The sequence below is a fragment of the Chitinophaga sp. 30R24 genome (assembly GCF_049056765.1).
Classification (GTDB): domain Bacteria; phylum Bacteroidota; class Bacteroidia; order Chitinophagales; family Chitinophagaceae; genus Chitinophaga.
The window spans coordinates 1-57,671 of record NZ_JBJGXX010000011.1 but is presented as its reverse complement, the minus strand read 5'-3'; the positions used below and the strand labels follow the sequence as shown (position 1 = coordinate 57,671).

At 45.4% G+C, this 57,671-nt stretch carries 45 protein-coding genes (1 of these 45 running past the window's edge); 9 read left to right on the top strand and 36 right to left on the bottom strand.

Features of this window, described 5'->3' with window-relative positions; genetic code table 11:
* Nucleotides 1-1,430: the 3' end of an FAD-binding and (Fe-S)-binding domain-containing protein gene (locus ACDQ55_RS18185; protein WP_420982899.1), read on the top strand. It extends 1,498 nt beyond the left edge of the window; 1,430 of the gene's 2,928 nt are visible here — the last part of the coding sequence; its start codon lies off the left edge, out of view; the stop codon is at nt 1,428-1,430.
* Between the two features lie 81 nt (nt 1,431-1,511).
* On the opposite strand, the gene ACDQ55_RS18180 is transcribed toward ACDQ55_RS18185, so the two are convergent.
* From ACDQ55_RS18180 to ACDQ55_RS18165, 4 genes are all read right to left on the bottom strand, one after another.
* Nucleotides 1,512-2,267, bottom strand: a complete 756-nt coding sequence (locus ACDQ55_RS18180; protein WP_420982898.1) for a class I SAM-dependent methyltransferase — start codon at nt 2,265-2,267, stop codon at nt 1,512-1,514.
* 17 nt (nt 2,268-2,284) lie between these two features.
* Complete coding sequence (locus tag ACDQ55_RS18175) at nt 2,285-5,461, bottom strand: efflux RND transporter permease subunit (RefSeq protein WP_420982897.1); 3,177 nt, start codon at nt 5,459-5,461, stop codon at nt 2,285-2,287.
* Between the two features lie 21 nt (nt 5,462-5,482).
* Nucleotides 5,483-6,571, bottom strand: coding sequence for an efflux RND transporter periplasmic adaptor subunit (locus ACDQ55_RS18170; protein ID WP_420982896.1), 1,089 nt, complete (start codon nt 6,569-6,571; stop codon nt 5,483-5,485).
* Between the two features lie 77 nt (nt 6,572-6,648).
* The gene (locus ACDQ55_RS18165; protein WP_420982895.1) at nt 6,649-7,995 is read right to left on the bottom strand and encodes a TolC family protein; all 1,347 of its coding nucleotides are present in this window, start codon (nt 7,993-7,995) and stop codon (nt 6,649-6,651) included.
* Between the two features lie 177 nt (nt 7,996-8,172).
* On the opposite strand from ACDQ55_RS18165, the gene ACDQ55_RS18160 reads away from it, so the two are divergent.
* Together ACDQ55_RS18160 and ACDQ55_RS18155 are read left to right on the top strand one after the other, a co-directional pair.
* On the top strand, nt 8,173-8,877 hold the full coding sequence (locus ACDQ55_RS18160) for a TMEM175 family protein (protein WP_420982893.1): 705 nt from the start codon (nt 8,173-8,175) through the stop codon (nt 8,875-8,877).
* Between the two features lie 9 nt (nt 8,878-8,886).
* Nucleotides 8,887-9,918 (top strand): hypothetical protein, encoded by a 1,032-nt coding sequence (locus ACDQ55_RS18155; protein ID WP_420982892.1) that lies wholly within the window; start codon nt 8,887-8,889, stop codon nt 9,916-9,918.
* A gap of 14 nt (nt 9,919-9,932) precedes the next feature.
* Here ACDQ55_RS18155 and ACDQ55_RS18150 read toward each other — a convergent pair whose 3' ends face one another.
* Complete coding sequence (locus ACDQ55_RS18150) at nt 9,933-10,910, bottom strand: terpene synthase family protein (protein WP_420982890.1); 978 nt, start codon at nt 10,908-10,910, stop codon at nt 9,933-9,935.
* Nucleotides 10,911-11,131: 221 nt separating this feature from the next.
* The gene (idi, locus tag ACDQ55_RS18145; RefSeq protein ID WP_420982889.1) at nt 11,132-11,671 is read right to left on the bottom strand and encodes an isopentenyl-diphosphate Delta-isomerase; all 540 of its coding nucleotides are present in this window, start codon (nt 11,669-11,671) and stop codon (nt 11,132-11,134) included.
* A gap of 178 nt (nt 11,672-11,849) precedes the next feature.
* Here idi and ACDQ55_RS18140 point away from each other — a divergent pair, with 178 nt between their 5' ends.
* On the top strand, nt 11,850-12,323 hold the full coding sequence (locus tag ACDQ55_RS18140) for a GAF domain-containing protein (RefSeq protein ID WP_420982888.1): 474 nt from the start codon (nt 11,850-11,852) through the stop codon (nt 12,321-12,323).
* A 39-nt stretch (nt 12,324-12,362) separates the two neighbouring features.
* Nucleotides 12,363-13,115 (top strand): tyrosine-protein phosphatase, encoded by a 753-nt coding sequence (locus ACDQ55_RS18135; RefSeq protein ID WP_420982887.1) that lies wholly within the window; start codon nt 12,363-12,365, stop codon nt 13,113-13,115.
* A 6-nt stretch (nt 13,116-13,121) separates the two neighbouring features.
* Here the strand turns inward: ACDQ55_RS18135 and ACDQ55_RS18130 are convergent, their stop codons facing one another.
* The 23 genes from ACDQ55_RS18130 to ACDQ55_RS18020 form a co-directional block, all read right to left on the bottom strand.
* Entirely contained in the window at nt 13,122-14,696 is a 1,575-nt protein-coding gene (locus ACDQ55_RS18130) for a gliding motility-associated C-terminal domain-containing protein (protein ID WP_420982885.1), read from the bottom strand.
* 72 nt (nt 14,697-14,768) lie between these two features.
* The gene (locus ACDQ55_RS18125) at nt 14,769-15,902 is read right to left on the bottom strand and encodes an aminotransferase class I/II-fold pyridoxal phosphate-dependent enzyme (RefSeq protein ID WP_420982884.1); all 1,134 of its coding nucleotides are present in this window, start codon (nt 15,900-15,902) and stop codon (nt 14,769-14,771) included.
* Nucleotides 15,903-15,928: 26 nt separating this feature from the next.
* Complete coding sequence (locus tag ACDQ55_RS18120; protein WP_420982883.1) at nt 15,929-16,507, bottom strand: acetyltransferase; 579 nt, start codon at nt 16,505-16,507, stop codon at nt 15,929-15,931.
* Between the two features lie 19 nt (nt 16,508-16,526).
* The gene (locus tag ACDQ55_RS18115) at nt 16,527-17,138 is read right to left on the bottom strand and encodes a sugar transferase (RefSeq protein WP_420982882.1); all 612 of its coding nucleotides are present in this window, start codon (nt 17,136-17,138) and stop codon (nt 16,527-16,529) included.
* Nucleotides 17,113-18,390 (bottom strand): glycosyltransferase family 4 protein, encoded by a 1,278-nt coding sequence (locus ACDQ55_RS18110; protein WP_420982881.1) that lies wholly within the window; start codon nt 18,388-18,390, stop codon nt 17,113-17,115. Before ACDQ55_RS18110 ends, ACDQ55_RS18115 begins: the two co-directional genes overlap by 26 nt.
* Nucleotides 18,391-18,396: 6 nt before the next feature.
* Nucleotides 18,397-20,289: a heparinase II/III domain-containing protein gene (locus ACDQ55_RS18105; protein ID WP_420982880.1), complete on the bottom strand. Its 1,893-nt coding sequence runs from the start codon at nt 20,287-20,289 to the stop codon at nt 18,397-18,399.
* The gene (gene wecB, locus ACDQ55_RS18100) at nt 20,282-21,403 is read right to left on the bottom strand and encodes a non-hydrolyzing UDP-N-acetylglucosamine 2-epimerase (protein ID WP_420982879.1); all 1,122 of its coding nucleotides are present in this window, start codon (nt 21,401-21,403) and stop codon (nt 20,282-20,284) included. Before wecB ends, ACDQ55_RS18105 begins: the two co-directional genes overlap by 8 nt.
* Nucleotides 21,404-21,494: 91 nt before the next feature.
* A complete protein-coding gene (locus tag ACDQ55_RS18095; RefSeq protein WP_420982878.1) occupies nt 21,495-22,466 on the bottom strand; it encodes a glycosyltransferase in 972 nt (323 codons plus the stop codon).
* Between the two features lie 5 nt (nt 22,467-22,471).
* Nucleotides 22,472-24,523 (bottom strand): hypothetical protein, encoded by a 2,052-nt coding sequence (locus ACDQ55_RS18090; protein WP_420982877.1) that lies wholly within the window; start codon nt 24,521-24,523, stop codon nt 22,472-22,474.
* Nucleotides 24,524-24,538: 15 nt separating this feature from the next.
* Nucleotides 24,539-25,909, bottom strand: coding sequence for a hypothetical protein (locus tag ACDQ55_RS18085; protein WP_420982876.1), 1,371 nt, complete (start codon nt 25,907-25,909; stop codon nt 24,539-24,541).
* Complete coding sequence (locus tag ACDQ55_RS18080) at nt 25,899-27,062, bottom strand: glycosyltransferase family 4 protein (protein ID WP_420982875.1); 1,164 nt, start codon at nt 27,060-27,062, stop codon at nt 25,899-25,901. The genes ACDQ55_RS18085 and ACDQ55_RS18080 overlap by 11 nt, the downstream gene beginning before the upstream one ends.
* The gene (locus tag ACDQ55_RS18075) at nt 27,059-27,610 is read right to left on the bottom strand and encodes a serine O-acetyltransferase (RefSeq protein WP_420982873.1); all 552 of its coding nucleotides are present in this window, start codon (nt 27,608-27,610) and stop codon (nt 27,059-27,061) included. The genes ACDQ55_RS18080 and ACDQ55_RS18075 overlap by 4 nt, the downstream gene beginning before the upstream one ends.
* A gap of 5 nt (nt 27,611-27,615) precedes the next feature.
* Nucleotides 27,616-28,707: a polysaccharide pyruvyl transferase family protein gene (locus ACDQ55_RS18070; protein ID WP_420982872.1), complete on the bottom strand. Its 1,092-nt coding sequence runs from the start codon at nt 28,705-28,707 to the stop codon at nt 27,616-27,618.
* A complete protein-coding gene (locus ACDQ55_RS18065; RefSeq protein ID WP_420982871.1) occupies nt 28,704-30,224 on the bottom strand; it encodes an oligosaccharide flippase family protein in 1,521 nt (506 codons plus the stop codon). Before ACDQ55_RS18065 ends, ACDQ55_RS18070 begins: the two co-directional genes overlap by 4 nt.
* A 47-nt stretch (nt 30,225-30,271) precedes the next feature.
* Nucleotides 30,272-31,585: a nucleotide sugar dehydrogenase gene (locus tag ACDQ55_RS18060; protein ID WP_420982870.1), complete on the bottom strand. Its 1,314-nt coding sequence runs from the start codon at nt 31,583-31,585 to the stop codon at nt 30,272-30,274.
* A gap of 117 nt (nt 31,586-31,702) precedes the next feature.
* Complete coding sequence (locus ACDQ55_RS18055) at nt 31,703-34,102, bottom strand: GumC family protein (RefSeq protein WP_420982869.1); 2,400 nt, start codon at nt 34,100-34,102, stop codon at nt 31,703-31,705.
* Between the two features lie 17 nt (nt 34,103-34,119).
* Entirely contained in the window at nt 34,120-34,977 is an 858-nt protein-coding gene (locus ACDQ55_RS18050; RefSeq protein WP_420982868.1) for a polysaccharide biosynthesis/export family protein, read from the bottom strand.
* Between the two features lie 4 nt (nt 34,978-34,981).
* Nucleotides 34,982-36,919, bottom strand: coding sequence for a polysaccharide biosynthesis protein (locus ACDQ55_RS18045; protein WP_420982867.1), 1,938 nt, complete (start codon nt 36,917-36,919; stop codon nt 34,982-34,984).
* Between the two features lie 970 nt (nt 36,920-37,889).
* Entirely contained in the window at nt 37,890-38,459 is a 570-nt protein-coding gene (locus ACDQ55_RS18040) for a LutC/YkgG family protein (protein WP_420982866.1), read from the bottom strand.
* Nucleotides 38,452-39,834 (bottom strand): lactate utilization protein B, encoded by a 1,383-nt coding sequence (locus ACDQ55_RS18035; protein WP_420982865.1) that lies wholly within the window; start codon nt 39,832-39,834, stop codon nt 38,452-38,454. Before ACDQ55_RS18035 ends, ACDQ55_RS18040 begins: the two co-directional genes overlap by 8 nt.
* The gene (locus tag ACDQ55_RS18030) at nt 39,815-40,570 is read right to left on the bottom strand and encodes a (Fe-S)-binding protein (protein WP_420982864.1); all 756 of its coding nucleotides are present in this window, start codon (nt 40,568-40,570) and stop codon (nt 39,815-39,817) included. Before ACDQ55_RS18030 ends, ACDQ55_RS18035 begins: the two co-directional genes overlap by 20 nt.
* 221 nt (nt 40,571-40,791) lie before the next feature.
* Nucleotides 40,792-43,023: a helix-turn-helix domain-containing protein gene (locus ACDQ55_RS18025; RefSeq protein WP_420982863.1), complete on the bottom strand. Its 2,232-nt coding sequence runs from the start codon at nt 43,021-43,023 to the stop codon at nt 40,792-40,794.
* 349 nt (nt 43,024-43,372) lie between these two features.
* Nucleotides 43,373-43,564 carry a cold-shock protein gene (locus ACDQ55_RS18020; RefSeq protein WP_079472790.1) on the bottom strand — a complete coding sequence of 64 codons (192 nt, stop codon included), beginning with the start codon at nt 43,562-43,564 and terminating at the stop codon, nt 43,373-43,375.
* 255 nt (nt 43,565-43,819) lie between these two features.
* Between ACDQ55_RS18020 and ACDQ55_RS18015 the strand changes: the two genes are divergently transcribed.
* Nucleotides 43,820-45,103, top strand: coding sequence for an MFS transporter (locus ACDQ55_RS18015; protein WP_420982862.1), 1,284 nt, complete (start codon nt 43,820-43,822; stop codon nt 45,101-45,103).
* Here ACDQ55_RS18015 and rpiA read toward each other — a convergent pair.
* Entirely contained in the window at nt 45,069-45,770 is a 702-nt protein-coding gene (gene rpiA / locus ACDQ55_RS18010) for a ribose-5-phosphate isomerase RpiA (RefSeq protein WP_420982861.1), read from the bottom strand. The two genes, ACDQ55_RS18015 and rpiA, sit on opposite strands and share 35 nt — an antisense overlap.
* Before the next feature lie 118 nt (nt 45,771-45,888).
* On the opposite strand from rpiA, the gene ACDQ55_RS18005 reads away from it, so the two are divergent.
* From ACDQ55_RS18005 to ACDQ55_RS17995, 3 genes are read left to right on the top strand one after another with little or no spacing between them, the layout of a single operon-like run.
* On the top strand, nt 45,889-48,258 hold the full coding sequence (locus ACDQ55_RS18005) for a gliding motility-associated C-terminal domain-containing protein (RefSeq protein ID WP_420982860.1): 2,370 nt from the start codon (nt 45,889-45,891) through the stop codon (nt 48,256-48,258).
* Between the two features lie 60 nt (nt 48,259-48,318).
* Entirely contained in the window at nt 48,319-49,938 is a 1,620-nt protein-coding gene (locus ACDQ55_RS18000) for a M28 family metallopeptidase (protein ID WP_420982859.1), read from the top strand.
* Nucleotides 49,939-49,946: 8 nt separating this feature from the next.
* Nucleotides 49,947-50,732 carry a zinc-dependent peptidase gene (locus tag ACDQ55_RS17995; protein ID WP_420982858.1) on the top strand — a complete coding sequence of 262 codons (786 nt, stop codon included), beginning with the start codon at nt 49,947-49,949 and terminating at the stop codon, nt 50,730-50,732.
* A 401-nt stretch (nt 50,733-51,133) separates the two neighbouring features.
* On the opposite strand, the gene ACDQ55_RS17990 is transcribed toward ACDQ55_RS17995, so the two are convergent.
* The 6 genes from ACDQ55_RS17990 to ACDQ55_RS17965 all read right to left on the bottom strand — a co-directional run.
* Nucleotides 51,134-51,403 (bottom strand): transposase, encoded by a 270-nt coding sequence (locus ACDQ55_RS17990; RefSeq protein ID WP_420982968.1) that lies wholly within the window; start codon nt 51,401-51,403, stop codon nt 51,134-51,136.
* Between the two features lie 403 nt (nt 51,404-51,806).
* Complete coding sequence (locus ACDQ55_RS17985) at nt 51,807-52,190, bottom strand: IS110 family transposase (protein ID WP_420982857.1); 384 nt, start codon at nt 52,188-52,190, stop codon at nt 51,807-51,809.
* 625 nt (nt 52,191-52,815) lie between these two features.
* Nucleotides 52,816-53,169, bottom strand: coding sequence for a hypothetical protein (locus tag ACDQ55_RS17980; protein WP_420982856.1), 354 nt, complete (start codon nt 53,167-53,169; stop codon nt 52,816-52,818).
* Nucleotides 53,170-53,376: 207 nt separating this feature from the next.
* The gene (locus ACDQ55_RS17975; protein WP_420982967.1) at nt 53,377-54,102 is read right to left on the bottom strand and encodes an RHS repeat-associated core domain-containing protein; all 726 of its coding nucleotides are present in this window, start codon (nt 54,100-54,102) and stop codon (nt 53,377-53,379) included.
* A gap of 9 nt (nt 54,103-54,111) precedes the next feature.
* A complete protein-coding gene (locus tag ACDQ55_RS17970; RefSeq protein ID WP_420982855.1) occupies nt 54,112-54,684 on the bottom strand; it encodes a hypothetical protein in 573 nt (190 codons plus the stop codon).
* 2 nt (nt 54,685-54,686) lie between these two features.
* The coding region (locus tag ACDQ55_RS17965; RefSeq protein WP_420982854.1) for an RHS repeat-associated core domain-containing protein at nt 54,687-57,671 on the bottom strand (2,985 nt) is incomplete at its 5' end.

Sequence of the window (57,671 nt, the reverse complement as noted above, 5' to 3'; positions counted from 1 at the left end):
CAAAAAACTATGAACTGCTACGCCAGATCAAATATACCTGGGACCCGGAAAATATATTTAATCCTAACAAAATCGTAGACACACCGTCTATGAACAGCATGTTGCGCTACGAACCAGGGCAGCAGGTGCCACCCATCCAAACCATTTTCCATTTCCCACATCAAACCATCCTCCAACACGCCGAACAATGCAACGGTTCCGGCGATTGCCGTAAAACACAACTAAGCGGCGGCACCATGTGCCCCAGCTACATGGCTACCCGCAACGAAAAAGATACTACCCGCGCCAGGGCCAATATCCTACGCGAATTCCTGACCCATAGTCCAAAGGAAAACCGCTTCAACCACAAAGAGATTTACGAAGTACTAGACCTTTGCCTTGCTTGCAAGGGCTGCAAATCCGAATGCCCTTCCAATGTAGACATGGCTAAGCTGAAAATGGAATTCCTGCAACATTATTATGATGCCAATGGCGTTCCCCTCCGGGCCAATATGATCGGAAACTACACCAAACTCTCTGCCCTGGCAGCCATAGCACCTGGCGTTTACAATGCCATGATCAACAGCTCCATTGCAGGCGGCGTAATCCGCAAGCTCTCCGGCTTTGCAACCAAACGTTCCCTGCCCGGCCTGTATCATATTACCTTACGTAAATGGTTCAACGAAAAATGGCCTAAAGAAAAGCAAGGGCCAACCGGCAATAAAAAAGTATACCTCTTCTGCGACGAATTCACCAATTATAACGATACCGCTATTGGTATCAAAGCCGTAAAACTGTTGCACCGCTTAGGATATGATGTGCACATGGCCGAGCACCCGGAAAGCGCCCGCGCGTATATGTCGAAGGGCTTGTTGCGCAAAGCGCGCGAATACGCAGAAAAAAATGTACGTATATTCAGTGGCGTTATCAATGAAAATGCGCCACTGCTCGGCATAGAACCTTCTGCCATACTCAGCTTCCGGGATGAATACCCAGACCTGGTAGGGGATCAATTACGCAGCAAAGCAAAAACGCTGGCCAGCCATGTATTTCTTATAGACGAGTTCCTCGCTGCAGAAACAGACAAAGGCCATATTACGGCGGTACAGTTTTCTGCTAGGCAACAACATATTAAACTGCACGGACACTGCCAGCAAAAAGCCTTGTCTTCTGTGCTCCACAGCAAAAAGATACTGTCTCTCCCCAACGGCTATACGGTAGAGGTGATCCCTTCCGGATGCTGCGGCATGGCCGGTTCTTTCGGATATGAAAAAGAACATTACGATCTGAGTATGCAAATCGGTGAAATGGTGCTTTTCCCGGCTATACGCAAGGCTGCTGAAGGTACTATCATAGCGGCACCTGGCACCAGTTGCCGCCATCAGGTAAAAGATGGTACCGGGGTAAAGGCATTACACCCCATAGAAATACTGTATAACAGTCTGGTATAAACGATTTTTCCGGGACTTACCCAATAGGGCTCGCCTCTATTGGGTAGTGACAACCCTGCTTTTACGCGATGCTCAATATCTTCATTTAATTTTGCCTATATACAATTTGGTTTCATAATGAAACCTTACCATACCCTGTTCCTGGTATTGTTCGAACAGTTTTTGCAACGCCTGTATCATCGGTTCATAATTAGGCGCTCCCATTTCCGGCACATAAGAAGAAGACAACAAGCGGCCTTTGAAGGCCTGGAAGTCGAATATCTGGGCATTCTGGAAAGATTTTTCCTGGAAAGTACCGGGCAGGAACAAAGCAGATAAGCGATCGGTGCCTACATTCCGGTGTTGCATATCTTTATAATCATTGCCATACTGCAGTAGCAGGGCTTCGTATTCTTTTTCGAATGGCAGTTCCGACCGGCGTATATTCCACATCAATACCATATAAGTATTTTCCCTGGCAATGCGCCGGAATTCTTTGAGCGCTGCTTCATGGCTAAACCAATGGAACGCAGTGGCCGCCACAATCAAGTTCACAGCAGCATCGGGCAAAGTGGTAGCTTCCGCAGTACCGGGTATCGGAATAAATCCAGGACGGCCATGCAGCCATGCTTCGGCCATAGCCATCATTTCCGGGTTGGGTTCTACGGCGTACACTTTATTACCATTGTCCAGGAAAGGCTGTGCGGAAATGCCTGTTCCGGCGCCAATGTCTGCTACCACGGTATCCCGGGAAAGACCAATGGCACTCACCAGAAAAGGAATAACGGCCGCAGGGTACTGTGGCCGGTATTTGACGTAATTTTCTGCTTTGGTGCTGAAACGTTCTGTATTTTTCATAACTCTTGAAGATAGCATTATTCTCCCAGTCCCTTAGGCTTCTTCTCTTCATTACCATACGCTTCGAGTTCGGCGAGCTTCTTTTTACCATAGGCATATTTGGTAATCAGCACATACAAAACGGGTACGGTAAAAATACCCAATATAGTAGCTGCCAGCATACCACCTACTACGGTGAAGCCTATATTTATACGGGAAGCTGCGCCGGCGCCTTTGGCAACGCACAAAGGCATTACGCCCAATATGAAAGCAAAAGAGGTCATCAGGATAGGACGCAAACGTAACTTTACCGCTTCCAGGGTAGCATCCAGCAAAGGCATCCCCCTGTCTACACGTTCTTTACAGAATTCCACAATCAGGATAGCATTTTTTGCCGCCAGCCCGATGAGGGTGATCAACCCGATCTGTGAGTATACGCTGTTTGCTTGTTTGCTCAGCGTGAGTGCGAGGATGGAGCCAAATAAGGCAATAGGCACCGCCAACAATACGGAGAATGGCACCGACCAACTCTCGTACAAGGCAGTAAGCAGCAGGAATACAAAGAGGATAGACAAAACAAAGATCATCACGCTTTTATTACCTGCTTCAATTTCCTGCAGGGATACGTTGGCCCATTCATAGCTAAAATTTTCCGGCAACACCTTGGCAGCCACTTCTTGCAGCGCATTGATGGCATCACCACTACTATAGCCCTTTTTACTATCGCCATCTATTTCCACGGAACGATACAGGTTAAAGTGGTTAATTACCGGTGCACCAACGCCAGGCTTGGTGGTGATTAATGCGCTGAGCGGCACCATGCCGCCTGCACTATTCCGTACATAATAAGTGTTCAGGCTGTTGATGCTGGTACGGTAAAGGGAGTCTGCCTGCAATACCACACGAAAGCTGCGGCTAAACCGGGTGAAGTCATTCACATAATAACCACCCAGAAAAGTTTGTAACGCACTAAACACATCACCCACGGCTACCCCTAATTGTTTACATTTATCACGGTCTACATCCAGGTTAAATTGCGGAGTATTGGCGCTGAAAAAGGCGTAAGCCCTGGCAATTTCCGGGCGCTGGTTGGCTGCTGCGAGAAATGCCCCCATTACCTGCAAAAACTGGTTGATGTCCGGGTTGCTGCGTTGTTCAAGCATAAAAGAGAAACCGCCGGTATTACCTAACCCACGGAGTGTAGGAGAAGGGATCACAACAATATTGGCGCCTACAATTTTGCTGGTAGCCTGGGTTATACGGGCTGCCACCGTGTTCATGTCGTCGCCATGGGCATATCGTTCATCCCAGGGTTTGAGCCCTACGAAAAAGGTTCCTGAGTTAGGTTTGGTAGCGTTGGCTACGAAGTTAAAACCGCTGACACCAAAGAAATGCAGTACTGCAGGGTCTTTCAGTAAGATCTGGTTAACTTCCCCCAGCACCTCCTTCGTTCGCTCTGTAGAAGCCGCTTCAGGCAACTCCAGGGCCAGGAACATAGAGCCCATGTCTTCCTGTGGTACAAAAGTAGTTGGCGTTTTTTTAAATAAGTAAAACGCCAATGCAAAAATAATCAACATCACCACCAGGATCAACGGGGTTAAGCGGATAGAATGCCGTACCAGATTGCCATAGCCATTGGTAAACCGGGAGAAGTATTCGTTAAACTTATTAAAGGCCCTATCCAACAGGCCCCTTCTACGCTCCTGATGCAAGGCGGGTTTTAGCAATACGGAAGTTAGTGCAGGCGTAAACGTGAGGGCCAGGAAGGCAGATAATAATACAGAAAAGGCAATCGTTAACGCGAACTGTTGGTACAGGCGTCCGCTTACACCGGGAATAAAGGCTACCGGCACAAATACTGCTGCCAGAATAAGCGCAATAGCAATTACCGGTCCCTGTACCTCCGACATGGCCTTGTAAGTGGCCTCCCGTGGCGACATCAGATCCGCGTCGATATGGTGCTGCACTGCCTCTACCACCACAATAGCATCATCCACCACAATACCAATTGCCAATACAAACCCAAACAGGGTAAGGGTGTTAATTGAAAAACCCAGCAACTGGAAGAAAATAAAGGTTCCAATGAGGGATATAGGAATAACCAGGATAGGAATAATAGTAGCACGCCAGTTCTGCAGGAACACAAACACCACAATAATTACCAGCACCATGGCTTCCAGAAAAGTTTCTATTACTTCTTCGATAGAGATCCTCACAAAAGAGGTAGACTCAAAGGGCACCAGCCAGTTCACATCATCGGGGAAGGTTTTGGCCATTTCCTTCATTTTTGCCATTACGGCGTCGTTTACGTTCAGCGCATTGGCACCCGGCGACAGGTAGATACCCATACCCGTACCGGTTTTGGCATCTGCATTTACTTCAACAGAATAAGCAAAAGAGCCGAGGTTCACGCGGGCCACATCCTTTAACCGGATCAAGCTTCCGTTACTGCTTTTGGCCACCACAATATTTCCGAACTCTTCGGAAGTGGCTAAACGTCCTTTTACGCTAACAGTATATTCAAACGCCTGCATATTGCCCATAGGAGGAGCGCCAATACTACCTGCAGGCACTTGCTGGTTCTGTTCGAGGACAGCATTGGCCACATCCCCTGCCGTAAGCCCCAGCGCGGCCATTTTATCGGGGTTCAACCAGATGCGCATACTATAGTCCTGGGAAAAGGGGGTTACGTCTCCCACCCCAAAGATACGCGACAGCTCAGGTTTAAGATAAATATTGAGGTAGTTATCCAGAAACTCACGGGAGTGGGTGCCTCTGGGAGAATTCAGGGCCACTAACATCAAAAGGTCGTTAGAGCGTTTCTTAACGGTTACCCCTACCCTCCGCACTTCATCTGGGGTGCTGGGTAAAGCCAGGCTTACGCGGTTTTGTACATCAAGTGTAGAGATATCAGGATCGGTGCCTAATTTAAAGGTTACGGTAATATCCATAGAACCATCATTGGCGCTTACCGACTGTATGTACATGGCGCCTGGCGTACCATTTACCTGGTTTTCTATGGGAGTGGTTACCGTTTCTTCTACCGTTGTGGAGTTAGCACCCACATAATTGGCTTTTACGTCTGTTACCGGCGGCACAATATCCGGCAACTGCGCAATAGGCAGATTAAACATACAGATGAGCCCTACAATCACAATAATAATAGCCACTACGATCGTGGTATTCTTACGCTCTATAAATGTTTTTGAGATCATACGGTGCTTGTAATTTTAGATTTAATGTTTAGCTGCTCCCGCTCCTGCAACATTCACAGTATCACCGGGTTTCACACGCTGTGTACCTTCTACCACGATCCTGTCGCCCGCTTTCAGACCACTGGCTACCAGCTGCATGGTGTCTGTAATGGGGCCAGGTACAATAGTCGCTGCACCTATTACATTATCTTTAGAGAGCGTAAATACACTACTTTCGGATAAGTTCTGGATAATTGCCTTTGCGGGGATCGCTATCTGGGAAGCTGGTGTAGCATATTGCATCACTACTACGATGCTCATACCGGATTTCAGCATGCCGTCTTTATTCTGGAACGCCAGGCGTATCCTTACAGTGCCCGCCTGGGGGTCTACAATATTATTAATAGTAAAGATTTTGCCTTCTTCCCCATAGCGGGAGCCATCACCAAACTGGATATAAAATTTATTGCCGGTTTGCCCTTTGCGGATACGTATAAATTCCGGCAAGCGGTTCTGCGGAATATCGATGTCGGCAAACATAGGATGTTCATTAACGAGGGTATTAATAAGGGTTTGCCCGGCGTTAACGATATCTCCTACCTTAATTTCCACGATGCCTATTTTACCGGAAACGGGGGCACGCACTACCGCGTGGCTTACATCAGTACCAGCCCTGGCTACAGAGGCTTTGGCGGCGGCCACATTAGCCTGGGCGGTAAGTAAGGCGGTATGGGCCTGGTCTACCGTTTGTTTGGAGATCGCGTCATGATCCAGCAGGGATTTATAGCGGTCGTAATCACGTTGTTTAAACGCCAGGTCGGCTTCCGCCTGTTGCTGGGAAGCAGCTACCTGACCATAGGCGGCAACATACCGGCTTCTATCTATATCATATAAAGGCTGTCCTTTGGTTACGTTACTTCCGTCTGGCACCCGGATAGCCTCTAGATAGCCGGTCACATCCGGCCGTAATTCTACTACATCATGTGCCACGAGCGTGCCCGGAAACTTTTCTGCCACAGTGTAGGAGCCGGCTACTACTTCTCCGGCTACCACGGTAGGTTTCATGTGCGCCATCATAGCGGCCTGTTCCTTTTGTTTCTTGCTGTTGCCACAGGCTATACAGAGTATCATTCCTGTCACATATAAGGTCCGCTTGAAATTGATTGGATACATATGAGAAATTGATTGCGAATTACAAATGCTGATACTTATTTAATCTTGCCCATGGCTTTATCCAGATCTGTTTTACTGGTCAAGGTATTTAACAAAGCCTGCACGTAGTTTACCTGTGCCGTTTTCAGATCGCTTTCTGCGGAGGTAACATCCAGGCTGGTAGCCACACCCTGTTCAAATTTGAGCACAATCCGGTCATATATTCCCTGGGTAAGCCCCATATTTATTTTCTGTGTAACAAAATTTGCCTTATAATTCAGATAAGACGTATTTGCATTGACCACTTCCAGTTTGATCTGTTGGGAGAGATAATCCAGGTTATTTTTCGATTTTTGTACGGTAATCTGATCTTCCCGGATCTGATGCAACCTTTCTGTACCTGTAAAAAGAGGCCATGAAAGGGTGAGCCCAAAGGTAGAGGCATCGTAGCCCACTTTATACAAATCTGCCAGGCCTCCGGAGTACCAATTCCAGCCATAGTTGATATAAGCACTTAAAGATGGCAGGTACTCCATCTTTTTACTTTTCAGGGCGAGCTTGTCCAATATGATCTGGTTAGTTTGTATACCGTATTCTACGCGGTCTTCCACGCGGTAATCTACCGTATCGGCAATAAAGGAGGCTGCATCAAGGTCTTGTACCTTCTGTGTTAACTCCAGCTTACTTTCCTGAGGCATCCCCATCTGGAACTTTAACAACTGCATAGCATATACGAGCAACCTGATCTGGTTTTCAAGATCTGTGATCACATTATTATAGGAAACCTGTATCCGGTCTACGTCTACCCGCTCTGCCACGCCTACCTCATAACGGGCTTTGGTATCTTCCAATGTCTTTTTTAACTGCTCCATGTTGGCTGTTGAGAGGCGGATATTTTCTTCACTGGCCAGTACCGAATAATAGGCTTTGATAATGGCTACACGGGTATCTATTTCCGTACGTTTGTACGTTTTCTGGACCAAGCCTTTGTATACCCGGGAAGCCTGGAGCCCTACAAAGTAATCGCTGTTAAAAATAGTCTGGTTCACCTGGCCGCTAAGGGCGGAGGCAAACGTAGTACCAAATTGCACAGGAATTTTTTCGTTATAGTTCCCATTGGCAATATCCGGGATCACCGTAACAGGTATTTTGAGGTTATCTGCAAAACTACCGTCAATTTCTGCGTGCGGAAACAATTTAGCCGTAGCCTCTTTCACCTGCTCCACGGAAAACCTGATGTCCAAACGGGCATTTACTACATCGTTCTGATGATCCAATCCGTATTGTATGCAATTGTTCAGATTAAAAGCATAGGTACCCGGTTGCGTTGTATCCACTTGCCCGTACACTGTTGCTATACCTGAAAATAATAGGATGGTGAATAATAAATAACGACAATGCATACTTATTACTTTGAAAGTATATGATGATTGATAAATACTTAACAATGAACTGGTAAAAAAGTTGCGGTAACAATCGGCGTTCCGCCTCCCTGTAAGGCCAATAAGGTTGAAAAGGCAACCATTAAGTCTAATAGCTATTTTCGTATCTTTCGGAAAAAGCTATTGTTAACTATGTCTATGTCTGTTATCAAAGAGCCCAAACCGTTTCATCGTGAATTTGAGCTAGCGCGATTGGTACTTTTCAGTGATACGGTATTTGCTATTGCCATTACTTTACTGATCATTGAAATCAAGTTGCCGGCCATCCCGGAAAAAATGCCTGCCGGCGCCTATTGGGAATTACTGCAACCAGTGGCGATGGAATGGACAGCTTTTACGGCCAGTTTTATATTTATTGGGATTTTTTGGGTACGGCACTTGCATTTATGCCGTTTCCTGCAAAATTATAGCGATGGCTTGATACGCCGTAACCTCTTCTTTCTTTTTTTCATTGTATCATTTCCCTTTTCCACATCGGCGGTGCTGCATACCAATGCGCATTTCATGCTGCCCTTTTTTATTTACCTGTGTAACCTGGCGGGGGGCCTGGCTGCATTATTTTGGATCAGTTATTATGTTTTCCAGAAAAATCCTGGCCTGTCCATTGCAGGACATCATACAGAAAAAGAATTATTGTATCAGCAATTCAAGTATGGTTTCCTTACTATGGCCACAGGTTTCACCTGCATTGTAATGACCTACTTTCTATTCCCGGAAAATGCGGCGTATCAACGTATCAGCTACGGTGTTATTCCGGCCTTGGCCGTTTTTAACTACTTCCGTTTAAAGATAAAAAAACGTAATACGCTTCGCCTGGTACACAAAGTGGAGCATCATCATTAAAAACAGCCTATGTTAGAACTCGACAACAGGGAAGCCGCCCTACTGCGCCGGGCCATAGATAGCTGGCAGCAGGAAAAGCTGATTACCACAGAACAAGCCGGCGCATTGGAAAAAACTTACAAAGTGGTGAATTCCGACTGGCAAACCCTCACTTTGTATATTTTCATCGCCGCTGTTTCCTGTGCGTTGATGGCTTTTGGGTCGTTGGTACTGGATGAAAAGTGGATAGAAATTATCCGGAAGAAATTTTCGCTGACAGATGGCGTAATCGCCCTTTTGTTTGCCTTGCTCACCATTTTTCTTTGTTATGAGGGTTGGCGGAGGAATAAACGCCAGCCAATATTTTCATTTAACCGGGAGATTTTTTGGTTGCTACCGGTGCTCAGTATAGGCGTGAGCGTGGTATATCTGGGAAAAAGCGTACGTTACCTAGACGGCAACTACGGCATTTTCTGGCTGCTGGCCACTGCTTGCTACGGTGTATTGGGCATTACGTTGCGTTCCCGCCTCCTATGGATAGCCATGTTACTTAGTTTAATACCGGCTTACGTAAAACTGACCTATTATTTCACCGGAGACGTTCCCTACTTTCTGGGCATGAACCTACCTTGCCGCATGGCCCTGCTCGGAACCGTGCTGGTATTACTGGGGTGGCTACTGCGCCAATGTAGGGTATATGCGCCCGTGCAGGACATTACCTGGAGTGGCGGATGGTTGTTATTTATTATTTCCGGCTGGATGATCTCCATTTTTGGCAACTGCGGCACCTGGGACGAGTGGCAACAGTTACGGCAGATACACCTGTTGCAATGGGTGGTGATTTATACCCTATTATGCATAGGTATACTACTGCTGGGCATCCGGATAAAAGACGACCTGCTCCGCGACCTGGGAGTAATGTTCCTGTTACTGGACCTGTATACACGCTATTTTGAGTACCTGTGGGACCACACCAACAAAGGGCTTTTCTTTGGCGTACTGGCATTGTCTTTCTGGTGGACAGGCCGGCTCATAGAGAAGCGCATGCGGCGGAGTAGTTAAGCGCAGAAAAGCGCTCAACTACAAATGGCCACGTCTTTTACCTCCATACCGTATCTACCCGTGTCTTTTACGCTCCAATCGTAATTACCGGTGATCCAGGAACGCAATACAGCCACATAACGTAACAACTCAGCGTCTGTTTCATCTCCCCTGAATGGGAGTAATTTTTCCAGGGTGGCGAAAATAGTCACTTCTTCGTTGTGCATACGGGCCGCCTCATTCACCGCCTCCTGCAAAGTGTATTGATGAGCATGCTGCAGTACCAGCACGAGATTATGCACATCACCTTGCCGGGACTCCTTGTTACAGGAAAACAGGTCGTTAGACCAGCATACAATGTTGTTACAGGCTTGTATTAAGCGTTGCACCAGAGCGTGCGCTACAATTTCCTCCGGGAGGTATACCTTTTCAATAATCTCGATGGCTTCAATATCAGCCAGGAGAGCGCCGGTATAGGGGCGCATACGTACATAATCTTCTATGGTGGGCACTATGCCCTTTTCCCTGTTTTCCGCTTCCCATATGCAGGAAGTAAAATAATCGTCCATGCTGCGGATAAACCGTAAACGCCAGGCGGGTGTACTGATGGCGCGCATACGGTCCCAGATGCTGCACAGCGCAGCAGGCAGGGGGCCTCCATTGGCCATGGTCACCTGCCGGTTATTGTGCAGGATATCCATCAGGCCGGCCATCATACTGCGCAGGTAATCCGATTGTCTGCCTACAACAGCTTCATCACATTGATCATCGAGGATAAATAACCAGGTGTTGAAGTCGGCAATGATGCAAAGTTCATGCAAAGCGGCATTAGGGAATGCTCTTGCAGCCAGCCAGGCAAAACGCGCTTTTTCGAAGCGCAGCCAGGCTTTTTCGGTGGTCAACAGTCCATAAGTTCTCACCCAGTCGGCAATGTGTTGTTGGGCTTCATTTACGTGTTGGTTAATCCCGGAAGGGAAAGGGTACCTGATAGCAGGGTACTGAATAGTAGTCATGTGTCTCTGGGTTTAATGGTTTTCTAATTTGGGTAATAAAAGGCATAGGTGTTGCCGGGGATCTCCCGGCAGAAAACAGCAGGCTAGGGCACACAGCACTACTTACCACGCAAGCGCAGCAAAGCAGGCAGGGTATTTATTTATGTCATTTATTTGTGTAAACCGGTTAACAGCAAAATTGGCATAGAAAAACTCAATACTATCTCTTCATAAAAATAAAATTACATGTTATTAGCACCCACTCCTACTCCTATATGCTGCAATACTAAAGGTAATGCAAGATGAAACCAGGAAGTGAATGCGGCAGGATCTGAGATCATCAATTCCTGCACGCGTGCGGAAGATAAATAGCGGTAATCACTTACTTCCGACAAGTCGGGATGTATATTACCATTATAGGTACCCAGCAATACATGGTCAAACTCATGCTCGGTTAAGCCATTATCAAATTCCGTTCTATAAGTAAAAGAAAAAATTTCGTGTAATTCACAATCGAAGCCCAACTCCTCCTGTAAACGCCTGTGGGCAGCAGCAATAACAGTTTCACCAGGAAACGGATGGCTACAACAAGCGTTGGTCCATAATCCGGGAGAATGATATTTTTCCAACGCCCTGCGTTGTAATAATATTTCACCTGCATCATTAACAATGAATATGGAAAAAGCCCGATGGAGCATTCCTTTCAGGTGCGCTTCCATTTTTTCCATAGTGCCGATCGCCTCATCTTGTTCGTTTACTAAAATTACATCTGGTGATTTCATAGTATAACAAAGATATTTTAATTCAACCTTTGGCAGAGGGGAAAATGGATAAAACTCCAAAAAACCACACTGATACAGGATAAATATTGGTTGAGCGGTTAACAATAACGACTTTAACGGTTACATGGTAAATATAAAATAAAAATTCCGGAATTTTGTAGGATTAAAGAGAATTAATATGGCAGAAGACTTACATATCATCCAGGGCGATAAGGCAGCACAATATGCCTCCCTGGTACCGCAAATAAAAGGACTATTAGATGGAGAACCAGACCTGGTGGCTAATCTAGCCAATGTAGCCGGCGCTCTCAAAGAACAATTCGGATGGCTATGGGTAGGATTTTACATTGTAAAAGGAGAAGAATTAGTGCTGGGACCTTTCCAGGGTCCGGTAGCGTGTACACGTATCCGTAAGGGTAAGGGAGTATGTGGTACCAGTTGGGCTCAGTCCGCTACATTGATTGTACCGGACGTAGACGCTTTTCCCGGCCATATTGCCTGTAGCAGCCTTTCCAGATCGGAAATAGTAGTACCATTGATCCGCGAAGGAGAAGTAAAAGCGATCCTGGATGTAGACAGTGAACAACTTTCCCATTTCGATGAAACTGATCAACGTTTCCTGGAAGAAATTGTGGCACTGATTATGATATAGCACCACAAATTTTCATCATCGCTTTCTTGAAAAATCTATATGCTCTTTTTCCGCAAACGACACGAAACACCTACATTACCAGCAGCCCTGCTGGCATTTATGGAAACAGATATTCACTCCCATCTTATACCCGGTGTAGATGACGGCGTGCCGGATGCGGAAACGGCGGTTCATTTCATAGCGCAACTACAACATATGGGCATCAAAAACATTATTACTACGCCTCATATCATGATGGACCGCTATCCCAATACCGCCGCGATAATCCAGTCCTCCCACGAAACAGTGTTGCCTCTGCTGGTTGCCCAAGCGCTTACCCTCCCCTTCCGCTTTGCAGCAGAATATTACCTGGATGAGCAGTTTGTACCGCTATTGCAGCAACCCCTGCTCACCATTGCCGGTAATATGGTATTGGTGGAAATCTCCTTCATGTCTGCTCCTCCCCAATTACACCAATGGCTGTTCGAGCTCCAGGCGGCGGGGTACCAGCCGGTGCTGGCACACCCGGAACGCTATGCTTATTATCATACAGACATACAACAATACCGGCAGCTACAGCAACTGGGATGCATATTACAGGTAAACCTGCTGTCGTTTACCGGTTATTATGGCAAGCAGGTACAGCAAGTGGCAGAAAAATTATTGGCAGCAGGTCTTGTTACACTGATAGGTACAGATCTTCATCACGAAAGGCATCTGAAAGCCATTGCCGGCATCGCCGCCAATACGAAGCTCCGGTGCCGGTTGGAAGCGGCAAAGCTGCTGAACAGGCAGCTAATGGCTGGCAGCTGATCACTATCACCTTACCAATATCACTGTACCCGTTTGTTTCCTCGCCTGTTGCTTACTATCCGTATAGGTGAGCACCCATATATATGCGCCGGCCGGTAATAATTGCCCCCGCTGTTCTCCGTTCCACATGCCAGCGGGATCAGTAGTGCTGAACACCAATTTTCCCCAGCGGTTGTATACCTGCATCTGGAAATGATGCACATCATCATATACAATAGCATGGAAAAAATCATTTTTCCCATCATTGTTGGGCGTAAAAGCAGTGGGCACAAATACGGCACATTCCCGCATATTCCGGATAATTTCCTGGCTGCCGCCAGTACTGCAATGATGCGCGTCTTGCACCTGAAAATAAAAAACGCCCTGATTCAGTCCGCTCCAAACGCTATCTGTTTGCCAGCCAGCATTATCCAGGCTATAGGCATACGGACGGGTACCACCACTCACTTCCAACTGGATCTTTCCATCCATGGTAGTATTGCAGCTCACATCTTTTGTACGTACATCTGTAATTACCACCGGACCCGGCTCTACTACGGGTATGCGTGCCAGTTGTTCCTGGCACCCTTCTTCATCTTTTACCAACATACTATAATTGCCCGGCTTCAGCGCTTTAAATACCGGCGTATAGGTTCCTCCGTGAGTACCACTCAAATAATAACGGTAAGGAGGCGTTCCACCACTGGTTGATAACGTAATCGTATTATCATCATCACCATAACAGGGGGATGGCGTTACCACCACATTGCTTTTCACCTCCCAGCCAATAATGGTTACGCTGGCGGTAACGCTGGTACCGTTAGGATGGGTAACTGTTACCGTATAGTCGCCGGCAGGCAGTTTGGTAAGATGATTGGTAGTATCACCTCCAGGGCTCCATCGGATAGAACAACGCTGGGTAACGCCTTCCACTTTCACCAACGCGTCCCCGGTACTATCACCTTTACAGGTATGCTTCAACGTTAGTTTCAGCTGCGGTGTTTCACGCAAACTTTCCGATAAATGATCAACAAGCAACGCGGCGCCATAAATGCTTTTATCACAAGGAACTGTTGCATCGGCCATCAGGGTAAGATATTTCCAGGAATGCGAAGGCTGGAACACAAAGGTGTAGCGTTTCCAATTCGTATGATAAAATAATCCCGACGACCATAATCTTTCAGTGGTATCGCTGGGCGTATTACCGCCATAAATAGTAAGGTTCGCATAACAGGCCTGGAAAGCATAGGTAGGTGCATAAGCAAGGTCTAGCGACATCGTATAACTGCGTCCTTCCAACAAAGGCAACTCCTGGCTAATCGACTCCGGCCAGGAAGGACCGCTATGCAAACCGATATAGGTGGCGCCATCTGAAGGCGGCTGTATAATATTCAACACCCCTGGTTGTATGTCTGGCGTATTCCTCCCCCGCCAGGAAGAAGGCACATTCCCTTGTCCGGGTATGCCTTCCAGGGAAGGATTCTTCAACATAATATCCTGTGCGGTAAGGGAATAACAGGAGCTAATAATACAGAACAGGACTGCTGCAAGATGACACACACCCGATACTAACCGTATATATTTGTACAGCAGTGGTTTCATGGATAGTAAATTTTCGAGACCTACTCACGGGCAAAGAAAGCGGTGTGCCTTGCCTCTTTACCCGCCGCAGGATTATTTTTCAAATAATTGTTTAATCATGTTTACCGTTCGTTCTAACGCTGTGATAGCAAGATTGGAGCCACTGGGCAGACACAGGCCATTTTTGAATAAAGTTGCTGATACGCCATTGAGATAAGCGGGCGCCCCTTCAAATACCGGCTGCAAATGCATTGGCTTCCACAGTGGCCTAGACTCAATATTCTCTTTTTCCAGGGCCAAGCGGATCATTTCCCGGCTAACACCTTTGCTAAGCACCGGATCTATCAATACAGTAGATAACCAACGGTTACTAAAAAAGCCTCTGGGCTCTTGCAAAAAGCTTACACCGGGCAGGGCAGACAATTGGGTCTGATAATAATGGAAATTATCCCGCCTTTTAGCTATGCGGTCTTTCAATACCAACATCTGGCCACGGCCAATGCCTGCACATACATTGCTCATCCTGTAGTTATAACCAATATGGCTATGCTGATAATGAGGTGCCGCATCCCGGGCCTGGGTAGCCAGGAATCTCGCCTGCTGTATATCCGCAGTATTATCGCCAATTAAAGCGCCACCACCACTGGTGGTAATAATTTTATTACCATTGAAACTAAGGATACCCATTTTACCAATGCTACCACAAGCCTGTTGTTTATAAAAGGAACCGAGCGCTTCGGCTGCATCTTCAATAACAGGGATATCATAATAGTTAGCTACTGCCATGATCTCTTCCATGTGGGCGGGCATGCCGTACAAATGTACCGGGATAATAGCCTTGGGCTTTTTACCTTTGGCCAGCCGGTCTTTCACCGCATGTTCCAACAATAGGGGGTCCATGTTCCAGGTTTCTGGCTCACTATCCACAAACACAGGAGTAGCGCCTAAATAAGTAATTGGGTTGGCAGAAGCGGAGAAAGTCATGCTCTGGCAGATCACTTCATCGCCCCGGCCTACGCCGGCCAGCACCAGGGCCAGGTGCAAAGCAGCCGTACCAGATGACAAAGCAGCTACCTGAGCCACTCCGGTAAAAGCCGCCAGGTCTTCCTCAAAGCCATCTACATGCGGGCCTAATGGAGCAATCCAGTTAGTATCAAAAGCTTCTTTTACAAACTCAAATTCTGCGGTTCCCATATGAGGAGAGGATAACCATATTTTAGTGTTCATTGTTGTATTATTTTGCTAAATGATAATTATCTTTTACGTGCGGGATTGCCTACGGCTGTGCTATAGGTAGGAATATCCCTAGTAACCACTGCGCCGGCGCCGATTACTGCCCATCTGCCAATGGTAACGCCGGGAATCACCACGGCGCCGGCGCCGATGTGTGCACCTTCCCCTATAGTTACATTGCCACAAAGGGCTGCATTAGGGGAGATATGCACATAGTCTTCCAACACACAGTCGTGGTCTACTGACGCATTGGTATTAATGATACAATGCCGGCCAACGTTAACATCGGCGTTCAGGGTGGCGCCAGCCATCACTACCGTACCGGCGCCAATAGTAGCCGTAGGCGAAATATTAGCGCGTTGGTGCAGGGCGCGGCCAAAAAGAACAGGCAGCGATGCTGCTACTTTTTTTCTGATGGCATTATTACCGATAGAAACAATCATCTCCTGTATGCCTACATCGGCAAAAGCAGTAACGGCATACTCCCATAACTGCCTGATATCCGGATTGTCGTCGAACAAGCCCTCCACAAGTATTCCCTGCGACTGCAAGATTTCTATGATCACTTTGGCATGTCCACTGGCGCCATATAAATACATAACTGATTAATTTAACTGTTTACCCATTACCCATAAAACGCTCCATGGTAGCAACATTAGCAGCACTGATCCCTTCCGACTTCAAGACCTTTTGCACGGTCATCCCTAAGATTTTCCAATCTAACGCCGGGCTAAGATGATTTACATACCATACATCATATTCGAACTTCTGTTGCCAGCTAATTGCATTACGCCCGTTCACCTGCGCCCAACCTGTAATACCCGGCCTCACTTCATGACGCCGCAATTGCGTTTCATTATACAATGGAAGATAATCTACCAATAATGGCCGGGGTCCTACAAGGCTCATATCTCCTTTTAATACGTTGATGAGCTGCGGTATTTCGTCAAGCGAAGTTTTCCGGACAAACCTGCCGATGGGCGTGAGCCGGATCTCATCCGGCAATAATTGCCCACCGGCATCCTTACGGTCGTTCATGGTTTTGAACTTAATCACGCGGAAAATACGCCTATTTCTGCCAGGCCGGGGCTGCAGAAAAAAGGGCTTGCCATTGTTAGCTACTGCCAACAGCAAGGTTAGCAACAACAACACGGGTGCTAACAACAGCAATGCGATCAAGGCGATCAGGCCGTCTTGCAGGGGCTTACCTATGTTCTTGTACCAATGCATCTTTAATAGTGATTTCTTTAGTTACTTTTTTTCTGATATAGTTCAGGTAACGGAGGGCCAACACCTGACGGTCGAAATGCTGCCGTGCATAGCGGAAGCCATTCTCCCCTTCTCCCTGCACACGCTTTGGATCATTCAGATATTGGCGGATAACAGTATTATAAGCAGCTATATTCTCCGGTTCCACATAGCAGCCCGCTTCCGCAACTTCCACCAATTCTCTTGATACGCCATCGATGGCCATAAGTACCGGCTTTTTGCAAGCCATGTAGTCGAAGGTTTTATTGGAATACACTGTTTTGAAAGTATCTACCTTCTTCAATACAGAAGCGCCCATATCGGAGGCCAGGATATATTTGAATACTTCCTGTTTAGGCACCGCATCCAGGAAACGCACATTCTTTACTTGTTTCTCAACCGCCAGTTGCTGCAGCCGTTTTTTTTCCATCCCCTGCCCTATCAACAAGAACAATACCGGCGTGTCTTCCAACACTTTGCCTGCATCCAGTAACTGTTCCAGGTGATTGGCGACTCCATGCGCCCCCACATAGGTGATCACAAACTTCCCTTCTAACTGATGCTCCCGGCGAAATGCAGCAGCATCGAAGGTTTGTAGTAAATGATCAGACAAAGAAAAATCTGCTGCATTGGGGATAAAAATCAATTGTTGCTCCGGCACTTGCTTTTTATCACGTAGTGTATTGTAGAAAGCAGGCGTTAATACATTGATGAGGGCTGCTTTGCGGTAAATAAAATTTTCTACCCAATAGGCCAGCCGGATCACCATTTTATTTTTCAGCACACCGGTATCAATTGCGGATTCCGGCCACAGGTCGCGCACTTCAAACACAAGGGGCATCCGTTTCAGCCTCGATAACAGATAGCCCGTAAAACCTACGAATAAAGGAGGCGAAGTAACGATCACCACATCAAAAGTGCCTTTTACTTTAAAAAGCCCTGCCCACAAGGAAGAGAACATAAAAGAGAAATAGCCCCACAGCCTTCCCAGGAAGTGCTTATTATAAGATTCCGATACATGGCAACGCCATACTGTTACTGCGCCTTGTTGCTTCTTTACAAAATGCTTCCCTTTATATTCGGACCTTTTGGCCGAACCGTTGTAATGCATCATGCCTCCCAGCACGGTCACTGTAGCGCCCTGTTCTGTCCAGGTGCGGGTGATCTCATTCCACCGGGAACCTCCCGGATCATCTTCTTCTAAAAAATACTGGTGTATCAATAAAATTTTCATGGATAATTAAATTATGATCTCAGTAATAATAGTATCTGCACTGGTAGTAAACAGGATAGCGTGATTATCCTCCCTGGCGCCATACAGCGAAGCATACCAACCCGGCTTGTACAATGGCTGTAACAAACTCCTATGGCTGTCTTCTGCCTTCAGGACCATTTTCTCAGGGCACATCGTATGCCATAGCTGCCGCATCACCGCCCATGCCGGTTTATGTTGTATATAATCTTTGACAATCCATACCTGCGCTCCCTTCTTTTTTCTTACCTGCCGGACATGCATAATATCCGGCGCTACTTGCTGAAAAGCATGAATAGCGCCTTCCCAAACATATTCTTCCTCAGTTTCGTATAATCTTGCCCGTAAACACTGTGTCCAATTATACCAGATAAAGCGCGGGCCTTTCTGCATCTGATCGTAGTTATCCAGCATAACGGTATTATGGGAAGCCGTGCCCATAAAGTAACGTAGCGTTTCCGCATCGGTATTGTATTTATAACTACCTGCATCCATTAGCAGGTTTTCCTCTCCGTGCCATATATCCAGGTGAAGATTATCTGCCTGTGAAGGCCGGTCTTTATGGTTGCCACAGCGGAGCATCGTTAACGTAGACTGTTCCCGGCAAACGAAATATCCCCCTTCATGGAACTGGTACAATACCCGGTCCTTTTCCAATACCGTATCACCCCAAACACCGGGTTGCAGACCATACCAGTATACCTCTTCATAGCATACCGGTATTTCCGCGTCTAATTGCAGTAATACAGATAATGCCTGTAACTGAGGACGGTAATCCCGGTAGTGCTGATCGCTGAGCCGGAAAAACAGAGCACCATCATTAGCGCCATAATTGGGTAGCCAGCCATTACTATCATTCATGCATACACGTAAAAATCGTAGCGACTTCGCCGCTTTCTCCTGAACTACCGGCGCAAAGCTTTCTCTATTGAGCGCAGCCAATTGCAGGCCCCAGGTAAGCAGTTGTACCACTACCCGGTGGTAGTTCATAGAAAATTGCAGAAAAGTGCCATCCTCATAGATCTGGTAACCGATTTCTTCTTCAAACCATTGTCTTCCTTGTTGTTTCCATGCAGCAGCGCCAGGCAAGGCAGGGTAAAGCAAACCTCCCAGGTACAATGCCAATGTTTCGGTGATAGCATGATTATTCCGTACCGCTATACGGGAGAAATTGATATTATGATATACGTGGTGCAGTTGCCAATATATGGCATACTGTATTTGATCAAATACAGTAGTAGTAAGTGCCGCCGAATGCCGGTAGAAATACAATGCGAAGGTCCAGTTGAGCACCCTTAAACTAATCTCCTGGCTACATTTATAATGTGGGCCACTGTTTACCGGGTTCGCTTTTATCCAGGATAAAATGTCCCCGAAAACCAATGCAGCATTATCTTCCCCAAAATGATGATCGTACCGGATAATATCATACAGGTAAGCAAAACGGGCTTTTTCCCATACATATTTAATATCTCCGGCAACGGCGCTGTAGTCATTAATCTCCGTCCAATGTGCTGTCTCATCGTATACGAATCCAGTATCCGGATTTTTCATCCAGCTAAAATCTTTCCCTATTGGTAATACTACTCCATTAAAAAAAGATAGTTTTCCTTCCTTTATTTGTTGGAACCGTTGCGCTAATTCAGGCGTAGCACAACGGGGCACTTTTACCTGTTCCCGGCTATGAAAAAAAAACGATACAGATTGTTTTTGCCATTCTTCCAACGACAGGTAGCGCTGAAACGGCGGCGCCTGAGGAAAACGCTTCTTCAGGCGGCCGGATCTCCGGTTCAGCTCATGAACAGAACGGAATGCTATATAACGCCAACCCATATTCCGCATTACTTTCAGTCCATTTATAACTGTATTCAAACTACTCATATGCTACTGCTGGTTGCTTTTTCACCTCAAATAATTCTATAATTTTCTGTGTGATCCTTTCGGCTGTTTTACCATCCCATAATGCCGGGATACCACCTTTTTTCCAACCGCCTTCAAACAAGCGCTTCATGGCCGGCGCCAGGGCTGCCGGGTCTGTACCCAACAACTCATTAGTGCCGGTGATGCAGGTTTCCGGCCTTTCTGTGGTATCCCTCAATGTCATACAAGGAACACCCATCACGGTTGTTTCTTCTGTGATGCCGCCGGAATCCGTGATCACCGCCTTGGCATTCTCTACGAGGTAATTAAATTCGAGATAACCCAGTGGTTCCACCAGGTGCAGCCGGGGATGTGCAATAGCTATCTTTTCCAATTTTTTAGCGGTGCGGGGATGTACCGGGAAAACAACTGGTAACTCACGGCTGTTGCTCATAATTTCATTGATGAGCAGTGTGAGATTAGCCTCCTGATCTACATTAGCGGGCCTATGCAAGGTCATTACAAAGTATGCCTGTGGCTGCAAACCAGCGGTATGCCAAATGGGAGGAGGCGTAAAACGCGACCGTTGCTGCAGGAGTGTATCAATCATCGTATTGCCTACAAACACAATCTGATCGGACGTTTTACCTTCTTTTTGCAAATGCGTGTTAGCGATTACCGAAGTAGTGAAAAAATAATCAGTGATGGCATCTGTTACCAACCGGTTTACTTCTTCCGGCATCGTAATATCGCCTGAGCGGATACCTGCTTCCACATGCGCTACTTTAACCTGTAGCTTTTTAGCCACTATCGCGCAGGCCAGGGTAGAGGTAACATCACCTACTACCAGCAACAGATCGCAGGGATGGGCCATCAACTCTTTTTCGAAACGCACCATGATGTTGGCCGTTTGTTCTGCCTGGGTGCCACCGCCCGATTCCAGATTAACATCCGGTTCAGGTATACCCAATTGCTCGAAAAACGACTGGCTCATGTTTTTGTCGTAGTGCTGCCCGGTATGTACCAGGCGATAACTGATAGCGTAACCTTCCCGCTGCTTTTGCGTAATAGCAGCAATAACAGGCGCTATTTTCATGAAATTAGGGCGCGCCCCCGCAATGATGGTTAACTTCATATTGATATGGTTTTAGTATATAGCCTGTAATAGCCAGCAGTAATAACCGGCTGTTACAAACAGGTTTTCAATATTTATGACGCCGCTACGTTTATGCGATCATCGTTTTATAAAGTGCTAATAATTGTTCACCTCCATTCGTTAAATGGGAAGGACTATACGCTTTTTCACCAGTTTGTAACTTCCTGACAGCCGCTTCAATTTCCCATTCGTTAAGCGCTACCAACTGGGCGCCAGCCGGCCTGTTCACCACATCAGTTGCCAATACCTGCTTGCCCAGGAACAGGGCTTCTTTTACCGACAAAGAATCTCCATCTGTTGTTGTGATCCTTAAAAAGATATCCGACAGCTTCAAAATCTCAAAGAAAGCATGTGGCTCACTGATCAGCAGGATATTAGACGTTAGCGTATATCCCTGTTCTTTCAGATAAACCTCATATTTACCAGAGGCATCAGAAATAATGAGGGCCGCTTCCGGTAACGCCTGAAAGATCTTTACCAACAAAGTGATCTGGTATATTTCCTTGCCTGTTTTATCAATGGATACGGCAGAAGCATTGGTAGCAAATACCCTTGTATGCTTTGCCTGCATTTCCAATACCGCTTTATGTATAACAGGCGCCAGCGCTTCCAGGTTTTGTGGCGGAATAAAAGCGCCAATCAGGCGGGTACGTTTATTCCATCGTAAGCCCTTATCCAGGCTTTTCTGATTCAGTACGATCGGCATCCAGGCAATGCGGAAAGCCCATTGGTCCAAGAGGTTGTACCACCAGTGATGCCGGCCCAGGTTACCATGTAAAGTAAAAAGCATTTTTTTACCCAATACTGTACCTATCAATACAAACAGGCAGCGCACTACGGGATGGTATATATGGAAATGGATATACCGGTGTTTCAACAGTTGTACCAGCACAGCGCCTTTCCTACTTCTCCTGAAATCTATAAACGTATAATGATAGCTGTTATTACCCAGGTATTGCAACAACCTTTGTATGTGTACCGTTACACCACCTATAGGAGGTGGCATGGTAGCGAATATCAATAGTTTGGCGGGTTGTTTCATATAGTTTATTTTTCCAGTTCGTTGATCATTTGTGTTCTGGCTCTATCTCCTGTTTGCGGATTACTTGCGTCTGACAGCACTTCCTGGCAGCGTTTGGCAGCAGCACTTTTCCCAAAACGTTGGGCATATGCCTGCAATAACATATAGTCTTCTACTCCCATTTTAAAACCTTCCCATCTCCTACTGGAAACCACCTGCTGCCCATCATCATATACCACTGCAAAATCGGCCGAGCTACCATCAAAATCATCCCATAAAGACCGGGCATTTTTATCGTGCCCCGCATCGGCATATTGCCAGAACCCGATTCCGGTAAGGTTATTGGCAAAAGCTTTCCAGGCCATAAGACGGTAATAGGCATAAGGTGATAGCGACTTGGTAGGCTTTTTTGTATCGTATAGCCATACCCGTTTGGCAGACATGCCCAGTTCACGATATGCACGCAACACATTATCGTTATCGTAGAGTTGCAGGATATCCGCCTGGCCCGCAAGGCTGTTCAGCACCATGCCATTAGACACGGTTACAAAGATCTTTGCATTTTTACGGGCTTGTTTAATGGCGGATGTAAACTGCTTAAAAGCAGGCAATTGCGCCGGTTTAATTTCATCGAAAGGATACAAATAAATATGCTCTGCTGCAATGCCCTGACGCTGTAATGCCGCCACCATATCGTCGTACCAACTTAAAAAAGCAGCAGATATAAAGTTGTTCTCTTTACCCGTGAGATTAAAGAAAAGCAGCACGTTTTGAAATCCCTTTACATAAGACAGGTACTTCTTCAATTTTTCATTTTTGTCAACAGGAGTACCTGGTAACAATATGCCCGGATGAAACACATAAGTGTTTACATCATGTTGTAACAAATCCTGCCGGGCCTGCTCTTCCCTCCCATTAAAAAAGGGCTCATTGAAATAAGGCCATACATTCACATCTGGTTTATATTGGCGGTAATCTGCCAGGCTACGGGCTCCCACAGCAAAGGTTACCTGTTGGCTTTCTGCACCAGCGCTTAATTTAAATAAATAAGTACCCTTGTTAGCAGCGATAGCCTTTACCAGTAATAACTTAGATTCATTGGGCGAGAGCACTACAGCCGCGCCATTTTTTACCGGCATCAGGGCATCCGGCACTATTTTAAAATCCCTGCTCTTCACAGGCTTAGCCCAATACAATTGATAGCTGATCCCCTGCTCTAGCGCGGGAAAAGACACCTGCACTGTTTGCGTAGCTGCAGTGGCGTTATTGAGGACAAAAGCCGCATATTCAGAAAAACCTTTCAGCGTATGTACAATAACGTTAGTAGCAACGCTGTTGCTGCCAGCATCTGCCAACGGGGAAGACAACAACCACAACGAAATACCTTTTCCCGTAGCAGCAGCCATTTGTTTGTTTGCAGATAAATCCTGCTTATTGCTGCTGTTAGCAAATCTTTTACTAATAGTTTCCTCCCGCTGCCGCGCAACAAAAGCGTTTAACCCATCGGTAGTCAGCGGGGATGATTTTTTTTCGATGTTTTCATTACCAGTAAATACCTGCACTTCATCCGTAAAGAAATAACTGCCGTTAGGCACTACAACCAGTTTTATATACCTGCCCGTTATACCGATCCCCTGAAGCGTTAAGGGTACAATACGGTAGTATTCGTCCTGTACTGAAGGTTGCACCAGATCGCCGGCAAACTGCCAATGTTGGGCATCACTGCTAATAAATGCCAACACATTCAGCGGTAAGTTTACCTGTGCTTTCTGCCCCGTCACCGAATTGAGCATAATGGCCCCTACAGTAAGCAAACGGGGTAAAGTAAGGTCAATGGTGATCTGATTAATATTCTGCCACCCAAGTGTACCAGAGTCTTTCCACATGGATAAACCACCGGAATATTTTCCGTCCGTTAAAAAGGCTGCCTGGCTCTGGTTTTTCGTAAGACTGTAATTCGGCGCGGGGCTAACCTTACACTGCAATCCGGATATTGCCTGCTGCGACATTACTTCGCACTGCATCCCCAAAAGGATACAAGTAACGATGCCTACAAAAAAGAATATCAACTTCATCATAACAAAAAAAATCTGTCATTTTATCAACGCGTAAACGAATATCAATCCAGCATAAGCGAGCAGGGACGATATGACCAACCGTTTCCGTGTGGCCGTATCAAGCGATAAATACCCGCCGGCAAAAACCAGATAAACCACCGGGTATATAGCCATAATCCTCCTGGTATCGGCATTAGAGCTTGCGCCTAATATCAACAACACCCCAATCAGAAACAGAAAGCGGATCTCCCGGATCTTAAAGAAAGGATTGCGGGGTTTTATGACTGTAGTATAAATCACCACAAACCATATTATAAACCAGAACAGCGCTGCTATCGCCCAGGGAAAGAAAAAAGGGTTCTCCCCCAGCACCACATAAAAGGGAAAAGGCAATGTTTGTGAGAATAGACCTACTACAATATGGCGGATACCAAAAGGCAATTTCAACAGCATACTTCCCAGGGACCCTAATCCCGCATTAGACATGGAAGAATCGAGATAGTTTTCACTGGTGCTTTGTATCGTATTAAACCCTTGCTGCAGGTATACCAACTGGGTAAGTGCCGGTAATGCTAACAATACCAAGATGGGTATTTTAAATTTATTCAGCGTTTTATTATTCTTATCAGTGACCAGCAGATAGATATATGCCATTAAATAGGAGGCAGAGAAGTAGCCATGCTCCGGCCGGAACAAATAGATCAGCACTGTTAACGTTAATGCATATACGATACCTCCCATGCCTTTACGATGAATAATCAACAGAAAGTACAATCCAAACAATAGCCCTATATGCACATCTCTCAGATAGATCGCAGAAAAGAAAAAGTTATAGGAAAGAAAAGCATACACCATAGTTAACTGCACACTGATAACCGTGTTAATGTAGGTAGATAAGATACTGAACAAAATCACCACTATAAATGCAGCACAAAAAACAATCTGTAATTTCTGTAATACCAGGGTATTGTTATCAATACTTTTAGCGAAGAAACCCAATACACTAGACAGCCAGGCAAAGCCCTTCCAATCGGACGCAAAGAAGTCGTGGCTGTAAAAATCTGTGATCTCCCCTATACTGCGCATAGCGGCCACCTTATCGATATAAGTATAAAAAGTAACAGCATCCTTTGCGTAGAAAACATCACGGAAAGGGTCTTGTATATATAATGTATCTGTTACCAGCATAAAGATGCCATATACCAGAAAGAAACCCAGAAACAAGCGGAATGCGATTTCCCGGCGGCCGGCATCTTTAAACATAGCCATGATACCCAGTGCCCCAACGAGCAACAGGAAGATATTGAACAGAAAAGTCGCCACACTAACGGATACCAGCCCGGCAACGCAGGCAAATACGAAGTTCAGTAACAACAACAAATTAATATGGGCGTTCTTATACTTCATTCCCCGCTGTATTAATGATTTTTTCGGCCATTTTTACGTTAGAGAACTGCTGCATCGCCCTTTGCCAGGCAGTGATTTGCAGGCTGGCCCGTAATTCACCGTCCTGCAGCACAGCCATCACCTTGCTGGTAATGGCTTCTTTAGACAGCGGATCTACCAGGTACCCCGTTACCCCATTCACCACTGCTTCATTGGTGCCGCCACGATTACCGGCGATAGAAGTTTTTCCGCAGGCAGCCGCTTCGAGATATACCAACCCAAACGATTCATAAAACTGACTGGGTAGAATAAACAAGTCGCAGGCAGCCAGGTATTCAGACAGCACTTCCCTGGAAAGACCACCAGTAAAGTATACATGCTTTTCCAGGCGCAGGTTTTTCACCTGCTGCTGCAAAACAGGCAGCCAGGCACCATTACCGGCAATAATGCATAACAGGTCTGGTATTGTTTTTACTATTTCCGGGAGACTGGCAATCACCATCTCCTGACCTTTTTCCTTCACCAGGCGGGAAGCACTGAGTAATACACGGCGATGCGGCTCAATCCCCAACCGGGATCTGATGCCGGCAATCTGTGACGGCATTCTCTGGTAAAAGATATCAGTGTCTATTCCATGCCGGATCAGTTCCAGATTGGCTTTAAAAGGGGTTTGCATCCATGCTTCATATTCTGCCTCACTAACCACTACGATTTTCTTTTGCAACCGTAAAAAACGATCCATGCGACGCTGCATCCCAAAAGCCTTCAGCATAGCGGAAGGCTGTTCAAAAAAACTGGTTCTTTCACCACCATGCAACACCGAAAGGGAGCGGCCAGCCAGCTGTTTTAATGCGGGCTGGAACAGGGCGCCCATTTTCTTGGCGCGGGCATCACTGAATAAAACGATATCGAAATCCTGCTGTTGCAGCAATTGCTTCAACCGACGGAAAAAGAGGTAAAAGTGAATATATTTTTGGGCAGGAATAGTATAACAACGTATACCATATTTTTCTTCAAAAGCTGTCAGGAAGGCCTCATTATGAGCAGTACGGTAGGTAAGCAGGCTTACCTGGTGGCCATTTTTTACCAATCCTATCGCCAGGTCGTGCGCATACACGCCTGCCCCTCCGATGATAGGTGGAAATTCATAAGATATGATTAAAACATTTTTCATACACTCCATTCATTGCAGATATACCCCTCTACCTCCTTTCCCTCATAGATCACTCCTGGGTTACCCATTACCAATGCATTAGACGGAACATCCCTGTTCACGTATGCACCGGGTGCTATTAAAACATTGTCCCCTATATTTATTTTACCTACTATCACTGCGTTGGAACCTATCCATACACGATTGCCTACTACCGGCACACCGGCCAGTTTTCCCCGGCTAGCCTGCCCGATCACTACACCCGGTGAAATATTTACATTATTCCCTAATTGTGCACGCCCATTAATCACAATAGTGCCGAAATGCCCGATATATAAACCATACCCTATCCGGGTAGTATGGGGTATCTGAAAACCGAACTTATAGGAATAGTGCCGCAATATCAACCGGAGAAATAGCCGGAAGGGTGCAGCAGCTCCTTTGTATAACCGAAAAAAAAACATGAACCGGAACCCTTCTATCAGCAAGAAAGCTTTCAGAAAGGTGCGTACATCAGTTTTACCATGATACCGGTGTAAATCAGATTTTATTAATTGCCCTACGCGCATAACTATCATTTTACATTGTGCTCTAACAACTCATGAAAAGCGCCCTTGATCTTCCGGCTATACTCTACCGGTTGGTTACCCGGCAGGATATATTCCTGGTGGAAAGATTTCAATTTCTGTGAAATCAGATAGGCTTTCACGTTACACCGGTGTTTCATGGCCAGGATGAGCGCATGCATTCTGCCAGAATACACCTCAGAGGCCGATTGGTACAACACGCTCAAATCTTTTACTGAAGCCAGGCTGGCTACGGGTAATGCCAATTGGTAGTGCTGCTGCACATAATCACGGAAAGCCATGGTTTCTGCTGCATCGCTGAGGGTAGTATAAAAAAGCTCCACCAACAATCCCTGACTCATATAGTCTTTTACCACCGCCCACCACTCTTCATAATAATCGGTACTGGTTTTACCTGGAAGGTTATATTTTGCAAACACCTCGTTATAACTGGTAATGCCTACCAGCGCCTTTTTCATGGCAGGCTGCCCTACTATCTTATTTTGTTCATTGTAGAAAGCAATATCCGGGGTTAGCCATGCTTTATGGCCGAATTTCTCTTGCAGACTGGCCTGGGAGAAGGTATCCCTTACCCAAATAAGATCTGCCTTCGCAAGGGCTTTCGCAAAAAGCTGTTGTTCTTTCTTATTAAAAGTAGTGCCTACACCTACCCCTATGAGGTAGATCTTTGCCCTGCTGTATTTTTTTGCCAGGAAAGTCCACCAATAAAGCGCAATAGCAAACCTGCTGGGATAGTTTTTTCCGGAAGATTCTATCAGCTGCCCGCCGCCGATCACAATCATATCATAATTTCCCTGCTGTAGTTTGGTGCGGATGTATTTGAAATTGATCCCGATCCAGTATAACCAGACCAGTTTGAGCCTGGTTTTCTTGCGAAGCGACAAAGCCGGGGGGGTAATCGCACCTGCAGTGGCGCCCAGGTAATTATATACGGGCAAGCCAGGCATACCCGGGTTAGTGAAATAGGCAAAATCCGTATGGATATGATGGTCCTGCAGCAAAGCCATCATACTTTCGCGGATGGCCTGGTCGCCCAGGTTATTGGAAAAGCCCTCATTAATGATCAATGCCTTTTTCATATACGTCTTCTTATCAATTTTCCGATTAACAATCGCTGGTCTTTATTCAAACTAACAAACCAGGCAAATGGGAGACTACAGATGCCAATAACGATAGCCGAAAGGCACAAAGTGCCCCAGGAGCCTGGTAACAGCAGTTTCCTACTGCACCACGACAATAACAACACCCATATAAACAGTCCAACGCCTCTCAAAATGCTGGGATAATAGAACCAGGGCTTTTGCTGTAGTATCTTTGCCGCATAAGTAGGTGAGAATATCAGGTTCTTCACCGTTAGAAGCACTGCAGAAACAATTGCCACACTATAAATACCCCAGTCCAAAAACTTAATCACCAATATACCCAGTACCAGATTCAGTATGCCTACAAAAAAAGAAGTTAGTCCGGGTACTTTTACCTTGTTATATACCGAGTTAACAGACAGGATGGGTAATACCGATAGATTGAATATCAAGTGCCCGGTCAGCAAAATCATCAGCGGATAAAAATGCGTAAACCGTTCTCCTACCCATAACCGTAATATCACATCGGAATAGGCTACAATAATACCTATCGGTACTGCCAATACTAACCCCATAGCTACTACGGAGTATTTTGAAAACTTTACCAGGTTATCAAAATCTTTCTCCGCATAGTATTTATACACTACCGGCGTAAAAATGGCGACAAACACGCCGGCAAAAGAACGTAGCAGTGTATGCCACTGGGCTACTGTACTGAATTCGCCGGTGGCCGTGGCCCCATAATATTTATTCAGCAGGATGATATCTATATTAATAAAGAGCAAAGTACCTATCTGATTAATCACCAGCCAGAAGCTCATGGAAGCCACATAGCGCACAATCTTCCTGTCGAAATTGGTTAGCCGTAGTTTCAGGAAAGGAAACTTCCGGACGATCCATATCAGCGCGGCCACAAACGATACCAGGGAGGCCAGAAAGAAAGCAATTCCTATCAGACTTAAACCGGTAGAAATATTGAGCAGTAAAAAGGTTAACACCGTTCTTACTACTATTTCCAGGACGGCAATAATGCGCTGTATATATATTTTATTGGACGCAAATGCCGGCACCAGGAAAAGGCCGCGGATAAACGTCAGGATAAAGGAGGTGATAATGGCGATGAACACCCATCTCATTTCTCCCTCCGGGTATCCCCTATAACTGATTACGTCTTCTATCCTGTACAGCAACCAACCCAGCAGCGGTAGTATGCATATGATCAATCCTATGGCCGAAAAGATCGATGAAGCATAAATCGCATTGGAAGTATCATGATCATCCTTTCTCATGGCCAACGTAAAGTTCCTGCCTACAGCCGCATCAATCGCTATAGTGATAATAGACAAGTAAGCACTGAAAGACGTAGCCAGGGCTATGATACCATATCCGTCTACACCTATTTTTGCGATGTAGAAGGGCACCACAACGAGCCCCAGTAAAATATTCAAGATTAAAGCCAGGATGTTTGTTCCCAGGTTTAACGACATTTCATAGCTTACCCCTTTCGTTGACATTTGCTATCAATTTCCAAATTAATCATATATGTATCTGCGTTATATGCTTATAGCCTGCCGTCTACCAGACTTCTATCTACACAGGCTTTGGTATCAAATATGACACCATTGTTACGCCTGTACTTCAGGTAATCAAAGGTTAAAAACTCTTTATGTGCCACCGCTACTATAATGGCGTCATATACAGCGGCTTTATCTATTTCGTTCAGAATATGAAGACCGTATTCTTCTTCTACTTCGGCAGGATCGGCCCAGGGATCGTAAATATCCACGTTTAACCCAAACTGTTTCAGTTCGTGGTAAATATCCACTACGCGGGTATTTCGCACATCGGGGCAGTTTTCTTTGAAGGTAATACCCATGATCAGCGCCCTGGAGCCTTTAATTTTATGGTCTTTATCGATCATCAGCTTTACTACCTTGTTTGCCACAAAATGACCAATATGGTCATTTACCCGGCGGCCGGAGAGGATCACCTGGGGATGGTAACCTACAGCTTCTGCTTTATGGGCCAGATAGTAAGGATCTACGCCAATGCAATGGCCACCCACCAATCCTGGCTTATATTTCAGGAAGTTCCATTTGGTGCCGGCAGCTTCAATCACGTCTGTGGTATCAATACCTATTTTATCGAAGATGAGGGCCAGTTCATTCACGAAAGATATGTTCACATCGCGCTGGGCGTTTTCAATAGCTTTGGAAGCTTCGGCCACTTTAAGGCTGGGCGCCTTATGGGTACCTGCTTCTATGATAGAACCATATAGAGCGTCTACCTTATCTGCAATTTCCGGGGTAGAGCCGCTGGTTACTTTCTTGATTTTGGTGAGGGTATTCACCTTATCACCGGGGTTGATCCTTTCGGGAGAATAGCCAACGAAAAAGTCGGTGTTGTATTTCAGGCCGGAAGTTTTTTCCAGCACCGGCACACAATCTTCTTCGGTACAACCAGGATAAACGGTAGATTCGTAAATCACCAGGTCGCCTTTTTTGAGGATACTGCCCAGCATTTCAGATGCTTTCAGCAGCGGGCGGAGGTCCGGCGCTTTGAAGGCATCTATCGGCGTTGGTACCGTAACAATAAAGACATTGTATTTTTTAAGGTCTTCTACATGAGAAGAGAAAGAAAGACCGATGTCTGCTTTCTGGGTGGTTTTAAGGGCTATCACGGCTTTCAGGTCTTCCATATTGGCTTCCCTAGTACGGTCTGCGCCGGCGGCCAGTTCATTCACCCTTTCTTTATTGATATCAAATCCAAGCACATCGTATTTCTTGCCGAATTCAATGGCCAACGGTAAACCAACGTATCCGAGCCCAATAACAGCAAGATGAATATTTTCTACGCTATTGCTATTCTTACCCATAAAATTATATATCTGTCTTTTTTAGTTTTTTTGATTCTTTTAACTTTTTCAAGTCCTTTGTGTCGCATAAAGATGCAAGACCCCGATGCATCCACGAATATACATAATATCGGGATGCTATTTTCCGTTCAGCACTGTTCCCTTTTTCCACTTTTTCAGCAATCCTTTGGTCACGTTGGTTTCATGGCCGTAGCCATAACCGTAACCATACCCGTAGCCGTACCCATACCCACTCTTGCTCCGGACATCATTGATCACAATATTGATCCGGGGCAGTTTACGTTGCAGGTACAGGTCTTTGGTGATCTGCAACTGATGTTTGAACGTAAAACAGTGGCGCACAATGTACAGGGTAGCATCCGCAAATCTCGTTAATACCTGGGCATCCGTTACTAACCCTATAGGCGCCGAGTCGATGATAATATAGTCGAACCGCTCGTTGAGCACCTGGAACAATTCTGCTGTTCTTGGCTGTAGCAACAATTCTGTAGGATTAGGAGGAATAGGTCCGGAACTAATGATCCAACAGTTTTCATGTATACCAGAAGGCCGGATCAGGGTATCTACCGGCGTTTTACCGATAACAAAAGTACTGAACCCTTCCTGATTGGAAAGCCCCAGGCGCTCCGCAATGGTTGGTTTGCGGAGGTCCATTTCCATTAATACCACCTTTTTTCCAGACATCGCCAGGATGGCGGCCAGATTGGTAGACACAAAGGATTTACCCTCCCCTCCCATACTGGAAGTAACGATCACTGATTTATTGCTGATATCCGACAATACAAACTGTAGATTGGTTCTCAACGCGCGGAACTGTTCGGCCACCGGCGTACGTGTATCCGTTTGAGTGATCATGCCATTACCTGTAATATGGCCAATTTCTCCCAACACCGGCACCGGCGTATTACTGGTAATATCCTGTTTGTTCCGTATACGCCTGCTCAATAGCTCCCGCATATAAAGATAAGCGGCAGGCAGGGTTCCCCCCAGCACCAGTCCCAGTAAAAGGATCAGAACGCGTTTGGGCTTATAAGGCAGGGCATCGCTTTTAGCATCGTCGATAACCCGGGCGATAGCCATATTGGAGGTTTTAGAAATAGCCGATTCTTCTCTTTTCTTAAGCAAGAACAGGTACAGTTCCTGTTTGATAGCCTGTTGCCGGGAGATATCCAGGAATATCCGCTCCTTTGCCGGCACCTGTCTGATTTGCTGGTTTAAGGCGCTGGCATTCTTTTCCTGCTCGTTGATACTCACCTGAATACCTCTTTTCAGAGAGGACAGGTTGCTTACCAGATCGGCCCGGATACCAGCCAGTTGCTGATCGATGTTCAATACTACCGGATTAGCAGGAGTACTGGACAATAACAGGCGTTCCCTTTCCAGCTGCAGGGTATTATAGCGCTGTACCAGCCCTACAAAAGTAGGATCTTGCACAATCAGGGAAGAAGGTACTACCCTTTTACTGTTTTCCGCATCCTGGATATATTGCTGCAGCGACTGTACCACATTGAGCTGTACCTGTTGTTCGAGCAATTGCTTGTGGACATCTCCGGTGCCCTGCACCAGCAATTTCGATTGAGCGTCTATATCGGCCAGCTGGTTATCTTGTTTAAATTGCTGGATATTTTTTTCTACCCCGGACAGTTCCTGCGTAACGATCACCAACCGGTTGTCGATAAATGCGATGGTGCTATCAGCAATCCGGTTTTTATCTTCCACGCTGGCTTTGAGGTAAGTGTCCAGAAGGGCGTTAAGTACCTTTTCCCCTTTCTCTGGTATCTTAGCGTCCAGGCTCAGGTCTATTGTGCTTACCTGTTTATTTGGAATACGCACATCCAGCAGCATCCGGTAATTGGCAGTTGTTTCATCTACCGAAGCAATTTTGATCGTATAGGCGGCCCGGGTAAAGGGAACGAATGTTTTGCTGACCGTCACCACACCTTCCTGCAGGTGCAGGGTATCGTTCCAGGTCGCAGTACGCGTGCCACGGGGCCCGGAAAGCTGAAACTGGTTAACACCCAGCGGAGAAAGCATATAGCTTACCTTGTGGATGGTATCATTCAGGGAAAGCCATTGAAACAAGAAAGGCAGATGACCATATTCTTCTGTTTCCTTTATTCTGCCTTCTGCGAAATAAGCCGTGTTCAGTTGCAGGTTACGGACTACTTTTTCCATGAGGGTACGGGACTTGAGTATTTCTACTTCATTGTCTACACTGCTTTTGTTGGAGAATACCTCCAATTGTTGCAATATCTCCTGGCCGGGGATATCACCTCCTTTCTGATCATCTTTTACCAATACTTTAGCGCTCACCTTATAACCAGGCGTAGCATAACGCAAGTATAACCAAGCTGCACACACCCCTGCAAATATAAAAATAACGAACAGGTACCAGTGCCGGAGAAAGGCATCCAAGATATAGCGGGGTGTTACCCCGCTATCTTTCTCAGGCTCCTTAAACTCATGCCCATTGCCATTCAGATGTGCAGCATGCTTTGTAAATATATGCTCTGGCATATTCGCTTATTAAAGATTTAAAAATTCACTCTCGATACTGCTACAATCAACAATGATAGTACCGACGCCATGATAGATATCCTTTTCACCTGGGTAAAATCCGTACTCGCTACTTTAGATTTGTTGGGCTCCACGTATACCACATCTCCCTGATGCAGATAAAAGTAGGGGGAAGCAAAAAGGTTACTCTGGTTAAGGTTAAACCGTATAAATTCCTTCTTTCCGCCGTTATTCCTGATCAGCATTACATTTTCACGCCGGCCATAGATGGTAAGATCGCCAGCGGCGCCCAGTGCATCCAGCAAGGTTACCTTTTCGTTAGGCATTACATAGGTAGAAGGTCTGTTTACTTCTCCCAATACCGTTATTTTAAAATTAGCAAACCTTACATTCACCACGGGATCTTTGTAATAGGCGGCTGCTCTCACTTCAATTTCCTCCCTTACACTATCAGTTGTTTTTCCCAGTACCATTACCTTTCCTATCAGCGGTAATACCACATAACCATCTTTGTCTACCAGATAACCGCTCACGCCTGCTGCAGGGGGAACAACCGGATTGCTAGTACTTGCCGGCGCCGCTGTAACAGCCGGCTGATTTAATATAGCCGTTGCCATTTGATCCAGTGTTTGAATCGTTACCTGTAAAATATCATCGACCTGTATTACCGGAGTTGTATATGCCGCCTGTTGTATCTCTTTAAAATGGATGGTATCCGGTACATCCCTGAAATAGGTAATATTTTTGGGAGATGAACAGGAGGTAACACACCCAATAACGATGCTTGCCAATAATACCCATATCCCTTTAAAATTGCTGGTGGATCGTTCAAACATACTATTATTCACTTGTTCTTTTTTTATTATCAATAGCATTTGATCAGATGATCATTTTGCCTTTATCAAGTTCCTCGTAGGTAGAATTTTTACTGATGAATTCCGGCACCAATTGCTTCATACAAGCCACGGTAGGGGTGAGATAGTGTTTCCTGGCGGATTCTATCAGTTGATCCACTTGTTCGTTCACCGCTGTAAAATCTGACGCACGCACTTTGGCGATCATAATTTTCTCGTGGTAAGTAGGCAAAGTATTTTCTGCATTATTCAATAACTCTTCATATAATTTTTCACCCGGGCGAAGACCGGTATAAATAATCTGTATGTCCTTGCCAGGTTCTTTTCCGGCCATCCGTATCATTTTCCGCGCCAACTCGGCAATCTTCATTGGTTTTCCCATATCAAACACAAATATTTCCCCGCCCTGCCCCATAGCGCCAGCTTCCAGCACCAGCTGACAAGCTTCCGGGATGGTCATAAAATAGCGGGTAATTTCCGGATGCGTTACCGTTAAAGGGCCTCCTTTCTCTAACTGTTGCTTAAAGCGGGGAATCACCGAACCATTTGACCCCAGTACATTTCCGAAGCGGGTAGTAATAAACCGGGTGGGCGGCGTACCGTATACGGGGCCTAGTTTCTGATATTGTTCGTTGAGGTGGTTATTGAAGGATTGAGAAAAAATTTCTGCAATACGTTTTGAAGCGCCCATCACATTGGTAGGGTTCACTGCTTTATCGGTGGATACCATGACAAACTTTTCTGCGCCTGATTCCACCGCCAGTTCTGCCACTACCTTCGTACCCAATACATTGTTCATTACAGCGATAGAAGGATTTTTTTCCATCATGGGCACATGCTTGTAGGCAGCAGCATGGTATACTATCACCGGCGCATATATTTCAAATAACTGTTGCATACGTACGCGGTCGCATACATTGCCAATAAAGGGGATCACCGGTACGGAGCTGTTCTTCTCTGCTATCTCCAACTCCAGTTCATGCAGGGGAGATTCGGCTTTATCGCATAATACAATCACGGAAGGATCATACTTCAGTAATTGCCGGACAATTTCGCTGCCAATGGAGCCTGCTGCACCGGTTACCAATATACTTTTTCCTTTGAGCTCCTGGCTGAGCTGTTGATTTTTGATACTGATCACAGATCTTTCCAGGAGATCTTCTATATTAATATCTTTCAGCTGTATGCTGTTGTTATTGCTACCTTCTGTCCACTGGCTCACGGGAATTATTTTTTGTACACGGATATTCAATGACATACATTCTTCCACGAGTTCATTCAGTTGCCCTGCATCGAGATGATCTTGTGGAATCAACAGCAGCGAGGCTTTGGCATGCTTTACGATCTTATATAACTGCCCCTTGCGGGCTGCATAGATGGGCAATCCTTCCAATGATTTGCCGGCATGTGCGTTAGTGGGGGCCAGGAAAGCAGTGATACGCACTTCCGAGGCGGGGTCATCGCTGATGGCCTTACGCAACATCAGGCTGGAATGCCCGGTATAATAAATAACAGCACGCGTTCTGTTTACCGCCCGGAAGTTATTGTAATACTTAAACGTCCATTTCACGAGGAGGCGATACGATAATAGCAAGAAGGTATTAATAAAGAAGCCTATCAGGATCACGGAAACGGGAAAGAGGTTCACTTCCTGCTCCAGCAGACGGCTATAGCCAATAGTAACGAAGATAGCACCACTCATCAGGTTTAATGCCGCTATACGCCCTATATCTGCGAGGCTCGTAAAGCGTACAATGCCCCGGTAGGTACTCAGTAGCAGCGAGAGGCTCAACGATACAACGATCGTTATCAGGGCTATTTCCTTTAATGGAAAAGCAATGATGGCGGCCGCATCGAAATTCAACCGAAGCAGAAAAGCTAAATTAATTGCGATGACAGAGCACCCCAGGTCTAACAGCAAGATAAGCCACGACGGGGTAATCCATGATGAATTACGCACCATAGGTTTCAACAATAAGATATGGTTATAAAAATGTACTCACTTGTCTGATCAAATTATATCCGCGCAGGTTTTTCAGGTTTTCACATAAGGCGCTTAAATAATTTTCAGATCAGGTTATTCGGTTTTTCAAATTTAATACAAAGTAAGTACTAAAATTAATACGTTCTGTTATCAAAAGGTAAAGTATTGAAAATACTTTTCAAAGTACTTTATCCCTCTTCTTCACAACAACGCATAACATTCCTGAATCGACTTTTACAAGCGATGATGAAAAATATATATCAACGGTAATTATCTTCCAAACACTGACCAGGCTGCACATTGCTGCAGATAACCCAATAGGTTATACGAAAAAACACAGATCAGCACCAAGTATCGTTAATACCCAATACCATTAAAGAAATCTTCCCTGCAACGTAACATTGATGATGAGGCAACAAGATATTTTGCTGTAACGGCCTACTCTTCTCTTGCCGCTCTAAAGTATTAAATAGATGATACATGGTCTTTCAATTTTTCTGGTTAACGCAGTTATAAAAATATGGTAAAAAATCTGCGCTAAATAATCTTACGACACAACGAATTACGCAAACACCATACCAATTTATTAAATTTTCTAATTTCTTTTACGTTAAGTTAGTGAAGTATTGAAGAAGCAGCGTACTTGTTAAAAAACAACAAACGGAGAAGGATGTACGGCATGCCAACCAGCCACTGCATGGTTTATTAGCTACCCACCCAATACCTGTAAGGGCCACACGACAGTGGATAAAAAGATGAGCACGATTACCGGGACCGTACATACGGAAACTGGGAACTACCTAAATAGGCTACACGGAAATCAATATAGATGAGCACGATTTAACAAGTAGGGATATCTGCAAACCAAGACTGTACAAAAGAATTTACCTGTAAAGTATATACGGGCACCTGCACAGAAAAGGAAAGTTATCCTAACCAAATATCCATGCTAAATAATAAATACCGACAGGCTTTTGGCGCCATGCGCCCCCAATACCAACGACTGCTCTATATCGGCTGTTTTAGATGGTCCGGCAATGAATACACCGAAACCCGTTTGCGGAGCGCCTATCTTTTCGTAGGCCTCATGCATGGTGGCCAATATCCTCTCTTTACGTAAAATAATGGCCAGATGCTGGCTGATAAAAGGCAACACCCTTACCTGCAACTCTTCTTCCGTTAGCCATATAGCGCCGTTTTCGGCTACCCCCCATTGTCCTTCCACAATGGCCATATCTACATCCTCCAACAGGTGAGGGGCTTCGTTTGCCCATGCACCACCAGACAGGTCAGGTACCCGGATGATGCGCTGCAGATCCGGATAATGCTGTGCCAGCAAGGCCGGGATTTCTCCTTCGTCTTTGATCTCAAAAAGTTGTCCTCCTAACAGTTCCAATACTTTGCGATACGCCTCCAATGTACCAGGCATATTGCCAGACAATCCCTGAAGAGATGGCAATACCGCAGCTCCGGGTTGATGTTGCTTTACTGCGGCCAGTATTTTATCCCTACTACTCATGAATATCTTTATTTTTCTTATACCATTCGGAGAATGACTGCATAGGTGGCGCCGGCATTTCCCGTTGTTTATACCACGGGTTGAAGCGGTTATTCACCATACCAGGGAAAGCACGCATCACCCAACGTCCCATTTTACCAGCCACTTTATAAGCACCGGGAGCAGACAATACACTATTCATTACTTTCATACTGGCGGTTTTAGCCGGCGCAGTATATCCTTCCTTCACCAACACTTGTCTCCATTTATATAATTGTTGATGTATATCTATTTTTACCGGGCATACATTCGAGCAGGAACCACAGAGTGTAGATGCAAAAGGTAGATCTGCATAATCTTTCATATCCAGGTTAGGCGCCAAAATGGCGCCTATAGGGCCGGCTACAGCGGTATGGTAACTATGCCCGCCACTACGGCGATATACCGGGCAGGTGTTCATACAGGCCCCACACCGGATGCACTTCAGGGAGTTACGGAAATCTTCCCTTCCCAACTGCCTGGAACGGCCATTGTCTACGAGCACAATATGCAGTTCCTGCCCTGCGCGGGGACGCCGGAAGTGACTGGAATAAGTGGTAATGGGTTGCCCTGTAGCGCTCCTGGCGAGCAACCGTAAGAACACGCCCAAGTGCCGGCGCTGTGGAATTATTTTTTCAATTCCCATACAGGCAATATGTACATCCGCCAGATGGGCGCCCATATCAGCATTGCCTTCATTGGTGCATACCACCATTTCACCGGTTTCTGCCACGGCGAAATTCACACCAGTGATGGCCGCTTTAGCTTGCAGGAATTCTTTGCGCAGGTGTTGCCTGGCAGCCGCCGTCAAAAATTGAGGATCTGCATTCCCCGCCGGCGTACCCAGGTGCTCATGGAACAACGCACCTATTTCCTCTTTCTTTTTATGGATACAAGGCAATACAATGTGGCTGGGCGGCTCTTTGGCTAACTGCACAATCCTTTCTCCCAGATCAGTATCAATCACTTCAATACCATGAGCCGCCAGGTGTGGATTGAGATGGCATTCTTCCGTGAGCATGGACTTGCTTTTTACCATGTGCTTTATGCCATGCCGTTGCAGTATGGCCGTTACAATATGGTTATGCTCAGCTGCATCAGCCGCCCAATGCACTATTGCGCCATTCTCCCGGGCCCGCGCTTCAAATTGCAGGAGATAATCATGAAGGTTGCCCAAAGCATTCAGCTTTATACGGGAAGCGGTTTCCCTTAATTGCTCCCATTCCGGTATACTCCAGGCCATGCGATCGCGCTTAGCCCTCACCCACCACAGCGTTTCGTCGTGCCAGTTTACTCTGGGCTCATCCTCATTAAAACGGTCTGCCAACGCGGCATGATCAACTGTTTGCCTGTTCATCGATATGTTGATTGAGAATTTCCGCTATATGCATCACCTTTATCCCTGCCTGTTGCCGGCGTAAAATACCTTCCAGGTGCATCAGACAACTCACATCTGTACCCGTGATTACCTGCGCTCCGTGCTTCATATGATCTGTTACCCGGTCTTTTCCCATTTTAACAGACACGGCCTCTTCCGTTATACAAAACGTACCGCCAAATCCACAGCATTCATCCTGCCGGTCCAGGGGTACCAATTCTACCCCAGCTACCATCTTCAGCAACTTTTCCGGTTTGGAGAAAGGGGCCGCCACCAGCTCGCTCATCTGCGATAAGGCCAATCCGCGCTGCCCATGGCAGCTCTGATGCAGCCCTACTTTACAAGGGAAACGTGCCGGCAAACTTTCTACCTGCAACACATCTGTCAGGAATTCGGTTAATTCATATATGCGTTCACGTATACCTGCTGCCTGTGTTTCCGCAGCCGGATCATGCAGATGCTCTTTTATATGTAAAACGCAACTGCCTGAAGGACCAACAATATAATCGTAACTACTAAAATTCTTTACAAACAGCGCATTACAGGAATGTGTAAGGTGCTCGTATCCTGAATTGGCCATTGGCTGACCACAACAGGTTTGCCCCTGCGGGTAATCCACTTCACAGCCCAGTTTCTGTAATAACTGCAGGGTAGCGATACCTACCTGCGGATAGAACTGGTCGATATAACAGGGTATAAATAATCCTACTTTCACAGGTTAAATAATTTAAAGGCTCCTTACTGACCTGCAAATTTAGCAGGCAAGGCCATAGTAATCCTACCTCTTTTTTACCGGTTACTGGCTTATTTTTCACTGTATAGCAGAAAGTGGAAGAAGGGTGGGGCACAAAATAAACAATCAGGGGATGTTTGCCGGCAGCTAGCTATTAGCAGTTAGCTGCCGGCAACAAAATAGGCAACGGAGCTTCTGGGCACTTAATCATTCATAATCTTTTCTTCCTGTTTCTTTTTCAGGTACCATTGCACCACGCGAATCTCTGCGAAGCTGGCGGCATCTCCTACCCGTTCCTTAATAGGACCGGCGGCAGTGGCACCCAGGTCGCCAATATGTTTTAGGATAAGGCGCATCGTTCTTTCCGACACAAAACGCTCAATATCCATTTCTCCTGCTTCCACACATTGGGCCAGGTGGGTTTCTATGGTACCTACCGCCAGCTGACGCGCGGCTGCAATATCTGCGATAGACTTACCTCCCAGGTAAAGTTCCAGCGTGCCTCTGCGGCTGCTGCCCTTTTCCACCTTACCTTTGGCTGGCTTTTCTTTAGCGGCAGGCGCTAATGCAGTGGCATCCGCCTCACGGAGCAGCGTGTAATCTTTAAGCCCTGCTGTAAAATCCAGGTCGGCATAAGACACTTCCCACACATGGCGCAACTTGTTCCAGCAATCGGATTCCAATCCCATGAGCTGCAACAGGTATTTCTTTGATTTGGTTTTCTTTACATCAGCGATATGCTCCTGCAAAGGCCGGATCAGGTCTTCATAGATGCTTTGGGTAAAATAACCGATGGCTTTATTCACCCTTTGCTGCAACTGCTCCATTTCGCCGGTTTGTACAGCTGTATCGAGCAACTGATGCAGCTGGTTCACAAATCTCGCGGCTACTTCATACTGCTGTTCTGCTTTGGCAGTCAGGTGGCGGCTTAATTTAATCGCAGCGTCGAAGTCGGGGAGTTTTTTATCCTGTATCCATACCGCATGACTGCGGATAATGGCTTGCATGCGGTACCAGTCGAACAACTGCAATAAGGAAGTAGCCTGGAATTTCTTCTTCTCCATTTCCAACAATACCACCAGTTCGTTGGGCTCATTTTCCTTCTCTGCAAACTCAATCACCTGCCGGTCGGTTTTAATGCTGCCATGCCCGATACGGGAATGCAGCACCAATCCTTCAAGCGAAGTACAACGGCTCAATGCCACATATACCTGCCCAGGCGCAAAAGCATATCCAGCATCTATAATTGCACGTTCGAAAGTAAGACCCTGGCTTTTATGAATGGTAATAGCCCAGGCCAAGCGGATGGGGAACTGGGTAAAACTGCCAATTTCCTCTTCCTCAATATTATTTTCCTCCTGATTATAAGAATAGCGGATATTACGCCAGGTTTCCTTACCCAGCTTCAGCTCTTCATGCGAGCCCGCCAGCACCAGTACAATTTCATCGTCATCTATTTCCTTCACAATGGCCAGCTTACCATTATAATAACGGCGGGGCTGGGCCAGGTCGTTTTTAAGGAACATAACCTGGGCGCCTATCTTCAATTGCAGCAATAATTCTGTAGGCAGCGCCTTATCACTGAAATCCCCTTCGATCTTTCCTTCAAAACGATGCACTTTGCCAGGCATATCTGCCAGGCGGCGGGCGTTGATTTCATCCGCTTTGCGGTTATGGGTGGTGAGCACGATATATTCTTCGTCTTCCCCATTAAAATTTGGGTGATAATGCTCATTCAACAATTGCAGATCTTCGTGCCGTACTTCATTGTTGCGTACCCTGTTTAATATGTCGATGAACACCTGCTCATTCTGCCGGTATATTTTTTTCAGTTCTATATACAGGGGCGGCGCCTGTTCTATTACTTTGGCTGCGAAGAAAAAACTACTGTTGTAATACTCGGAGAGCATGCGCCATTCGGCCTCTGGCACTACTGGCGGCAACTGATACAGATCGCCGATAAACAATACCTGTACGCCACCGAAAGGCAACAACGGCTTATTACGGAAATGCCGTAAAATTACATCTATAGCATCCAGCATATCGCAGCGCACCATACTCACCTCATCGATAATGAGGAGTTCCATTTCCTGCAGCAGCGCTTTTTTATCGTTAGTAAAACGAATATTGCGGAATAAACTATGTTTATCTGTACCACTGATTTCATCCATACCAAAACCTTTTCTGGCGCCAGGAATAAATGGCCCGAAAGGCAACTGGAAAAAAGAGTGCATGGTTACACCACCGGCGTTGATAGCCGCTACGCCGGTAGGCGCTATTACTACCGTATTTTTACGCGTATTTTCTTTGATGTATTTCAGGAACGTAGTTTTCCCTGTACCGGCTTTACCGGTAAGAAAAATATGGCGGTGCGTATGGTTTATGAAATCTGCCGCCAGGTGAAAGATGATATTCGAGTTATCTGGTTGGGGCATTTGATTTTAAATTGAAACCGCGAATATACGGAAAACATGTGACAACACAGGGTTATTGGGCACAACTAATTAAACCCTATACATTTTTTTATCCGTCTCCGTGATATGAAAATCCACATCATTTGAGTACCGAAGTGCTACGCATAGGCCTAATCACTGCACAGATCCTTGCAACGAAGTATTGATGTAGCGAAGGTAATATAACAATAACGACTATACGAAACTATACCCGTCGATCGCTGCATTTAACCACTCAGAGGCAGTATAAATACTTGTTCCCTTATCTGCATAAAAAAACTGCCCTGGCACAAAGCCAGGGCAGTCCATAACAAAACTATTATAAAATAAATTATGCCAGTCTTACGTTAACAGCATTCGGGCCTTTTCTGCCTTCTTCCACGTCGAATACTACGCGGTCATTTTCGCCGATGCTTTCTTTGATACCAGAAACGTGAACAAAAATTTCTTGTCCTGATCCTTCGATTTTAATGAATCCAAAACCTTTAGCTTCATTAAAAAATTTTACTACACCTGTTTGCATTATATTTAATATTTAATTGTGAACTTGTTCTCGCCATTATTTTACAGGCGGCTACCTGGGCGACTAGAAGAAAAACTGTAAGAAAAAGCTGAATGTGAGAGGTGATCTACCAACAGAATTGAAATACAATATCTTTAAGAAGCGCTACGAAGATAGGGGTTTATTGCATACAAGCCTAATTTATTTTAAGTTTTCCGTCGCTTCCATGGCGCACCTGTTGATCATTCCGCTTTAAAATATATTTTCGCATTATATATGAAACATCCTGATTCCTGGCGCATAAAAGCCATATTAACCGGATCGGCGGGCAACCTTGTAGAATGGTACGACTGGTACATTTACGCTACCTTCTCCCTCTATTTTGCGCCCGTCTTCTTTCCGCAGGGCAACTATACCGCCCAGCTATTGAACACGGCGGCGATTTTTGCAGTGGGCTTTCTGATGCGTCCTATTGGCGGCTGGATGTTTGGCCGGATTGCAGACCGCAATGGGCGTAAGGCTTCCATGACCCTATCCGTGTTATTAATGTCGATGGGCTCTTTACTGATTGCTTTTACCCCTTCCTATGAGTACATTGGCGTGGCCGCGCCCGCTTTATTGTTATTAGCCCGGCTCCTGCAGGGATTAAGCGTAGGCGGAGAATATGGCACTTCTGCCACCTATCTGAGCGAAGTGGCTACCCAGGCCCTGAGGGGGTTTTATTCCAGTTTTCAGTATGTAACGCTCATAGGCGGGCAACTGGTAGCCCTGGGTGTGCAGCTGCTTTTACAGCAAATATTCCTTACGCCCGCTCAATTACACGGCTGGGGCTGGCGTATTCCCTTTGTAATAGGAGCGCTATTGGCTTTTTTTGCCCTATATCTGCGCCGGCACATGCAAGAATCCATTTCTTATGAAAAAATTAAAAACGAACGGGAAAAGGGTTCCCTGAAACGGTTATTCCGAGAGCATCCAAGGGCAGTAATGACGGTAGTGGGGCTTACCATGGGTGGCACGCTGGCTTTTTATACCTATACTACCTATATGCAGAAATTTTTGGTGAACACCGTGCACCTGAGCATCGAGCACGCCACTGTTATTACTTTTTTCTTAATGTTGATATTTGCCTGTTTACAACCACTATTTGGCTGGGTATCGGATCATTGGGGACGTAAACCGCTGTTGATAGGCTTTGGCATATTGGGCACCTTGTTTACCGTGCCCATCCTCACAGGTATCAGCCATACTACCTCCGAATGGACGGCTTTCTGGCTCATACTCCTGGCTTTACTGATTGTAAGCGGGTATACCTCCATTAACGCCGTTGTAAAAGCAGAAATGTTTCCGGCCGAAATCCGTGCATTAGGGGTAGGGTTCCCTTATGCGCTCACTGTAGCTTTATTTGGCGGTACTGCAGAGCCGATTGCCCTCTATTTTAAAAAAACAGGGCATGAACCGTGGTATTACTGGTATGTTACCGTATGCATTTTTATCTCCCTACTGGTATACCTTACTTCCAAAGACACTAAAAAGACGTCCTTGCTGGATAAGGATGCGTGATTTCCCGGATGGTGCCATCCTGATGACCAATAATGAGACGGGTGGCATAGTGCAGAAACAGCCCATTTTCTACCACTCCCGGTATATTGTTGAGTTGATTATGCAGCGCAGCTGCATTGTGAATCTTCTCGAAATAACAGTCCAGGATATAGTTCCCGTTGTCTGTTATAAAGCGGTTATTGTCTTTCAGGCGTAACACCGGACGTGCGCCTATCGCTTCCAGGTGCTTACGGGTAAGCTCCCAGGCGAAGGTAACCACCTCCACCGGCAAAGGAAACCTACCTAATTGTTTCACCAGTTTTTGGTCATCTATCACTACCAGCATTTCTTTTGACGCAGCCGCAATAATCTTTTCACGCAGCAAGGCGCCTCCTCCCCCTTTAATTAGTTGCAACTGCACATCTGCTTCATCTGCTCCATCAATATCTATATCGATCTTCTCTACCTGATCAAAAGCTATCAGTGGGATCTCATTTTCCCTGGCCAACTGCTCCGACTGAGAAGAAGTAGCCACCGCCTTTATTTCCAAGCCCGCCCTCACCAGTTCGCCTATACGCAAAATGGTGTAATAGGCAGTACTGCCGGTACCCAAACCAACGGTCATACCCGGCTTTATATATTCGGCGGCCTTTTCTCCGGCTGCTTTCTTTCCGATATGTGTTTGCATAAAACAAATATAAGGAATCATTCGCCTTTAATTGTCAATCAACCATTTGCGTTTTTTTCCCTTCTAATAAAAAAAAATTCATTATTTTTTACTCTTGCCTGATTCGAAACTATTATTCATGCGTTCCGTACAACTCTTTGTTTGCCCGATACTGATAGTATTATTGATGTCCCTTTCCGAAATGGCCAGGGCACAAGCCTGTCAAGCGATTGGCCAAAATCCTGCATCCGCTTTCCCTGTATGCGGCACTCAAACATTTGAGCAGAAATCTGTGCCCATTTGCGGTTACAAATTCATACCTGGCCCTGCATGCAACAACCCGGACGATGGTATCCATCAAGATAAGAATCCGTACTGGTATAAATTCACCTGTTATAAAACCGGCACCCTGGGTTTTACCATTGTACCCAAACAACAGCAGGATGATTATGACTGGCAGCTTTTTGATATCACTGGTCATAATCCTAACGACGTGTATACAGATACCAGCCTGTATGTATTCATGAACTGGTCTGGTGAAAGCGGTAATACCGGCGCCTCATCGGCAGGCACCCTTTATGACGTATGCGGCGGTTATGGCTGGCCCCTGTTCAGTAAAATGGCTACGATCATAGCGGGTCATCAGTACCTGTTGCTGATCAGTCATTTTAGCAATAACCAAAGCGGCTATGAGCTTACTTTTGGCGGCGGTACTGCTATCATTACCGATCCCAACATTCCACACGTAGACCATGCCAATTACCATTGCGGTCCTTATGCGATAGGCATTAAACTGAATAAAAGTGTAAAATGTGCCAGCCTGGCGCCCGATGGCAGTGATTTCTCCTTTACTGCTGCCGGCAACAGGATCACTGGCGTTACTGGAATTGGCTGCAGCAATGGATTTGACTTCGACTCCCTGACCCTACAGCTGGACCATCCTCTTGCCCCTGGCACTTATACGATTACCTCTCAAACAGGCAGCGACCAGAACACACTATTGGATGCCTGTGGCAATGCGCTGCCCGCCGGAGAACAGCTTACCTTTACCGTACCGGTAACGCTACCGGTGCCCATGGGGCCCATTAAAGCCTTTCCCTGTGGTCCGGATCAACTACAACTGGAATTCCAGGATGGTATTCAGTGCAGCTCTATTTCACCGGATGGGAAAGACTTTCTACTAAGTGGTCCTTCTCCTGCAAAGATCATTGGAGCCTCCGGCTCCTGCAACAGTAATGGGCTTACCTGGCTGATTACCCTGCAATTGGATCAACATATCATACAAGCGGGAAACTATGTAGTTACCCTTGTACCAGGACCAGATGGCAACACCGTGGAAAGTGAATGTTGGCAGGAAACTCCTGCTGGCTCCTCACAGCCCTTTACGATTGCGCCACAACCCGCCCTGCTGCTAAATGATGCCACAGCGCCCGGGTGTACACCCACCACCCTCAAATTCGGTGTATCCGTTCCCGTACGTTGCAGCTCCATTGCCGCAGACGGCAGCGACTTCACCATCAATGGCCCCGTTCCAGTAAGCATTCTCAAAGCTACCGGCAACTGTGACAACAACGGGCTGGCAGACTCCATCACCTTGCAATTATCCGCACCCATCTATGTGGGAGGCAACTACCAGATCACCCTCACCGCCGGCAGTGATGGTAATACCCTGCTGGGAGAATGCTGGCAACCAGCCGCTCCCGGACAGCAAGTTAATATTCGTACGGCCGACACCGTATCGGCCGCATTCAGCTATACCCTGCAGCAAAACTGCCGCATTACCACCATGCAGTTCTTCCACAATGGCCTACACGGCGTAAACCAATGGCAATGGAATTTTGATGATGGTGATAGTTATACGCTGCAGTATCCCGTAAAAGTATATGAAACATTAGGTAATAAGCATATTACCCTCACCGTTTCCAACGGTGTTTGCTCAGACACCCAAAGTAAGGACACCCTGCTCCGGAGTGAAGTTACCGCGCTGTTCGACGTATCCCCAGGCCCCTATTGCCCGATGGACCTGGTACTGCCGGTCAATAAAAGCCTGGGGGAAATTAAGTCTTACTCATGGGATTATGGCAACGGCGCCACCACTAAGGGTGCAACGCCGGTACCCATGCAGTACTACCCTACACAAAAAGAGCAGCAATACCTGATCCGGCTGATCGTAGCCAACAACGTTCAATGCCAGGATACCGCGGATCATTACATACAGGCTGTTTCCAGTTGCTACATAGACGTGCCTACCGCCTTTTCACCCAATGGCGACGGGCAAAACGACTACCTCTATCCACTGAACGCCTATAAAGCGGTAGACCTGCACTTTGCCATATATAACCGCGTAGGTAACCTGCTGTTTGAAACCACCGACTGGCGCATCAAATGGGATGGCACCCTGAATGGGAAACCTTCCGACATTGGCACCTACGTATGGATGCTGGAGTATACCGAAAAAGAGAGCGGCAAAAGAGTATTCCGGAAAGGCACAACGGTATTACTCCGTTAAACCCATTTTTGGAATTCTGGTCCGACTCCATTAATTTTTGCATTGAAAAAGGTTAACAAATTGAAAATACCCTCTATATTAGTGATAGCAGCCTCTTTGCTGACGGGAATTGCCCATGCGCAAGACTCTACCGCCATCAAGGCAATTAATGCCGGCAGTTTTGCACAGCATATCAAACAACTCGCCTCCGATGCGTTTGAGGGCCGCAAGCCTTTTACCCGTGGAGAAGACAGCACCATCCAATACCTGGCAGCCCAATTCAGGAAACTGGGCCTGCAACCCGGCAATGGCAACAGTTATTTCCAGGAAGTGCCCATGGTATCCATCAGTTCAAAGCCTGCCGGCGACCTGGTGATCAAAGGCAGCAACGGCACTGTATCCCTCCAGTACCTCGACGACTACGTAGCGGCTACGCGCCACGTACAGCCACAGGTGAATCTCCGCAATACTGAACTGGTGTTTGCCGGCTATGGTATTGTAGCGGCGGAATATGGCTGGAACGACTATAAAGGATTGGATGTAAAAGGGAAAACGGTAATCGTTATGATCAACGACCCCGGCTTCTCCGACAGCACGCTCTTTAAAGGCCATACCATGACTTATTACGGCCGCTGGACCTATAAATTTGAAGAAGCTGCCCGTCAGGGTGCCGCCGGAGTGATTATTATCCATGAAACAGCCGCCGCCAGCTATCCCTGGAAAGTGGTACGAAGCGGATGGTCTAATTCTAAACTGTACCTGCAAACATCCGATAACAACCTGCATCGCAGTATTGTAGAAGGGTGGATCACTCAGGATGCCGCAAAAAAAATATTCCAGCTGGCCGGCGTTTCTCCCGACATCATGACGCAAGCTCGTACCAAAGGATTCCGGCCGGTAGACCTACATTTACAAACCTCCCTGGTGATCAATAACACCATCAAAACATCCACTTCGCACAACGTGCTGGGCGTATTACCTGGCAGCAGCCGCCCGCAGGAATGCGTAGTATATTCCGCACATTGGGATCATTTTGGGATAGGCGAAGCCGTTAACGGAGATTCTATTTACAATGGTGCTGTAGACAATGCCACCGGCACAGCAGGACTGCTGGAACTAGCCACTGCATTCACACAACTACCGCAGCGGCCTGCCCGTTCCGTGTTGTTCCTCTCTGTAACCGGCGAAGAACAGGGCTTGTTGGGATCTGAATACTATGCTTCCCATCCTACCTTTGCACCGGAAAAAATAGTGGCAGACATTAATCTCGATGTACTCAATACTTTTGGCCGTACAAAAGATATTACCATTATCGGCTACGGCCAATCAACATTGGACGAATATGCCCAACGCGCCGCCGCCAAGCAAAGACGTGTTACCGTAAAAGAAGCCAACCCGGAAGGTGGCTGGTTTTTCCGCTCCGACCATTTCAACTTTGCTAAAAAAGGGATCCCTGGCCTGTATATAGGTCCCGGTACAAACGTTATTGGGCACGAAGCCGGTTGGGGTCAAGAACAGATAGCTACGTACAACCGTTTACGTTACCACTCCCCTGCCGACGAGTTTGATCCCGCCACCTGGCAGCTGGATGGCATGGTGGAAGATGTGCGCCTGCTATTCGATGTGGGCTATCACCTGAGCAATGAAAATAGTTTTCCTCAATGGAAGCAAGGATCAGAATTTAAAGCATATAGAAAATAACTGACGACATGGTTTTATTTGGATTGATAATGATCGCGCTGATCCTGTTCCTGTACTTTACAAATATGTACAGTCGCTGGCAGCGGAAAAAAAGTGCCGTACCCACAGATTACCGGTCGCTCTTACAAACAAACGTACGCTACTACCAACAACTATCGCCGGAAGAAAAAATCCGCTTCGAGTCTATGGTGCAACGCTTCCTGAAAAGAACACATATTGAAGGCGTAGGCGCTACAGTAGAACCACTGGACCGGGTATTAGTGGCCGCCAGCGCCATTATCCCTATCTTCGGTTTTAAAAACTGGGAATATTTCAATCTCACCAATGTGATCCTTTATCCTGATACTTTCGATGAAACCTATCAATATGAAGGTGGTCGCCGCAATATTCTCGGCATGGTGGGCAGCGGCGCCCTTAATGGACAAATGCTTCTTTCCCGGTCTGCATTACGTGAAGGCTTCTCTAATACTACCGACAAACAAAATACCGCCATCCACGAATTTGTACACCTGCTGGATAAAACCGACGGCACCATCGATGGCTTGCCTTCCAAATTACTGGAACATAGCTATAGCATTCCATGGATGAAACTTGTGCACCAAACCATACAACAAATCTCTGAAGGACATACAGATATTAATCCTTATGGCGCCATCAACGAAGCAGAGTTCTTTGCCGTGATCTCAGAATACTTCTTTGAGCGCCCAGACCAACTGGCAGAAAAGCATCCAGAACTATATGAAATGCTGACACGGATTTTCAGACAAGATCCGGGAAAAATGGGAGGGAAATAAGGGTAATTATGTCCCGTAAATTTCTGAATTTACCTCGCCACTTTTTGGGGACAAGACCATCTGTAAACTTATTTTCTGTACAACATAATATTAATTTATTAATAATGAATTCCTTATAAGCAGCTTCTTAATTTCTTCCTGGCTTAACTGAAGTGCTCCGATTCGCTTCTCAATATGCTTCAATTGTTTTGCTCTATATCTTTCATTATTTACTTGCGTGTCTATTTTCTGATATGGCTGTACCTTGGTAATCATGTTCCCAATAATTATAGCCAGCTTTCGGGCTGTAGCGGTAATAGCAGCTATCCGTCCCATTCTTAAGGCAATTCTTTTGAAAAAAGGTGTTAGGTCATGATCTTTTTGGTTGCCAATGGAGTTAGCTGCCTGTCGTAGTACGGTGGCTATATAGTTTTTGCCGCAGGGGGTATGTCTACTAATAATACGCCTCCACTTATTTTATTATTAGGAACCAGTCGCAACCAGGAAGCGAAGCTCTTTGCGGTAGGAAATTTACGAAGATCATGACCAATATTGGTTAATAGGCAAAGAACTGTAGTATGACTGACTCCTGAAATTGCAAAAAGATCCGTGCCAAAATATTGATACGCAATCCGTGAAACATTAAATCCCGGTGCGTGCTTTCGATCTTTTTTCTTAGTCTGATTTAACATTTTTTCTTCTTCTGAGGTTAGTGGCAATTTTTCAGAAGTACATTTTATTAATAACCTTTCAATAGTTTGGTCCCATTCTATGAGTGCTTTTTCATATAATTTATAGAAGTTTAGAGACGCACTTAACTCAAAAAGTAATTCTTCGCGCCACCATCCATGGAGAGAATCTGCAATCTCCTGCTTAGTTTTTTTACCCGTACGTCTACCAGCGAAGCCAAATAATAGGGATCACGATTGCCTGCTAGATGGCCTCCACAATGCTTACCCCAGATTTACCAACAATATCTCTAATGGCTATATCCAATCTGATATTCATAAGTCGTAGGGATTTTTGCATTTTACAAACATACGATGCCGCCTGATCTATTAGGTGCTGACGATGATAATAATAAGTTCGAAGTTCCTAAAGCATATGACTTAACAGAAAACTTCCCGACAGCAATCCTAAAGAATGTAATTTCTGTATCCATATACAATCACTCACGTCTGTTTTGCGGCCCTTAACATTCTTTGTCTGATTACCTCCTACTAATAAAACTTCAAATCCTGCTCTTTGCAATGCGTTAAAGAGCATCTGCCAATAACTACCTGTATTTTCCATAGCAACAGTAGTAATACGACAGCTTTGCAAATAATTAATCAGCTGCTCGTGACCCTTTGTGTAAACACCAAATTCACGGACATTTTCTTTAATTTGGTCTATAGCTACAAAGTGGCTGCGAGATCCTACATCTATGCCCGCCGCATTTAAATTCACTACCTGGAGAGATACTTCTTGCTTTGCCATCGATTTACTTTTATGGTGGAAAAACAGCCTTCAGGGAAGGCTATTTTTGAATAATAAAGTTTTTCTGTACGGGATTCTTCTATAAGGAGATCACCAGTTAATTCAACAAATGCCTCTGTTTACAGAAGAGGCATTATACATTCCAGCCCAGATTTCAGGAAGGACTAAAAGTGCCTTTATAGGTTCGAGGCTTGTCTCTAAAGGGCCACAAATTTAAGAAATAAATATAGGTAGCCCCCATTGTCTTTGTTATTCAACGGAGATTTGCGCAGTCTTATGATTTTAGGACGGGACAGGACTATCTGGTGGGTGAAGGCATTAACGTTCACTTTGATAAAAAACGTTGCAACGTATCCAGGACATTGAGAAGCTCGATTAGGATACCAAAAAAAGGTGTATTGACGATATCATTCAAAATACGAAGGTCCAAAAGGCCTTTAACTGTCAGATTAAGTATTGACTTCTACAGTTTTAGGACGAGACATACCTCCTCGATTCTTTTATCTCCAATAGAAAAATAAAAAATTTATTACAATAAAAAACGCAGGCGTTGTTGCCTGCGTTCTTCTTCAACCAAGATTATTCCTTTAAACTTTCAAACCATCTAATGTGATTCCTCTAACAATTAAAACTTTCTAAAAGTATACAAATAAATGTTGTCCCCTTTTATAAGCTTTAATGTATCTGACTTAATTGGCTTCATAATATAATCTCCGATTCTAGCAGTATTAAAGAAAGGCATATTATTATTCAATTCATTTGTTATAGGAATGAAGCCATATTTCTTATCACTTTTATCTAATTTAAAATAAACAACGCCTACACTAACTGTCATGTCACTAATCTTACCATCCAAATCAGCCTCATAAAAAAGATCAAAGTTCCGTTTTGCTCTTTTCTTTACTTTGATTGATTGATACAATATCGCTGACACTACTATCATTGCTAATAAAATAAGTATCAAAGTTCTCTTTGCCATAAATTATTTTCTAAAATCTTTCAATATAAAAGTATTACTTACTCCTGCAGAAGCATTTACCGGAGCAGCTCCAGCCGGAAGACCCAATCCAGCGTTTAACGAAAACGATACAATACCTTTACCGACCGGGGTACTGGTATATCCTCCCGTCAATCCTAATTTAGCAACAGCAGAAATTCCAACACCACCAACATATGTTACATCACCTTACCCAATACTTGTTTGCAACATACCTCTGTTAATATCGCTAACCGGTCCAAGATAAGAAGCCCCGCCCAGATTTAATGTCGCATCCACAGAAAAACCTCCGGCAACTGTTTCAGTAGTAGTAATAACAGGCTTTATTGAAGCCTCAGGACCCCGAAGTACCCAGTTTAACTCAACACTAGTGCCAGCCCCAACACCAAAAACACCGCTAAACCCTACCCCTGCATTAACAATATCTGGAACTACCGCTCTTGTTGCAGGAGCATTCCATGCATTGCTTATCATGCTACCTAGCTTTCCGAAGAAGCTTTTATGTTCACCTCCAGTGACTTTAACTTCATTTGTAGAAGCCGTAATATATTGGTCTTGACCAACATTAACCTGATCTCCTTTCTGAATTGGCGTGGTTGAATTTGCTGATACTGTATCCAATCCTAATGGATCAATATATCTTAATGGGTTATTTAAAGCGTAATTATAAGGAGTGACGTCATAATGCTTCTCTGCCAATAAGTCAATACCCTTCCATCTCCCGATCTGGTGATCATACATCCTCGCACCATAATCATACCACTCCAACCCACTGCCATCTCCGAACTCTTTCGATTGCAGTTCCTTGCCGTTATATTTCAAACGGTTCTCCGCATAATTGCTTCCTTTGAGTGCATTTGAACTTATCCCACTCATCGCGAGCCCAAACGGATAATAATGCGTCTCCTCAACAATTTGTAGTTCTTATTTAGTAGGTGCAACAAATTTTATATCAGACGTTACATTTTGATTGTTCCAAAATATCTCGTCATTTACTATATTAAACAACAATGATGATAATACTATCTCCATATCCGGTTCTTGAATTTTCTTTAGTATTTGATACGATCTCCAGGTATTAGACTTAATTGCTAAAACTCCTATCTTTAAATTAACAAAGTATGACATTTCACCATCTGCAATGCCCTGATCTCTTATCAATTTGTAAATTTTATAGTTTGTCCCATTTATTTCATAAATATGCTCTTTCTCTAATATAAGTTTTGTGGAATCTCCACCGAAAATACCAGTCCATTTGCCAAATTGTGAGTCGTACACAATAGTAAAAGTATCACGATGTGACGTATAGATAAACCTGTTATTTTTTGTTGTTTCACGCTGAAGATCATAGTTTATAAAATATGCGCTATCCTTTCTTATATTTAAATAAAATACACTGTCCTTTGATAGAATCGGGGATAAGTCTACTTTTTTTTGGTATCCCCTTATACAAGAGGTAAAGATCAAAAAATAGAATACAGAAATAATAATTCTCATAGCTAATTTATAAAATCGTTAATCTTCCTATTTATGTAGTCTTGTTCGCTTTTTACTTTTCCCGCTGCTTTTTGTCTTTCATAATCCGGGTTCCAAACCGCCCGATTTTCCTGATAAAAATTATATCTTTCTTTATACCATTGAGTAGATGCTGGTTTCATCCAGTCTGCATGTTGCATTGACGCTGGCGCCATGGCTTCATTTGAGACCAAGGTTTGCTGATCTATTCTAACATGCTGTGTTTCATGCAGGATTGTCTCTGCATTTTCAAGACCAATGTCAGTTTCATTAGCGTCAAACTTTATCATAAATTTTAGATAGTCCGTTTTGCTCGTTCCGGAAGCAATACTTCCAACACCTTTATAAACCTGGTTAGTCTCCAATTTGGTCTCCGTGCCGTCTTTCTTATTAACTTTAAATACAGTGGTATTACCTGAGCGCCCATTAGTATCTTCAACCTTAAATGTGATATTAATGTGACCAAGCTTACCGCCTGCACCAAACAATTTTATGAATTCCTTCCCTGCTTTTGACTGACTCCATGTTTGATATGCTTTTCCCCATGTCTTGTCTGTTCTGATTTGTCTATCATTAATGGTATCACCCAAGAAATCCGCATATCGAACAGGGTTGTTATTCATAATTGCATAAGGACTTTGGTATTCGGTTACCTTTGGATCTATTTGGTACCATCTTCCTATCTGTGGATCAAGATTTCTATAAAACGCGTCATACTGATTAAGATCTAAATCAGTTGTATGTTCTATACCGTTAAACTCCTTCCTGTTCTTTGAGTAATTCGCTCCCTTCAAAGCATTAGAACTAATCCCCGCCATCGTTAACCCAAACGGATAATAATGCGTCTCCTCCAACATCGGCCCTGAATGAACCCCTAATACCACATCATCAAAATAAACCTCCCGTTTACTTTCATTGCTGGTATATACATAAAGGAAACCGCTCTTCATCATTACCATTTTCTCCTGGCTCAGTAGCTGTAACTGGTCTGGAGTGGCCTGTACCTGCTTTACGCCACTATTTTCTTCTACTAATTTAAACTGATCGTCGAATAAAACAAAATTCAGATAAGCCTTAGGCCGGTCTGGTTGACCCGCATTCGGAGCTTTGGCTTTCAGTTGCTGATATTCATCATTATAAAAGTTAGTATTAAACGTTTCCGACTGATCGGATGAGATGCCATGTTGGGTACCCGATGCAGCGCCATTAAAAGCCTGTACCAGTGCGGTCAGCATAGCCTTATTGATACCATCCGGAGAAGATACAGATGAACCATTCGATTTATAAAATGCTTTAGCGCCTATACTCACGGTATCGCCAGCCATTACGCGCAACACTATAGAGGGACCTATTTTACTACCTCCCTCATCAGCGGTTAATTTAGCTACCGACCGATTATCATTGTCATCTGCAGGATATCCTACCGGCTTAGGCACACGGGAATTATCTATATTACTAAATAAAGCATTTTCTTTTGCCGCATTGGTGGTTTCCATCGTCGCCGCATACATCGAGAAATCTGATTGTTCTGTCAGTACCATTCTTACGTTGCCAAGGTGGTCTTTCTCAAAATAATCCCATGCAAAAACTACCGGCTGACCGGTTGAAAAAACAGTACGTATACGGCCTTCTTCGTGGCTTAGCAACTGTAATGTGTCATTTTTATACACCAATCCACCCAAATAATCGGTTACAGTGGTTAAAGCCGGTGATTTTGTAATATCTGTAACTGTTTTGCTTAATTTGTTGCCTGCGGCATCATATTGGTAAGCAATTGTTCCTTTTCCATCAATTGAAATACTTTGCGGCAGGTTCAGGTGATTATAAACAATAGCAGCAATCTGCTTATTCTGATCTTTTATCAGGTTACCATTGATATCATAAGCATAATCATCATCGCTATTAGTGCCATTGATAAAGTCTCCCAATTGGGCACTTGTGGTATTGGCAACATCTCCCACCGATTTCAGACGGTTACTATTGTCTATATAACTGTATGTAAGCTGATCTATCACTGCAGAGCTGGCGCCAATCATCCCCTTCTGCATCATGGTCATAATATTACCGTTCTCGTCATAGTTCAGGTTCCCCACAGAAAAGTCCTTGCTGTCTCTGTTCCATCCTGCCGAATTTTGCTGGGAAAAATCTGCAACTGTAAGCCGGTTTACACGATCATAGTCATAACCATATGCGCGGGCAATCTCATCTGAACGGCTTTTCCACTTGATACCTGCAATGTTGCCATTATATTGATTATTTACAAAGCCTCCATCATAGGACAATTCCTGCCCAAACCAGTTGGTGGTACCGGAAGCTTCATTACTATTTACAAATGCTTTATTAATACCACTCAGCCATCCCCGTATGTTATAATCATAATTGAGTGTATCCAATTGCGTGGTGGTACCGGTTACTCCCAAACGCTTCCGCTTCAACTGCCCTAATTCATCATAGGAATTCTCTGCAATTGTTTTTACCAACTCAGGACGATCATTTAACTGCTTTTTCACGCGGAGCAAGCGATCCATCTGATCGTATTCCATAGTGGTCAATACTGTTGTCTGTGGCAATGTTGTACTGCGGGGTACTGTATGACTCAGATAAGTACTGAGCACCTTTCCGCTGAAATCATAGCGGCTGGTTAAAACGTCCTTACCTCCGGTATGATTATCCCCTATGGTCTGTATAACCCTGCCTTTGTCATCGTAATAGATACTGGAGACTAACCATTGGTCTGTTCCTAACACCCGCACTTTGCTTCCTGTAGGTAAACCTGTTGTCATCACACTGGGAGAAGACGGTAAGTCTTCTGCATAAGGATTGCTTCCAGCAGTTAACTTTGCCACGTCCTTCGTTTCGTACGACTGATTACCTGCATAATCGTAGTGATCATAATAGCTATAGGTGAGTGGTGTTAACAAGTGAACAGGTAAATCCGGAATAGGATTATTAATATTAGTAGGCCCCCC

What these genes read in the sequence shown, in the direction of transcription:
- ACDQ55_RS18175 (WP_420982897.1), bottom strand. Translation starts at nt 5,461, where the DNA reads ATGATCTCAAAAACATTTATAGAGCGTAAGAATACCACGATCGTAGTG.
- ACDQ55_RS17970 (WP_420982855.1), bottom strand. Translation starts at nt 54,684, where the DNA reads ATGAGAATTATTATTTCTGTATTCTATTTTTTGATCTTTACCTCTTGT.
- ACDQ55_RS18170 (WP_420982896.1), bottom strand. Translation starts at nt 6,571, where the DNA reads ATGATACTCTGTATAGCCTGTGGCAACAGCAAGAAACAAAAGGAACAG.
- wecB (WP_420982879.1), bottom strand. Translation starts at nt 21,403, where the DNA reads ATGAAGTTAACCATCATTGCGGGGGCGCGCCCTAATTTCATGAAAATA.
- ACDQ55_RS18040 (WP_420982866.1), bottom strand. Translation starts at nt 38,459, where the DNA reads ATGAGTAGTAGGGATAAAATACTGGCCGCAGTAAAGCAACATCAACCC.
- ACDQ55_RS18105 (WP_420982880.1), bottom strand. Translation starts at nt 20,289, where the DNA reads ATGAGTAGTTTGAATACAGTTATAAATGGACTGAAAGTAATGCGGAAT.
- ACDQ55_RS18065 (WP_420982871.1), bottom strand. Translation starts at nt 30,224, where the DNA reads ATGTCAACGAAAGGGGTAAGCTATGAAATGTCGTTAAACCTGGGAACA.
- idi (WP_420982889.1), bottom strand. Translation starts at nt 11,671, where the DNA reads ATGAAATCACCAGATGTAATTTTAGTAAACGAACAAGATGAGGCGATC.
- ACDQ55_RS18085 (WP_420982876.1), bottom strand. Translation starts at nt 25,909, where the DNA reads ATGAAGTATAAGAACGCCCATATTAATTTGTTGTTGTTACTGAACTTC.
- ACDQ55_RS18060 (WP_420982870.1), bottom strand. Translation starts at nt 31,585, where the DNA reads ATGGGTAAGAATAGCAATAGCGTAGAAAATATTCATCTTGCTGTTATT.
- ACDQ55_RS18095 (WP_420982878.1), bottom strand. Translation starts at nt 22,466, where the DNA reads ATGAAACAACCCGCCAAACTATTGATATTCGCTACCATGCCACCTCCT.
- ACDQ55_RS18075 (WP_420982873.1), bottom strand. Translation starts at nt 27,610, where the DNA reads ATGCGCGTAGGGCAATTAATAAAATCTGATTTACACCGGTATCATGGT.
- ACDQ55_RS18005 (WP_420982860.1), top strand. Translation starts at nt 45,889, where the DNA reads ATGCGTTCCGTACAACTCTTTGTTTGCCCGATACTGATAGTATTATTG.
- ACDQ55_RS17990 (WP_420982968.1), bottom strand. Translation starts at nt 51,403, where the DNA reads ATGTTAAATCAGACTAAGAAAAAAGATCGAAAGCACGCACCGGGATTT.
- ACDQ55_RS18155 (WP_420982892.1), top strand. Translation starts at nt 8,887, where the DNA reads ATGTTAGAACTCGACAACAGGGAAGCCGCCCTACTGCGCCGGGCCATA.
- ACDQ55_RS18135 (WP_420982887.1), top strand. Translation starts at nt 12,363, where the DNA reads ATGCTCTTTTTCCGCAAACGACACGAAACACCTACATTACCAGCAGCC.
- rpiA (WP_420982861.1), bottom strand. Translation starts at nt 45,770, where the DNA reads ATGCAAACACATATCGGAAAGAAAGCAGCCGGAGAAAAGGCCGCCGAA.
- ACDQ55_RS17995 (WP_420982858.1), top strand. Translation starts at nt 49,947, where the DNA reads ATGGTTTTATTTGGATTGATAATGATCGCGCTGATCCTGTTCCTGTAC.
- ACDQ55_RS18160 (WP_420982893.1), top strand. Translation starts at nt 8,173, where the DNA reads ATGTCTGTTATCAAAGAGCCCAAACCGTTTCATCGTGAATTTGAGCTA.
- ACDQ55_RS18120 (WP_420982883.1), bottom strand. Translation starts at nt 16,507, where the DNA reads ATGTATTTATATGGCGCCAGTGGACATGCCAAAGTGATCATAGAAATC.
- ACDQ55_RS18045 (WP_420982867.1), bottom strand. Translation starts at nt 36,919, where the DNA reads ATGGTGCGTAATTCATCATGGATTACCCCGTCGTGGCTTATCTTGCTG.
- ACDQ55_RS18180 (WP_420982898.1), bottom strand. Translation starts at nt 2,267, where the DNA reads ATGAAAAATACAGAACGTTTCAGCACCAAAGCAGAAAATTACGTCAAA.
- ACDQ55_RS17985 (WP_420982857.1), bottom strand. Translation starts at nt 52,190, where the DNA reads ATGGCAAAGCAAGAAGTATCTCTCCAGGTAGTGAATTTAAATGCGGCG.
- ACDQ55_RS18090 (WP_420982877.1), bottom strand. Translation starts at nt 24,523, where the DNA reads ATGATGAAGTTGATATTCTTTTTTGTAGGCATCGTTACTTGTATCCTT.
- ACDQ55_RS18165 (WP_420982895.1), bottom strand. Translation starts at nt 7,995, where the DNA reads ATGCATTGTCGTTATTTATTATTCACCATCCTATTATTTTCAGGTATA.
- ACDQ55_RS18070 (WP_420982872.1), bottom strand. Translation starts at nt 28,707, where the DNA reads ATGAAAAAGGCATTGATCATTAATGAGGGCTTTTCCAATAACCTGGGC.
- ACDQ55_RS18015 (WP_420982862.1), top strand. Translation starts at nt 43,820, where the DNA reads ATGAAACATCCTGATTCCTGGCGCATAAAAGCCATATTAACCGGATCG.
- ACDQ55_RS18025 (WP_420982863.1), bottom strand. Translation starts at nt 43,023, where the DNA reads ATGCCCCAACCAGATAACTCGAATATCATCTTTCACCTGGCGGCAGAT.
- ACDQ55_RS18110 (WP_420982881.1), bottom strand. Translation starts at nt 18,390, where the DNA reads ATGAAAATTTTATTGATACACCAGTATTTTTTAGAAGAAGATGATCCG.
- ACDQ55_RS18140 (WP_420982888.1), top strand. Translation starts at nt 11,850, where the DNA reads ATGGCAGAAGACTTACATATCATCCAGGGCGATAAGGCAGCACAATAT.
- ACDQ55_RS18125 (WP_420982884.1), bottom strand. Translation starts at nt 15,902, where the DNA reads ATGAACACTAAAATATGGTTATCCTCTCCTCATATGGGAACCGCAGAA.
- ACDQ55_RS18150 (WP_420982890.1), bottom strand. Translation starts at nt 10,910, where the DNA reads ATGACTACTATTCAGTACCCTGCTATCAGGTACCCTTTCCCTTCCGGG.
- ACDQ55_RS18055 (WP_420982869.1), bottom strand. Translation starts at nt 34,102, where the DNA reads ATGCCAGAGCATATATTTACAAAGCATGCTGCACATCTGAATGGCAAT.
- ACDQ55_RS18115 (WP_420982882.1), bottom strand. Translation starts at nt 17,138, where the DNA reads ATGCATTGGTACAAGAACATAGGTAAGCCCCTGCAAGACGGCCTGATC.
- ACDQ55_RS18050 (WP_420982868.1), bottom strand. Translation starts at nt 34,977, where the DNA reads ATGCTATTGATAATAAAAAAAGAACAAGTGAATAATAGTATGTTTGAA.
- ACDQ55_RS18130 (WP_420982885.1), bottom strand. Translation starts at nt 14,696, where the DNA reads ATGAAACCACTGCTGTACAAATATATACGGTTAGTATCGGGTGTGTGT.
- ACDQ55_RS17980 (WP_420982856.1), bottom strand. Translation starts at nt 53,169, where the DNA reads ATGGCAAAGAGAACTTTGATACTTATTTTATTAGCAATGATAGTAGTG.
- ACDQ55_RS18080 (WP_420982875.1), bottom strand. Translation starts at nt 27,062, where the DNA reads ATGAAAAATGTTTTAATCATATCTTATGAATTTCCACCTATCATCGGA.
- ACDQ55_RS18020 (WP_079472790.1), bottom strand. Translation starts at nt 43,564, where the DNA reads ATGCAAACAGGTGTAGTAAAATTTTTTAATGAAGCTAAAGGTTTTGGA.
- ACDQ55_RS18035 (WP_420982865.1), bottom strand. Translation starts at nt 39,834, where the DNA reads ATGAACAGGCAAACAGTTGATCATGCCGCGTTGGCAGACCGTTTTAAT.